The sequence below is a fragment of the Ruegeria sp. AP12 genome, assembly GCF_056540025.1.
On sequence record NZ_JBQFVZ010000004.1, the window covers coordinates 1 to 57,671 of the forward strand.

Consider the following 57,671-nt stretch of genomic DNA (forward strand, 5'->3'; position numbering starts at 1 on the left):
TACCCCAGCTTCTGCAACTGAACCGCAGACTCAGGCGTCATCGCAACCCGATTCTCACCCTCATATATCTCTCTTGGTGTGCCTATTTTCATGTGCAGCTCTTTCAATGTCGTGGGAAGTCGGCTCGGAGACAGGGGAGAAGGAGTGCGTCTCCGAGCCAAACGCACAGCCTTGCAAGTGTGCGTGTTCCGGTGATCCGCCGCGTTTTGTTGCCGTTTGGCACGCATCGGCGATCAGGTCTCGGCAGATCAAAGCCCAACGGCCTGGCCGTTTGGGATCTGCCAGATATGCGGGTCTGCCTTGGCAAACGCCGCCGTGATGTCTCTGGGCAGGTATTGCCGGGTTTCGACAACGGCCCAGAAAGAGGGGTGAGAGCGCCGGGGCGCTCTCGGACCCGAAGAGTTATTCCATGACCGGGATGGTGAACTCGCCACCTTCCTTGATGCCCGAGGGCCAGCGCGCGGTCACGGTCTTGGTGCGCGTGTAGAATTTAAACGCATCCGGGCCGTGCTGGTTCAGGTCGCCAAAGGCCGATTTCTTCCAGCCACCGAAGGTGTGATAGGCCAGCGGAACCGGGATCGGAACGTTGATGCCGACCATGCCGATGTTGATACGGTTGGCAAAGTCACGGGCGGTGTCGCCGTCGCGCGTGTAGATCGCGGTGCCGTTGCCGTATTCATGGTCCATCGCATAACCAATGGCTTCTTCGTAGGTCTTGGCGCGCAGGGTGCTCAGAACCGGGCCGAAGATCTCTTGCTTGTAGATGTCCATGTCGGTTGTCACGTGGTCGAACAGGTGCGGACCGACATAGAAACCGTCTTCATAGCCTTGCAGGTTGAAGTCGCGGCCATCGACGACCAGCTTCGCGCCCTGATCAACACCGCTCTGAACCAGACGCAGGATGTTTTCCTTGGCGGCCGAGGTGACAACCGGACCATAGTCAACGTCGTTGCCCGAGGTGTAGGGGCCGACCTTCAGGCTTTCGATACGCGGGACCAGCTTTTCGATCAGACGGTCTGCGGTTTCGTCGCCAACCGGAACGGCAACCGAGATCGCCATGCAGCGTTCGCCTGCCGCACCGTAACCGGCACCGATCAGAGCGTCGGCGGCCTGATCCAGATCCGCATCGGGCATGATGATCATGTGGTTCTTTGCACCGCCAAAGCACTGCACGCGCTTGCCGTTGGCACAGCCGGTTGCGTAGATGTATTCGGCAATCGGGGTCGAGCCGACAAAACCGATCGACTGAACCGTCGGGTTGTGCAGGATTGCGTCAACCGCTTCCTTGTCGCCGTTAACGACCTGCAGGACGCCCTTGGGCAGACCGGCTTCTTCCATCAGTTCGGCCAGCATCAGCGGAACCGACGGCGCGCGCTCGGACGGTTTCAGGATGAAGGCGTTGCCGCAGGCGATGGCCGGGGCAAACATCCACATCGGGATCATGGCCGGGAAGTTGAACGGGGTGATACCCGCGGTCACACCCAGAGGCTGACGCATCGAGTACATGTCGATGCCGGTACCGGCGCTGTCGGTGAAGTCACCTTTCAGCATTTGGGGGGCACCGATGCAGTATTCCGCCACTTCCAGACCGCGCTGGATGTCGCCTTTGGCGTCGGGCAGGGTCTTGCCGTGCTCGCGGCTCAGCGCTTCGGCCAGCTTGTCCATGTCGCGGTTCAGCAGGCTGACAAACTTCATCAGAACGCGTGCGCGTTTCTGCGGGTTGGTTGCGCCCCAAGCCGGTTGTGCCGCAGCAGCAAGCTCGACCGCTTTGTTGACTTCTTCAGTGGTCGCCAGCGGGCATTTCGCCTGAACTTCACCGGTTGCGGGGTTGTAGACATCGGCAAAGCGCGATGTTGTTCCGGCGGTGTGCTCGCCGTTGATGAAGTGAGTCAGTTGTTCCATTGGCTTTCTCCACTAAGCTTTTCCGTTTCCTATCCATGTAAAAATGCAATTCCCATAAAAAATTTCGCATATCTATTTTGCGTTTTTGCAAAGCAACCGGAGAGCTGCCCGCTTAAGTATTTTGATTCATTGGGCCAATCCATCCATCTCGGATAGGTGGGGAAGGGCGGGTAGTCACAAATCGGCCGAGCCGTGTTTCCCTGAAAGGCGTGTTTCATGGCGCTGAGCGCTTGGTTTTTGGCTGGTCAGCGGATTGGTTAGGTTCGCCTCAACCAAAACTGCGCCCAGTGATAAGCCACAGATTCGGGCGTTGTGTCCGAAGACATGGGGCCAGACCCCCGATCATTCCCGAGAACGGATCACCGCAAACAAGCCGAAGGCAAAAGCCGCGCTGCCGAACAGGTTGATCGCAATCGCTACCGCCCATTTTGTTGCCGAGGCATAAGAGGCCGGATCGGCGATAACATGCCTCAGGACGCCGCCTGCGAACAGCAACACAAGAACCGGTAGGACAAATACGCGGTAGGTTCTGAACCACCCCAACAGGCCCAGCCCAATGACGACACCCATCACAATGACGACCATCTGAGCACCAAGCGCCTGATCCCCTGCCCAGCCCGGCAGACCCTGCTTGATGTCGCGCAGGCTGAGAAGGTTAAAGACGGTGGCGGCCACAAGCCAAAGGCATTGCGCGTAAAGTGCTGTCTTGAAAGGCTGCATTCTGGTCCCCTGTGCCCCGAGAGTAAGCGGCGTTCAGAGCCAAAAGGACGCAAAAGCCAATGACATCAATCACGCCTCCAGCTTCAACCCGCTGAGCCTTGCGGCCAGACGCAACATCGGAATTTGCAGCTTTGACAGACCAAGCCTGGATCCAAAGCCGACCGGAATGGTCATGTCGTCCAGGCTGTCGGGCAGCGGTGTCAGGCTTTCATTGCCGTTCTCGGTGACAAGTACGGTATCGGAATGACGGAACCCGCCCAGCCCCTCGATGTAGACCCCAGGCTCAATGGTGAAGACCATGCCGGGGCGGATTTCGTGGTGATAGCCTTCGGCCAGAAACGGCCCCTCATGCGCGGTCACGCCGATCCCGTGGCCGGTACGGTGCAGCAGGTTGTCGCCAAAGCCCGTTTTGCGAAAAACGTCGTTCACCGCCACATCCAGATCATGCATCGAGGTGCCGGGCTTGCACATCTGAAACGCAAGCGCCCTTGCCTGCATCATGGTGTCAAAGGGCTTGCGCGCCGCATCCGGGACGCGGCCCAGAAAAAAGCTGCGCTCGACCTCGCACCCGTAGCCGTCCAACAGACCGGCGACAATCGCGGTGTTCCCGCCGCACTCAGCCATGCCCAGATCGAAAACCGAGGTGAAATTATGCTGATCATGCGAGATGCGCGGCGGCTGCAACACCCCGGCCATGCTGGTGCACAGAAAATTCGCCTGCGGGTTGTCGATCAAAAGTTTGAGCGAGGACAACTTGTGCACTTTGGAGTGAACCGAAAGCATCGATTTGCCCGGTTTGGCCCCTTTCAGAAGCCGCCGCGTCGGACGGGCGCAGGCCTTTTGCGGTGACATGGTGATCCACCCTCATCCGAAATGAATTGATTTGAAAATCAATAAACCAAGAGGGAACATCATTGTGTTACCACACTGTCAAGTTACTGACGGCACGGCCGTCGGTTCAGGTTTTGACTTTGTGGCGTCAGCGCACCGCCGGGCTGATTAGCACCCCGGAACGATGCGGTAATCGCGACGGGCACCATTGCCCAATGTGCGGATCGCGTCCTGATAGGCGACGCTGTAATAGGCGCTATGCGCCGCTTCGACGCTTTCGAACTCGATCACAACGACACGGTTGTTGTTTTCACCTTCCAGAATCTCAGCCGGTTCCGAGCGGGTGACGAAGCGCCCGCCAGCGGCCTGGATCGCGGGGCCTGCAATCGCGGCATATGCGGCAAAGCACTCGGGATCAGAGATTTCGGTGTAGGTGACGACGGAATATGCCTTGGTCATAAGTGACCCTTTCTGCTTCATCAGGTTGATTGCGACGCAACCTATGGGCCGGATTCTGAGGCGTCAAGCAAGGGTGGTGCGCGGTTTTTTGGGGTCGTTGGGGTCCATTTTGGCGAGGTTTGACCGGCCCGAAACAAGGCGCGAAACACGCTGGCCTACAGAGAAAGACTTGTGGTGCACAGACCACCACGCGTTTCAGTTTGTGTACTCATCTGACTCCTCACCGTTTCAGATTTTCGTTCAAAAGGATCGCGCGCGCGGTTTCGCGGACACGATCTGGATCGTTGGGATGCAGCGCGATTTCGCAAAAGCTGGTTGCCCCGAAACACAGCGCAGCAATGCTGAAGGCCCGGTCAAACCGGTCGATATCGCTGTGGCCCAAACCGTCGCGGGCCATACTGTCGCAAAGCGTGGCGCAGACCCTTTGGTAAAGCGCTTGCAGCCCCTCGGAAATCGAGGGGCTAGAGCCTGAGGCGAACCAAAGCTCTTTCATCAGCTTGTTCATGACCTTGTCCGCGAAGATGTCCTGCACGAACAGATCGACCAGACGTTCTGTCGAGACGACCCCGGATTGCGGTTGCAGCTTGTCCAGATGGTCCTCGCTGCGGGCAAAGACACGATCAAACAGCAGCTGGATCAGACTGTCGCGATTGCCCGCGTAGTACCGAATAAGCGGTCGCGGCAATCCCGCCTGCGCGGCAACCTTGGACAAGGTCGTTTTCGCCAGCCCCTCTTTCAGCACGACGATTTCCAGAGCCTCAAGGATCTGTTCACGGCGCTAGGTATCGATTTTGGGTCTGGGCAAGCGGGTCCTCGTAAATTGTCACTGTGACAAGATATGAGTCTACGAAACTTGTCACTAAGACAATATTCAACAATCCCCCGAATATTGCCGCTTCCAGACATTCAATGTCGCCAAAACATACGTTTCAGCCCCGAAACCCGTGTTTCACTCGGCTGTCTTTGAGGAGGTGGAGCATGATCGACACGCGATTGACCCGTCTGTTCGGGCTGACAAGCCCCGTGGTGCTGGCCCCGATGCCGGGGATGGCAGATGGTCGGCTGGCCTCGGCGGTGGCGCGGGCCGGTGGGTTGGGGATGATCGGTGTCGGGGCACAGAATGGCGATTGGATCGCTGCCCAGTTCCGTGCGGCGGGAAATGAATCGGTTGGCTGCGGTTTCAGCGCCGCGCATCTCAAGCGAAATCCCGACCTGCTTGATCTGGCGCTAAAGCATCGCCCGCGTGCAATCTTTCTGACCGATGGCGATCCGCGTCCGTTCGCGCCCCGGATCGCACAGGCAAAGACAAGGTTGATCTGTCAGGTCCACGACCTGCAAAGCGCTGCGATGGCGGTTGAAGCCGGGGCGCATGTCGTTGTGGCACGTGGCGAGGCGGGCGGGCGGTCGACACTGTGCCTGTTGCCGGAAGTGGCCGACTATATGCACCATGCAGACCATGACATCGTCGTGCTGGCCGCAGGCGGCATTGCCGATGCCCGGGGGCTGGCAGCCTGCCTCATGCTGGGCGCGGATGGCGTTTTGATGGGCACGCGGCTTTGGGCCAGTGCGGAAAGTGACCTGCCAGATGCGCAAATACGCCGAATCTTGCAGGCCCAAGGGGATCACGACGACGCAGTCCCATATTCGGGTGAGAGTATCGGTCTGATCCGGGATATTGCGCCGGTACAGGACATTCTGAGCACCATCTCGAACCGGGCAAGCCGCCTGATGAAGCACGCGCAGCGCAAAGTGATTCACTGATCCCGAGTCGCAAAAGGCGACCATCCCATTCTGCCGCGCCCGACATTCGCCTCAGTAAATTTTGCGAAAATCTGACACGAAAGAGCCAATCTCACGAAAAGTTTGAGGGATCAGCAGAATTTATGTGATGGTTTCGCAAAAAGTAGTGGACAGGATGCGGTTTTCGCAGTTCACTACTGCTCAATCAAGGCGAGGCCGTATCACCACCACGGCTGCGCTGCAGAATTCGAAACCCTGTGTCAGGAACTTGAACGATGAAGCCAATCCATTCGTTGCTTGAGCCCTTCTACGAGGAATCAACCCTAAAGCACGGCTTGCCTGCGGCGGCCTATAAGGATGCGGAGTTCTGGCGGGCCGAGTGTGCCTCGGTCTTTACCCGCAACTGGGTTTGCGTCGGCTTTGCCCATGAATTGCAGGCGGTTGGGGACACGGTTCCCGTCACCGTGGCCGAACATCCCCTGCTGCTGGTGCGCAATACGGCGGGCGAGATCAAGGCGTTCCACAATATCTGCCGCCACCGCTGTCTGACGCTGGTGGACGCGCCCAAGAACCTGGGCAAGCTGATCCGCTGCCCCTATCACGCCTGGGCCTATGATCTGGATGGGCAACTGCGTGCTGCCCCCCATTTTGGCGGCGCGAACGACCATCAGGCCGACGGGTTCGACAAATCGCAGAACAGTCTGGTTCCGGTGCGCAGCCATGTCTGGAACGACTGGATCTTCGTCAATCTCGACGGCAACGCCCCCGATTTCGAGGAATATTCCGCCGCAATCCGAACCCGTCTGGACGGTATGGACTGGGACAAGCTCGACTGTATCGGGACGCTGGATTTCGGCGAAATTGCCTGCAACTGGAAGTTCATCATGGAGAACTTCATCGAGCCCTATCATGTGCAGTTCGTCCATGCCTCGACCACCGATCAGCCGCTTGAAGATCATTACACGATCATCGATGGCAATTGCCTGGGCAGCGCGGTCGATCTGGACGAAGAGGTCGGCACTTCCGGCAGTCTGGCTGTCAGTTCGCGGTATCTGACGCTGTATCCGAACTTCATTCTGGGCCGGTATTTCCCCGATCAGTTGGGGGTTTATCTGAACATCCCCACCGGCCCCGGCACGATGATGCAGAAGCGGGCGCTTTATACCACCGAAGGACAATCTCTGACGCCCGAGGAAGTTGAGGGGCTGAAAAAGCTGTGGTGGGACGTCCACAAGGAAGATCACGAAATGACGGAACGGCTGCAACTGGGGCGGTCTTCGATCGTCTCGGAAGCCGGGGGTGTGTTGTCCCCGGCCTGGGAAGACAGCGTACGCGCATTTCAGGAACTGGTGGCCCGTGATGTCGCCACCGCCGAACACCACTGAATTAGGGAGAAAACAGTGACCGACAACCTAAGCAGCGGCTTCCGTCTGGCGCATACGATGATGCGCGTGATGGACATGGAAAAATCGCTGGAATTCTATTGCGGTATTCTGGGCATGCAGGTGCTGCGCCGCACGGATTATCCCGAAGGCAAGTTCACCAATACCTTCATCGGCTATGGCCCCGAGGCCGAATCTCCGACGCTGGAACTGACCGCGAACTGGGATCAGGAAGAGCCTTACGACAAGGGCAATGGCTGGGGCCATATCTGCATCGAAACCCCTGACGTCTACAAAGCCTGCGAGGATCTGGCAGCCGCTGGCGTCAATATCACCCGCCCGCCCGGGCCGATGAAGAACGGCACCCGCGTGATCGCGTTTTGCGAGGACCCGGATGGCTACAAGGTCGAACTGAACGAAAGCATTTTGAAACATCTGGCCAAGGAAGGGTCCTGATCCATGGGCAACGCACCAAGACTTATGAAATGGGACCTTGTCCAAGACCGCTATAACCAGATCGGCGATAGCGACAGCGACACCTATATCAAACCGATGGTGACCAGCGCCTTCAGCGATACGATGTGCGGCGGCATCAATGTGCTCAAGAACATCAAGGTGCCGTGGGACCTGACCTGTGATGAGATCATCTATTGCCTGGAAGGCACCTTCCGGCTGGTCTGCGATGGCGAGGAATATATCTGCAACCGCGGCGATGTGCTGTTCATCCCAAAGGACAACCACATCTCGTATGAGGCGGATGATCGCTGCGTGATCTTCTACGCCGCCTATCCCCATAACTGGAAGCAACTGGCCGGGATCACCAAGGTACCCGGCATTGATCCGGACGATTTTGTAGGGGGTTGACGCACCGCTGCGACCTGAAGGCAGGCACCTGATGTGCTCTCCCCGCGAATAGGGTGTCTGCCTTCCCCCCAAACGGCGAATGAACGCCCAGAATCCAGACCGCCCGGACATGATCCAAACGACGGGTGGCACCCTGACAGGAGGACGCCAAATGCCCAAAGACAACACCAGCGCCAAGATCTATTACGAAAGCTTTCACGACGCGGTCGAACGCAACCGGCCGAAGATTCCCGAGGTGAAAAAGCGGCTGGAAGAGGCGGGCGTGAAATATGTCATGGGCGCCTGGATCGACCTGCACGGTATCCCCAAGACCAAGCCCGTACCGATGAGCGATTTTGAACAGCTCTGCCTGGGCAAAGGGCCACAATTTGCGGTGCATTCGATCTCATACGTGCCCGAACTCAGCCCCGCAGACAGCGATCAGGTCGTGGTGCCGGATTTGGACGCGGTCTATATCTGCCCGTGGGACACCTCGATGGCGATCATCTTCTCGGATCTCTATTGGGAGGACGCGCCCTATAATGTCTGCCCCCGACAGGCGCTGAAACGCGCAATGCATGAGGCCGCGCAGGAAGGCTATACCGGCTATGCCGGTGTCGAGCCTGAGTTCATCGTCATGAAATATGACGAGGCCGGTCAACCGGTGAAAGCCTTTGACGACGATCCCGCAGATGGCCTGCGCCCGCGTCGTCAGGCCTTTGGCTATGACGTGGAATACTCGGTCGACTCGATGCCGTTCCTCAAGGACATGATCGACATCATCGAAGGTCTGGGCTGGAACCTGCACGACGTGGTGGCCGAAGGGGCCTATTCCCAGTTCGAGCTGGATTTCCACTATACCAACATGCTGGAAATGTCCGATCGTCTGGCGTTTCTGCGCATCGTGCTGAAGGAAGTGGCCAAGAAGCACGGCATGTTCGTGACCTTCATGCCGAAACCCACCGTGGGCGACTGGCGCTCGGGCGCGCATATCAATATGTCGATGCAGCATGAAAGCCGCCCCGGCGAGAACATCTTTGAAACCACCGATGGCGACTGGAGCGACGAGAGCCGTTGGGCCGTGGGTGGTCTGATGCAGCACGCCGAGGCAATCACCGCGATCACCTGTCCGACCGTGAACTCGTATAACGGTCTGGTCCCGCGCGTCGGCGGGTTCGAGGGCGGCACCGTCACATGGGCGCCGACCAACATCACCTACGGGTTCAACAACCGCTCGGCCCAGTTCCGCCTGCCGCAAAGCCGCCACTGCATCGAAAACCGCGCCTGCGACATGACAATGAACGTCTATCTGGCCATGGCGATGCACCTGTCCTGCGCAGTGATGGGGATCAAGAACAAGATCGATCCGGGCAAGCCCACCGATTTCGACCTCTATTCCAAGACCGAGGGTGAACTGGCTGATCTGGGCATCCGCCGCCTGCCGCGAACCCTGTTCAACGCCATCGAGGCGCTGCGCAGCGATGACATGGCCGAGCATGTGATGGGGCCGGTGATGCGGAAATCCTATCTCGAATACAAGAACGACGAGTGGGAGCGGTATCACCAGTCGGTCACCGACTGGGAGGTGCAGGAATACCTGCGGCTCTACTGACAAATCATACGGCCCCGGCATGTGTCGGGGCCGTCTTTCAAGAACGGCGGGGCGGATGATGACGCAGGACTTTCAGATACTCGAACTGGGCGATTTTCAGTTGTTGTCAGGCGAGGTCCTGAAAGATGCCCGGCTGGCCTATCAGACCTATGGCACCCTGTCGCCCGCACGGGACAATGTGATTGTGCTGCCCACCTTCTACACCGGCACCAATTCCCGCAACGAAGGCTTCTTTGGCCCGGGTCGCGCGATTGATCCGGCCCGGCACTTCATCGTCAGCCCGAACCTGTTTGGCAATGGCCGATCCTCGTCCCCGTCGAACACGCCCGCGCCGCAGGACGGGCCGCGCTTTCCGCTGGTGCAGATGTGGGACAACATCGCCGCCCAGCATCGGCTGATCCATGACCATCTGGGGATTGATCAGATCGCATTGGTGGCAGGCTGGTCGATGGCCGGGTGCCAATCCTACCAATGGGCGGCGCAATACCCCGATATGGTGCAGGCGATCCTGCCGTTTTGCGCCTCGGCCAAAACCTCGCCGCATAATTTTGTGTTTCTCGAAGGGGTCAAGGCCGCGCTCTGCGCCGATCAAAGCTGGAATGGCGGCGATTACGACAGCCCTCCGGTCGCGGGGCTGAAGGCGTTTGGGCGGGTCTATGCGGGCTGGGCGTTCTCGCAAACCTTCTATCGCGAGGGGCTTTACAAGCAGCTTGGCTTTGACAGCATCGAGGATCTGCTGCTCGATTGGGAGGTTGACCATGTCGAAGGCTGGGACGCCAACAACCTGCTGGCCAAACTGGCCACATGGCAGGCGGGCGACATCTCGGCCGGGCCGCTTTACAACGGTGATTTCAAGGCCGCCCTGGGGGCGATCAAGGCCCGTGCGATCCTGATGCCCTGCACGCAGGACCTGTATTTCCCGCCCGAAGACAACGCGATCGAGGCGCAGCACATGCCAAATGCCGAGTTTCGGCCCTACGATTCACCCTGGGGCCATTGCGCTGCCAATCCCGGCAACGATCCGGGCTTTACGGCTGCGCTGGACGCGGGCATTCGCGCGTTGCTGGGCGAGTGATCCTTTGGGGTGCAGGCCCAAGGCTTGTAGAGCAGGGCGAACTGGCTAACATGCCTTGCGCTGGCCGGCAAACGCGTCAGAACTTTGAGTGATAGGAACCCGTTTTGAACATACCGCGAAAGCCAGACACAGCAAAACCAACCCGCCAGCGGGCGACGCATTCGGTCGAGGAACGTCTGAACAGCGAGATCGTCCGGATGCTGGAAGTGGATGGCCGCATGGCATTCTCGGAAATTGCCCAGAAGCTGGATGTCTCGGAAGGGACGGTGCGAAACCGCGTGAATGCGATGAAGGACGCGGGTCTGTTGCGGATTGTCGCCATCGCGGATCCGGTGGCGTCGGAATACAAGGCGGACGCGATGATCTGCCTGAAAGTCGCACCGGGAGTCACCCCTCAGGCGGTGGCAGAGCGGCTGGGTTCCGTCTCGGGCGTGGTTTACATCCTGTGGGTCACCGGTCGATATGATCTTATGGTCGAAATGGTATGCGAGGAACCCGACGATCTGGCCGCGTTCCTCGAAGATCATATCCACGCTGACAAGGATATCGTGGATTCCGAAGTCATGCTGGGCCTGAAGAACTTCAAAAACCAATTCCTGCTAAAGCGCGACTGGGAACAGGGCGACACGACATAAAGGCGGGTTTCCGAACCTCGGCAAACCCTTGTCAGGCGCGCACCATGTGCCCCCCGTCAATGTCCAGAACAGTTCCGGTCAGAAATCCGTTTACCATAGCCATGACCACGGCCATCGCGATCTCGTCAGCCTGCCCGACACGCCCGACAGGCAAGCTGTCACCGACCCGCGCGAACATGCCCTGACGTGCCTCTTCCGGCATCGCGGCATAGGCTTCGGTGGCAACCATTCCGGGGCTGATACAATTTACACGCGCGCGTCCGGCCAGTTCCAGGGCCAACCCTTTGGTCAGCGCTTCGACGGCGGCATTGACGGCCCCAAGCCCTGTCGCCCCGGCCGAGGGGCGGCGGCTGAGAACACCAGAGAAGAAGGTGATCGATCCTGCGTCGGTCAGATAGGGCAGCACCTCGCGTGCGGTGACATAGGGCCCGGTAAACTTGGCCTCGAACATGGCGCGCAGCTGGCCCAAGGGCAGTTCGGTGAACGCCCCATGCGCCGCGCTTGAGGCCGAGATGACCAGATGATCAACGGTGCCGAGGCTGGCGGCCCATGCCGTCACAGCAGCCTCATCGGTGGTATCGACCGGAGCGAGTCCAACATCGCCGATTTCAGCGGCAGCCGCTTGCAGTTTGCCGGGATCGCGGCTTGCAATCGTGACTTTGGCACCGCGGGATTTGGCCAGTTTTGCGGTCGCTTTGCCCATGCCGCTGCTGCCGCCCACGATGACGACATGCTGGCCGGACAGGTTTGTTTCCAATGCGTCAGACATAGCGTTCTCCTTATTCGATTGTCAGTACAAGCTTGCCGGTGGTATCGCCGCTTTCCAGCCGACGATGGGCTTTTGCCGCTTCAGTTATCGGCAGTGTGGTGATCTGTGGGCGCAAAACACCCTGACCCAGCAGGTCAAAAACCGTCGCAAGGTCGGCGCTGAAGGCCCGCGGTTGATCGTTGAAATATGTGTAGATATCGCTGACCCGCACGGCGATGGATTTCTGAAAGTGCTGCCCAAGGTCCCCGGCAAAACTCCCGGTTGGCGGACCGGCAAGAAAGCCGAACAGCACAACGGTTCCCAAGGGGGCCAGGGCCGCCATGTCTGATGTCAATGTGTCGCCCGAGATAGGGTTCAGGCTCAGATCAACGCCGCGACCGCCGGTCAGGTTCAGCACCCGTGCCGTGACATCCTCGGTTCGGTAGTCGATGACATGATCCGCGCCTTGCGCTTTGGCATAGCCCATCTTGTCGGTACTGGCCGAGGCGATCACGGTCATGCCAAGATGTTTGGCGATATGCTGGATCATGGTTCCGACACCGCCCGCAGCCGCATGCACCAGAACCGTTTTTCCCTTTGCCGCGCCGCCCAGATTGACCAGCATGTGATAGGCGGTCATGGCGTTTACGGGGATTGATGCGGCCCGCTCAAAACTGACACTATCGCTGATCCGGGTCACATAAGGTGCGCCGATGATAGAGTGCGTGCCGTAGCCACCGGCACCAATCGGACCCATCCAGGCGACCCTGTCCCCAATCGCAAAGCCATCGACCCCGTCGCCGATGCCTTCGATCACACCTGCGCCTTCGACACCGGGGATGTGGGGCAGGGCGGGCATCATGCCGTCGGGCATTTCGCCGCGTCGAATGATCGTGTCGATGAAATTGACCGCAGCCGCGTGATTGCGGATCAGAACTTCGCCCGCGCCGGGCTTTGCGGGGTGAATGGCCGACCTGCTCAGCACATCAGGCCCGCCGGTCTGTGAGAGTTTGATCGCGTAGGACATGGGTTTCTCCGTCTTGATGGACCGAAGATAGAGAGATCGCCTATTCGAGATAATAGTTGAGATCAGGAGATAAATTCCCAAAAATAGAATAATGATCTACAACGACATTGCCCTGTTTACCGCCGTCGCGCGGGATCTTAGCTTTTCCAAGGCGGCGGATCGGTTGAACATACCGCTCAGCCGTGTCAGCCGGCGGATTGCCGCGCTTGAGGATCATCTGGAAACCAAACTTTTCGAACGCACCACGCGACAAGTCCGGCTGACCGAGGAAGGACGGCATCTGTTGGATCGCTGTCAGGATCCCATCGAGGCGTTGCAGGACATTGCGGTGATAGGCGAGGACACAAACCGTCACGTGATCCGCATCACGGCCCCACCGCTGGCGGCACGCACCACCATTGGCCCGCGCCTGCTGGATTTCGCGGTCCTAAATCCGGACATTCAACTGGAGTTGACAACCACAAACGCAATGCTGGATTTCTTCCGGGACAATGTCGATCTTGCCTTCCGGGTCGGGCCGCTTGGCGATTCCGGTCTGGTGGCAAAGCGTCTTTGGTCGATTCCGTATTGTTTCTGCGCAGGCGATGGCTTCGTCAAACAGCATGAGTTGGAGGGCGCGATCACACGGGCAGAATTTCTGAAACTGCCAGCCCTTGTGGCGGGGCAACCTTGGGTTCTTGATTCAGGAGAGCGGATCCACCCCTCGCATATCGTGCACAGCCTCACCGATCTGAGCGTCCTTGAGGATGCCGCCCGACGCAATCTTGGTGTCGCGATGCTTCCAACGGATATGACCGGGGCCGGTCTGCGACCTCTGACCGTTGATGGCGCAACCCCTTTGACCCGCGAGATGTATGCGGTCTACCCCAGTCGCCGTTTGCTGCCTGCACGTATGCGGAAGCTGATCGATTTCATGGCGTCGCGCCGCGATCCTGATCGAAAGTAATCACAAAACAAGCGCCGCCATTGCCGGGATCGATGTCAAGCGTCCCGTCGACCGCTTCGGCCGTCGCCTTGACGATGTTCAGGCCCATGCCGGTGCCGCCACTGTCCCGGCGCGTGGTGAAAAAGGGTTCAAGCACCTTGCCGACATTGCCCTCACTTATCCCCGCCCCATCGTCCTTGATGCGCAGGCTGGTCTTGCGATTACTGTGCTGCGTGCTGAGGTAAACCGTTTGCGCCCCATGCTGTTGCGCGTTTTGCAAAAGATGGGTCAGCATAAGCGTCAGTGTGCGGGCCTCGACCGGTAACCGGGCGGTTGCGGCCTCGATCTTTAGGGCCAGTTTCGGGTATGCCCGACGCAACTCTGGTTCGATATCGGCCAGGCAACAGGACCCGGCCAGCGCGCTCTGATCGGCCAGGCTGAAGGCGCGCATGTTGGCAAGCAGATCCTCCATCCGCGTACTGCTTTTGTCGATCGCATCCAGAAGCCTGTGCCTTTGCGGCTGGGGCAGATCATCATCCCGCAACAACTCGGCCGCGCCTTTCAAAGCGGTCAGGGGGGATTTCAGTTCATGGGTGACATGCGCCGTGTAGGTTTTCAGCGCGTCCTGCTTGCGTTGCAGACGTTCGGTCAGCGACTGAAAGCTGCGGCTCAGATCTTCCAACTCGCGGGTTCCAAGCTGTTCGGGTGGCTCCCATGGCTGGCCACCATGGCCCGCAGACTGGCTGCGCTGAATCAACAGGCGAATGGGTTGGGTGATGAAGCGCCAGAAGACGTAGCCGATCAGGGCGGTGGACAAGGCAACAAATGTGGCCGCTTTGATCAGATTGGACCGTTCGCCATACAGAAAGCGGAAGATGTGGTTCGGTGTGCGGCTGATATAGACGGCCCCGATCAGCGTCTCTTCGATGAACACCGGCATCGCCACAAAGACCCGCACCCGTGCACCACGGCTGAACGTATAGAGCGCGGGGGGTTTGTCATCGCGCAACCGCGTTCGCGCGACCGAGGTGGTATCGCCCGCCAATGCTACTTGGACCTCCTCGACATGGCCCATCCCCTTGCCGATCTCGGCGGTACCGGCAAAGACACGCCCCTCGGCATCCAGGAAGCGATAGCCCGCCAGTGTCTGCGCTTGTGCGGCGTCAGACATGCGAGTCAGCAATTCGGCAATGTCGCGATAGACAGGCCCGGTTGATGCTGTCACCGGAACCGCATCCGGGCGGGGCGGCAGGATCGTTTCACGATTGACGGACAGGGATGGGAACACCGCGTCATCCACGGAAAACGAACTTAGATCGGGCGGCTGCGCACCGGCTGCGTCCGCGTAGAGTTCGGCAAAAGCCGCGGACATCACAGCGGCTTGGGACAGCAGGCTTTCCTCGGTCTGTTGCACCAGCTGGCTGTCGTAGAACCGAAACAGGATCAGACCGGCGAAGGGCAGGCACAGGACGATTGCAAGGACCAACAGGACAACTGTCCACAGCCGGGGGCGCCATCCTCGGCTTAGCCGGGCAGGCATGAACCCATCCTCAACCCGACACCATGGATGGTCACGATACCGTCGCCACACCCGGCTGAGGCCAGTTTGGCTCGAACATTTCGGATGTGGCTGTCGATGGTCCGGTCGGACACGTGGATGTTGTAGCCGTATAGCGCGTCGATCAGCTGCACCCGCGACAGGACATGATCGGGCCGGGCCATCAACGTGGCCAGCAATCTGAACTCGGACCCGGTCAGAGATACGTCCAATCCGTCGAACCGGCAAACATGGCGGTCAGGATCAAGATGCAGGCGGCCCCGCGTCAGGCCCTGGTCCGCTTGCGCCACCGATGCGGTGCTGCGTTTCAGAATGGCCCGGATCCGCGCCACAAGCTCGCGCGGGGAGAAGGGTTTGGTCAGATAGTCGTCGGCCCCGATCTCAAGCCCCACGATGCGGTCAATCTCATCATCCCGCGCGGTCAGAAACAGGATCGGCACGTCCGAGGATTTACGGATCTCGCGGCAGACTTCCAGCCCGTCTTTTTCGGGCAGGCCAATGTCCAGAACGATCAGGTCGGGGCGCTCTGCCTGACAACTGCCAAGGGCGGAAACGCCGTCGGTCGCAAACAGCGTTTCATAGCCAGCTTTTTCAATCGCGATCCCTGTTACCTCAAGGATATTGGGGTCGTCATCGACAACAAGAATGCGTGCGGGCATCAACGGCGGTCCTTCAATTCTGCTGCCTATAATAGGCTTGGATGCGCCATCTCCGAAAGCCCCATTCGCGCCAGTTGGTGATCCTGTCTCGGCGCAGATCATAATACATCGCACGACCGCAAATCTGTTGATCCGTTTCCATTTCGACTGCATGAATGGCCGGAAAGGCATCGACCCCCAGACCGCAGATGTAATAGGTATCGCGCGAGGCCAGATCGCCATGGCGCAGATTGTAATCGGCAACAATCCCTGAGAAGTTCACGAAACAGCAAACATAAAGCGTGGCCAGCGCGGACGCGAAACATCGGCGCAACAGCCAGACCCGGCTATGGCCTTTGTTGATTTGCAACAGGGTCAGAACCAACCCGACCATGACCAAACCCATCCAGATAAACGCCGCAATACGCAGGTGAGTCAGGGCATATGCTTCGACATATAGCTGCAACCGGAACGCGGCCGTTACGACCAGAAAAACATTCTGCACAAGCCACAGATAGACCAAAGCGCGCAAGGTCCGGTCCTCACGGATCATGCTGTGCGTTAGCAGTGTAAAGACGCCTGCAAGCAGGGCTGTGACCACCAGCGGATAAGCCCCGCGATGCGCGTATTCGGCATAGTTCATCCCATCGGGCAGGGCGACACCGCCGGTCAGGATGCCCAGGTCCATGACGGTTTGGACCAGAAACAAGGCGTTGAAAAGAAACAGAGAGTTGCGGACCGACGCTGGATTGACCAAAAAGGCGGATCGACCGGGCCCGGCCTGTCTGGCAACCGGTTTGCGTGTGGTCGACCCCAGCAGCTTTTCGCTGAGGTTGAGATAGGGCCAGATCAGACAGGCAATGACGGCCCAGAACAGCACCCGAAGCCAGAAATCCAACTCGAACATCCGACCCGGATCCAACCGGGACAGGAACTCCTCCAGCAGCGGGTTGGCGCTGGACAGAAGGGCCAGAAAGACCCCGCCCATGATCAGGGGCAACAGCATCGACGCCGCCTGATTGCGAGCGCCCGATCCGAGATCGACCGATTTGCTGGCCCGCGCGGTGTCGCGAAACAGCATAAGGCTTCCAACAATTGGCAGTTTCAGGGCCGAGCGCAGGACAAGGTGCTCGTTCGAGCGGCTTCCATAAACGACCCAAACGGCAAGGCACACGATCCCGCCCAGACTGAACATCAGCGACAAGAGTTGCAGATCAACGGCAACCGGCAAGTTGCACATAAGCGCAAAGGTCATGGACCCCAGCCACTGGATCGGGCTGGGCCGCTGTGGTCTGGCAACCATGATGGCCGCCGCAAAGAGCAACGAGAATACCGCGACCGAAATACCCGCCGGTTGGTTCCAGAACAGCCAATCCGCAAGCGTGATCAACGCCGCCAGCAACGGGATCGCGTGCTGCATCCGAAGGGATTTCAGCAACGGCCCGTCAGGTGTTGAAAGACGCCGTTGCTGGGACTGCGGAGTGCTGACCGTTTCCAGCCACCATGCGTCTCGTTTGATGCGATCGGGTACGCCCTGAATGATCAGTTCCTGTCTCATGCTCTGTCTCTTGCTTGCTGTTTTTGTTGCCCACAGCAATGCCGGGCGCGATTGCAGCTTTGCGAAGCCATGCGCGCAGAGATCGGGGGGCTTTTGTGCAGATTTTCCGCAGAATGACCGGCAGAACTTCCATAAGGATCAGTGATTTTCAGCACCGCTCGCGGTATGGTTGCAGGCCTACGAACATTGCGATCCGAACATATGTCAGGCGCTTTGGTCTAAACCCCTAAATAACGGAAGATTGTAGCTGGAAACCCCGTAAATCCCTGTAATTCGGATACTCTTTTGCAACAGAAACTAACAAGTTAAGAACCGCGCCAATCCTATTGTGTAGATTCGGCAAGTTTTTGCCGTTAATCTGTTGTTTAGGACGGGTGACAGGGGGAAACTAAGATGTGCAAAGGCACGGAACCATGACTCAGGTTGTCGACCATTCGGCCCGCCTGATCACAGTCCTTGAAAAGGCCGGGTTGGAAGAACACGCATCCCGATTTGCCGAAGAAGAAATCTCGGATGAACTTCTTGACGATCTGACAGATCCCGAGCTGCGCGATCTTGGCCTGACAGTCGGGCAGAGAAAGCGTTTTCGGCAGGCCCAGATCGAGCTGAAGCGGCTGGAAGTAGAGGACAATCCCGAACTGTCCCGCGTGGCCGAGCGTCGCCAGCTGACACTGGTGTTCTGCGATCTGGTTGGCTCGACCCAATTGGCGCAACGCTATGATCCGGAAGAGCTGATGCAGATCATGACTCTGTATCTGGACACCGCAATCGGAACGATGAAACGGCATGGCTGCCACCTGGCGTATCGTCAGGGCGACGGGATCATGATGTATTTCGGCTATCCCAAAGCGATGGAGGATGATGCCGAACGCGCAGTACGCGCGGTTCTTGAAACCATCGAGGCGGTGCAGAATCTGGATACCAAATACGGTGAAAACCTGGATCTGCGGGCGGGCATTGCAACCGGTCTTGTCGTCGTTGGTACCGTGTCGTCCAAAAGCTTGGGCACCGGGGATTTTCTGGTTGGGGAAACCGCAAACCTTGCGTCGCGCCTGCAAGGGCTGGCCAATCCGGGCGAGGCCATTGTGGCATCCGAGACCTGGCAGTTGACCAAAGGGGCGTTTGATTTTGAACCCCGCGGCAGTCATGAGCTGAAGGGCTTTCAACACGAACGCACCGTTTATCGGGTCGTCTCCGAAGTAGTCGCCCCCAGCCGGTTTGACGCGCGGTCCGGTCAATCTGCGGTGACTTTGGTTTCGCGCCAAAGCGATCTGTCGACCCTCACGGGTCTGTGGGAAAGTGCAAAGGACGGCTCGGGCAAGCTGGCGTTGGTTGGTGGTGCGGCGGGGATCGGCAAATCGCGGCTGATCAAGTCCCTGTCCGAGACGCTGGATACCGTTCCGCTGACCCTGCAATGCGTTCCGCATCTGGCCAGTTTGCCGCTGCATCCGCTGCAGGGGCACCTTCGCGGCATGTCCAATGACGGCACGGGTGAAGAGGCGGTGAAACAGGCAATTGCCGAGTTTGTTCAGGACGCCTCGCGCCTGACTGACGCCGATCTGCCGCTGCTGGTGGATCTTGCCGGTCTGTCGGCAGACGGTCCGGTCGAATCCGATCCGTTGAAAAAGGCCCGGATGTCTTTGGACCTGTTGATCCGATGTGCCGGCAGTGTTTGCGACAAGCAGGGTGCGATGTTGCTGGTGCTGGAAGATGTGCACTGGGCAGACGCAACGACACTGGATGCGCTGGACGCGCTGGTTGGCGCACTGGATCAAATGCCGATCCTGATCGTGATGTCGCATCGCCCGGAATATGAACCGCCCGAGCATTTCGAAGGCCGGGCCGAGATCATCGATTTGACACCTTTGGGCAAATCGGAAGCTTCAGAACTGGTGCGCCGCGTTGCAGAGCCGCGCAGCCTGCCGGTTATTCTGGTGCATCAGATCATCCAGAAGGCGGATGGCGTGCCGCTTTATATCGAGGAAATGACCAAGGCGGTTCTGGATCAGCTGCCTCATGACGTACCGATCGACGCTGCGGTTCTGGATACGCTGAGCATTCCGGCGACCTTGCAGGACTCGCTCATGTCGCGTCTTGACCGGATGGAAAAAGCCAAACCGATTGCGCAGCTTGGGTCGGTCATCGGGCGCAGCTTTACCGCTCCGATGATCCGCGCGGTTGCGCCGGATGGCACGGATGTGGACGGGGCGTTGATTCAGCTGATGGCCGCAGGGCTGGTTCTGGCCACCAGCGATGCCGGATCGCCGACCTATACGTTCAACCACGCGCTTGTTCAGGATACCGCCTATAACTCGCTGCTGCTGGATGATCGCGAAAAGCTGCACCTGCAAATCGCCGAGGCGCTTTTGGCCGGGCATGAGGCTTTCGGAACTCCGGCCCCGGACACGGTCGCGCACCATGCCGACCTGGGCGGGTTGAATGACGTGGCCGTCACCCACTGGATTACAGCTGGCGAGCAGGCGCTGTCGCGTTTGGCCAATCTGCCTGCCATTTCGGCATTCCGTGCGGCGCTTCGAAACATCGACACGCTGCCCGTCGCACCGGATCGCGATGGTCTGGAACTGCGCGTGCAGATGAATGTGCTTCCGGCCTATATGGCAATCTATGGCTGGTCATCAGATCAGGTTGGCCAGACCGCCGCCCGCGCGATGGAGCTTGCGCAGGCGCTTGGCGATGGCGAAACGCTGTTTGCGGCGACTTTCTGCCGATGGACCAATTTCTTCGTCGGCGGTCAGATGAACCGCGCCATGGAGATGGGGCAGGCCCTGGCCGGAATGGCCGGTGCAGTGCAGGATCCGGTCACACTGGTTCTGGCGTCGCGGGCCCTGAGCTTCACGCATTATTTCCGGGGCGAATTTGCCGAATGTCAGCATCACGTCGACTATGGGCTGGATCTGCTGACACCGGAAATGGATCTGGCGATGTTGCCCATCACTCAATCGTCTACGGCGGCCTCTTTCCAGGCCATCAAGGGCTGTCTGCTATGGCAACTTGGCAAGTTTGAAGAGGCCGAGGCCGCCCGTCTGGAATCCATCGAAATCAGCAGATCGCTGAAACACGCGCCCAACCTTGTTTACATCATGGGGGCCTGTTCGATGTTCCTGCCCTATGCCGGGGAATGGGAGCGGATGGACAAGACAATGAAAGAAGCGCGCAAGATCGCGGATGAGGAAGGCTTCCTGTATCTGCACGCGATGCAAGACATCTATATGGGTCTGGCGCAGGCCGGTATGGGCGACGTCGCAGGCGGGGCCGAGCGGGTGGAAACGTACATGGATCTCGTCTCGAATGCGGGTGGGAACTTTACTTTTCCGCAGAATCAGATTGTTCTTTCAGAATTACAGATTGATCAGGGCAATATTGATCCGGCTCTGGAGCGGCTTGAGCATGTGTGCCAGCCCGGTTGGGATCGGGGTGAGACGCTGAACAAGCCCGAATATCATCGGGTCCGGGCCAAGGCCTTTGCCGCCCGTGGTGAATGGGACGCTGCGATAGCTGAGGCCAAGACGGCACTGCAGCTTGCCCAGGAAACCGGTGCCGTTGTTTTGGAAGATCGCGCCCGGCGTTTGTTGGAAACGCTGAGCGATACGACGAATATTGAAAAAGCTGCCAAGATCAGTTGAGCAGTACCAACTGGAGGGATTTTTGATGACCGAGGCACTTGAATGGAGTCAAGAGCAGTGGAGCACCGTCAATCAGGTTGTTCATGATGAGGCGCTTCGATCTCGGGTCGCTGCCAGTTTTTTACCCCTATACGGGCCGTTGCCAGCCGATACGCAATCGGTTCCGCTGAACACGCTAGAGGTGGATTCCACGGGGGGCGGTGCGGTCGATCGCCTTGTGGTGAATGATTATGACACCTCTCGCCTGACAACCGTATCGGTAAACGTGTTTTTGAAGGGTGCCCAGATTGCCGATCCGGAACTTGCCGCAGCGCAGCTGATGTTCCGGCGTGCAGCCACTGTTGTTGCCCGAGTCGAAGACTTGATTGTGTTCAAGGGGCAACCTGCAGCAAACCAGGCTCCACCCTCAACCGGGACCGGGAAGCTGCCAAACATATTTACCGTCAGTGGCGGCGGCGAATATGACGGGCTTTTGCAGGCCGGGGCAAAAAACCCTACCAAAGGAACCAAAACGGGGACTAACGCCACAGGTACCGAAGTGTTCCAGGCGGTCGTGAAAGGGATCAACAAACTGGAAACCGAAGGCCATCTGGGTCCATTTGCCTGTGTAATGGGTAACGATCTGTTCGAGGCGGTGACAACTCCGCTGGCAAACTCGATGGTTCTGCCGCGCGACAGCATTCTGCCCTTCCTTGATGGACCTTTGCTGCGCTCGGGCGCCATTCCGGCAAAAGAAGCGGTTCTGGTCTCGCTGCAAGGGGCGCCGATTGAAATCGTTGTGCCTTCGGATATCGCGGTCAAATACCTGCAAACCTCGTCCGAGGGTGAGCATGTCTTCCGCGTGCAGCAGAAATTCCGTCTGAGGATCAAGGAAGAAAAGGCCGTTACCAAAATCCACTTCTGATCGGGGACGGGGTCGTGCGCGAGTTCACCGACAAAGGGATTACCCTGCGGTGGTCCGAGGCGGTCACCCAGACCGTCAGCGGGGTTCAGCGGGTTCTGGTCGAGGCCGGACCGGCTGTATCGTCGCACGACACGCTGCGATTGCTGTTTTCCGAAGCGGGCGGGCCGGAACGCGCGGTGCGGGGGTGGCCTGTTGGGTGTGATCCGAAGACCGGAATGCAGCAATTCGCCGCCACTTTGCCCCTTGCTTTGGCGGGCAAGCCGATGTCCTGGCGTCCCGTTCTAACAAGCCGGGGTCGCGAAGTTGATCCGGGCTATCAGCAGGTCAAGCCTTCGCAAAAACCGGCAGCAGATGCGGCCCCGGTATCGCCGGCTCTGGACCATATCGCGCGTTTTGTGGTTCCGTTTGACGCAAATTTTCGCACCACCGGAGAGACCCCGGATGGGCTTTGGCTGCATTTCGCCATCCGCGAAGGGGGCACGGTTTGCGGCCCGAAGCTGAATGGCACGATTGAGCCGGTGGGCGGCGACTGGATGCAGGTGCGACCGGACGGGGTGGGCAGTCTGAATGCCCGGGCGATGATCAAACCGGACGATGGTGGCGCGCCAATCATGTTCGAGGACTCAGGAATTTGCGACTTTGGTCAGACGGCCTTTGCCGCATTGTGCAAGGGGCAGTTGCCCGCCACGGCCCCGGTACACATTGCCTCACGTTATCTGACGTCGAACCCCAACTATAAGTGGCTGAACCGGGTGCAGGGGATCGGGATCGGGCAGGCGAGCCTGTCCGACGTCACCTTGCGCTTTGACGTCTATTCCGCGAAAGGAACATCCGATGCCTGAGAAGGTGGTCATACTGGGCGGCGGCGTGGCGGGGATGAGTGCCGCGCATGAGCTGATCGAGCGCGGGTTCGAAGTTGAGGTTTACGAACGACAACTGATCGCCGGCGGCAAGGCACGCAGCATCCCCGTGATGAAAAGCGAAGATGACCGGGGATCGAAAGCCAAGCATATCGAGGCGCTTCAGCAATGGGTCGATATGGACGGCGCGGACTTCCCGCCTGGTGTGAAACGTCCCTGGTTGCCGGGCGAACACGGGTTCCGCTTTTTCCCGAACTTCTATCGCCATATCACCGACACGATGGCCCGCACGCCCTATTACGACAAGGGCACCTGTTTCGATAACCTGATGCCAACGACGCAGGTTCTGGTCAGCCAGTTCGACAAGCCGGGCATTATCGTTCCCGAACGCTCTCCCCGGTCCTTGAAAGAGGTCGCGGATGCGCTCAAGACCTTCGCCTTCACGATCTCGCCCCGGGATGAGATCGGGTTCGAGGATGTCGAACATTTCATCAGTTGCATGTGGCGCATTGCAACCTCGTGCAAGGAACGGCGCGAGGATGAATATGAACGCACCGGCTGGTGGGATTTCATCGGGGCCGAAGAACGGTCGGAAGCCTATCAGAAGTTTCTGGCGATTGGCCTGACACGGTCTTTGGTGGCGGCCAAGGCCACAACGGCCAGCACCAAGACCGTGGGCGATATCGCAATTCAGTTGCAGTTGGGCATTGCCACACCGGAACCGCATTGCAACCGATTGCTGAACGGGCCGACAAATCTGGTCTGGATCCAGCCCTGGCTCAACTATCTTGAGAGCAAGGGTGTGAAATACCACTTCGACTCCAAAGTCACGGGCATCGAATGCCACGACGGACGGATCGTCAGCGCCACCGTCGAGCGGGCGGGGAAAGAGGAAACGGTCACCGGTGACTGGTTCATCAGCGCGCTGCCAATTGAACGGATCGCGCCGCTTGTAACCCGGTCGATGACCGCTCTGGATCCGGCGCTGGCCAAGTTGAAGCTGTTGGCTGAGAACGTCCAGTGGATGAACGGCATCCAGTATTACCTGACGAAAGAGGTCGAACTGACCCATGGCCACGTGATCTTCATCGACAGCCCATGGGCCCTGACTGCCGTGTCGCAGAAGCAGTTCTGGCCCGATATCAATTTCGAGAACTGGGCCGAGGGCAAGACCAAGGGCCTGCTGTCTATCGATATCTCCGAATGGGACAAGCCGGGCCTGAACGGCAAGACCGCACGCAACTGCACCCGCGAAGAGATTGCGGATGAGGTCTGGGCGCAGATGAAACGCAGCCTCAACGTGGACGGCCAAACCGTTCTGCGCGACGAGGATATGCACTATTGGTTCCTCGATCCCGATATTGTCGCCGACCCCGAGCACCCCTCGCGGATGAGCAATGTCGAACCGCTGCTGGTCAACCGCATCAACACGTGGCGCTTGCGGCCCAACGCGGCGACTCTGATCCCGAATTTCTTTCTGGCGTCGGATTATGTACGTACCTTCACCGACCTTGCCACCATGGAAGGCGCGAACGAAGCCGCGCGGCGCGCTGTCAATGGCATCCTAAGGCGCAGCAACTCCGACGCCGAGCTTTGCAAAATCTGGGATCTGCACGAACCGGATATTCTGCGCCCCCTGCGGGCCTATGATTACGCGCGGTATCAGGCCGGTCTGCCCTGGGATGATCGGTTTTCCGAGGCGGTTCAGGCATCGCTGCGCACCGCGCAGGACACCACGGGAACGACGGGCGGCGGTGAAGGGCCGTTGGCCGCTGTCGGCCCAATTGCCAGCGAGTATTCCAAGCCCGGCGGGTTTGTCGAAGAACCCGCGATTGCGGATGCGCTGCGGATGGTGTGCCCTCCGCCCGCTTTGTATGACATGATGGCGTCTTACGTGCCGGGTGTAGACATCCCGATCCCGGGTGCAGAGCAGGCCGAAGAGGTCGCGCTGGATGTTGTCGGAACCGGGGCCGAGCCCTCATCCGTGCCCGGCGTGGACCGGATCATGGGCACATCGCTGAATTCAAAGCCGAACCCCGGCGCGGCGGGCGGTTCGCGCCGCAAAGTCATCATCACGCAGAAGGGCTGAGCCTGTGAGCGCATCCACCGCGCATCTGGATCCGGCGGCAACGCAGGGATTTCTGGAACAACTGACCTCTTACGGGGATCAGGCGCGGCAGGCGTTGTTGGACCGGCTACCGACGCATGAGCCCAAAGATTATCTGTACGGTCCAATCCGCGACTATATCGAAACGTCCGGCAAGGGGCTGCGCCCGGCGCTTTTGCTGGCGACCTGCGAGGCGTTCGGCGGCAAAACCGAAGATGCCATCGTGTCAGCAGCGGTGATCGAACTGCTGCACAACGCGTTTCTGATCCATGACGACATTGAAGATGTCAGCGATTTCCGTCGCGGCCGGGAATGCATGCATAAACGCCTCGGCGTGCCGCTTGCGATCAATACGGGCGACGGCATGCAGGCGCTGGCTTTACGTCTGTTGCGCGACAATCTGGACCCGCTGGGCCCCGAGACATCGGCGCGCGTGCTGGATGAGTTCGATCACCTTCTGCTGCAATCCATCGAAGGGCAGGCGATCGAGCTTGGGTGGATTCGCGACAACCGGATGGACGTCACCCCGGCGGATTACCTGACCATGTGTCTGAAAAAGACCTGTTGGTACAGTTTTATCCACCCGCTGCGGATTGGAGCGTTGATCGCGCGACCGGATGATGTGGCCTCGGGCCGGTTGAATCTGGACGATTTCAACGCCTTTGGCTTCTTTCTGGGGGCCGCATTTCAGATACAGGATGACGTTCTGAACCTTGTCGGAAGTCAAGACAAATACGGCAAGGAAATCGGCGGCGATATATACGAGGGCAAACGGACCTTGATGCTGAGCCAGCTCAGCCTGAATGGCGAGCAGCGCGAAAAAGACCGCCTGTCCCGGTTTCTGTCCGACCCCAGACAAGACCGCTCGACCCATGATGTCGACTGGGTTTTGTCGCGGATGCACCATTACGGCTGTGTCGAGTACGCGCAGCGCGCGGCGGATGATCTGCTTCAGTCAGCGCGCACTGAGTTTGACAACGTGTTTGCCGGGGCTCAGGGCGGCCCACGGGCTTTTCTGGGTCAGTTCATGGATTATCTGGTCGCGCGTCAGGTCTGACGGGCGGCGATATCGAATTTTACCACGATGGCCGAGCGTTCCGAGCCAAAACAATGAACCCGCCCATGATACTGGCCGGGGTCCACCAGATCGTGCACCGTCAGAATAACGCTGACATCGGCCACTTCCCCCGCGCCCAGCTTTAGGGTGGCAGGCTCGACCCGCAGGCGGTCGGCGGGGATCACAGCACCTTCTTCGTTCGTCAGATCACCAGCCTCGAACCGCATCTCGACCGCACCGAACCCGGCCGGTGCGGCAACGGACAGCACAATTGTTCCCGTTCCGCCCGGTCTGCAGGTTTCCTGGCATTGAAATGGCCCGTCCAGCGGCAGTTTCTGACCGGTTTCAGCGTCCAAAACACTGCGCGCCAAATCCGATATCGGGTTTTGATCCAACATCGGCGCGGTCGGATCTACTGCACGAAGCATGCTGGCGTAGGGTTTTCGCTCGAAATAAGGCATGCCTCGAATGTGCACGGGACGTGGCGGTCAGTAAACAGAATTTTCGTCGGGGTTATCGGCTTTTTCAGGGAAATGCAGGGTTTTGATGTCCCTGCGGTTACGTCAATTCCTCGACCGTCACTTTGCCCGTCGGGCGTATGTCGATCTCGAAATGGCGGGCCTGAACAACATCTTGCACCGATGGCGGGTCAAAGCAGACCCAGTTTTCATGTCCCGGCCTGCGAACGCTTTCATAGCGAATGCCAACCAGACCCAAACCAGGGCCCGCGTGTCGCACATGTTCGCCAAAGCGTTGGGGAACGGGATAGCTTGTATCGTCGGGGTCATGAAACTCGGGGTGTTTGCCAAAGACATCGACAAAATCGCCGACCAGCCGTGCCTCGTATTCGCGATAGGCCTCGCGTTTGTGGGTCAGACCCGAGAGTGAAATTTCCTTGCGCAGCCCATTGGCGACTTCAAGCACAGAGGTCATGAGATCGCTGGCCGCATACCACGCGCCCAACAGGGATGAGGTGAAACGCATCCCAGTGACCGAGCCGTGCAGAAACGAAGACATGACAATGCTGGCATTGGGTCGGCCATAGACCCATTGCGCCCGATCCAGCCGGGACAAGCGCGTGGCCACCAGCCGGTCATTGGTCCAGCCTTCCAGTTCAAAGACGTCTGCCAGATCGTCGGCGCTGGCCACATCTTCGAATGCGGACACAGGCGGGAAGCGTGACGGGATGATACGGCAGGTTGAAGATGTGGCTCGGGCACGGGTGTACCCGGTCAGATCCCAGCTCACAAAAAGACCACGTCGTCTTCGGTTACCGGCTCGAAACTGCCCTCGGGCGCGCCCTGACCCATGTCACCACCGCGCCAGGCATCCAGATAGCGGCGCACGGTCATCATGCCGTCCTGCCCACCTGTCACGATCAGATGCAACGGGGACGACCCTGCAAAGACCGTGCCCTTATGCGGGCTGGTCAGCCATTTCACCGCCTGATCCTGATCCAGAAACAGGATCGACAGAGCCTTGTGGATACCCAGAATGGCCGAGATGCGCACCAATGTGTCAAAGGGCAACGAGATCGGCTTGCGATCAACCGCCTTCCTGATCCAGGCGTGATAGGTCGATCGACCGGGATGCCCCAGTGTTGCAATGCGCTGCGCCTCGCTCAGCCCCCAGCCTTGCGCGATATTGCGAAACGTGCGCAACCCCGGCCCGCTGAGCCGCGCGCGATCTGCGGCTTCAACCGGGACAAGCAACGGGGCGGCGTTGGCCTCTTGCGGCAGGGTTGCGATTTCCATGGCGTCCTCATTGTCCGAAAACAGATTTAATGTCTATATATAGACAAAGTGCCCGTGATTCAACTCTGCCCGGGCAATTCCGCGCGTTGACCGAACCGCGCAGTTTGCCTATCCCGGTCAGGCTGAAGGAACCCAAAACGGCGCGTTGGACAAAAATTGCGCAAAACCAACATACTGGACCATGTGATCCTGATTGTCGGAGCGGTCGTCATGACCGGGCCGATTGCCGTTTTGGGCTGGCAACTTGTGGCCGGTGTCGGCGTCGGCAATCTGTGGCCACTGTTCCGGAACCTTTGGGAAAACGGGGTCAGCAGCAACAGCATCAGTGCCGGGGCGATGATGTGGAACTCGCTGGTTCTGGCTGTTGGCGTGGCAGCCCTGAAATGCTCTGTGTCAATGCTGGCCGCCTATGCGCTGGTCTATTTTCGCCTGCGTTACAGTAACCTGATCTTTGCAGCGATCCTGCTGGCCATGTTCTTTCCCATCGAAAGCCGGATGCTGCCCACCTTCGCCGTGACCAGCGATCTGGGGCTTCTGAACTCTTACACCGGGATGATCCTGCCCGTTTCGGCCAGCGGGCTGGGCGTTTTGGTGCTGAACCAGTTCCTGCGGCAAATCCCGGTTGAGCTGATGGAGGCCGCCAGAATGGACGGTGCCGGACCGATGCGGTTTTTCTTCGATACGATCCTGCCCCTGTCCCTGCCAATGATGGCCGCGCTGTTTGCGATCCTGTTCGTGTTCGGCTGGAACCAATATGCCTGGCCGGTCATCATCACCACGACCAGCCTGACCCATAGCACGCTGGTCAGCGGGATGGTCTATGCCGGGATCGGGGATCCGGCGGGGATGGCGCTGGCGTTGATGGCCCTGTTGCCACCCGCCGTTATTTTGTTGCTGGTGCAACGCCAGTTGGTGCGGACACTGACGGCTGGGATACACTGACGTCAGCCGGCTCTAACGCAGAACTATATCCGCAGGCCGCGAGTTGGAGAGAATCCGTTTCGCGTTCGGAATATCATTCGCCAGTGCGCGGGCATGGGCCGCGTCAGGGGGCAGGCCGTGATCCAGCCAACGCGCGGTCAACCTGTCCTCTAGCGTGGGCAGATCAACATCCAGAAAGACGCTGAGCGCCCATATCTGGGCAAGGTTTGCCCAGCCAGCTTCTTCCAACAGCAGGTAATTGCCCTCGACCAGAACAAGCTTTTGCTCGGGCGCGACCAGTCCACGCGCGGCGATGGCCTTGTCAATCTCGCGGTCAAATTCGGGAACGGCGACCTCATCTTCGGTCAACAGGCGGTGCAGAATGGCCTGAAACCCGGCGATGTCGAAGGTTTCCGGCGCGCCTTTGCGCTCCAGCAAACCGCGCTTGATCAGGATGGCGTTGTCATAGTGAAACCCGTCCATCGAGACCAAGCCGGTGGCGATCCCCTGCCGCTGTAACATGTCCCGCGCCAACGCCGCGATGGTCGTTTTCCCGGCGCCCGGAGGGCCTGCAATCGCCACAAGGTTCCGCGTTTTCTGGTCAGGCAGCGCCCGAACCGCCTCGGCAATCTGCTGGGCGAGGTCAGGGGCTGTCGATCCTTCCGCCGTCACGCCGCCTTGCCTTCACCGGGGGGGTCCATCGCGCCGGTCATAAAGGCCACCGCGTCGGACATCGAGTGGTCCTTGGGGTCGATCACACACAAGCGTTTGCCCAGACGATGCACGTGAATACGGTCGGCGACCTCGAACACATGGGGCATGTTGTGGCTGATCAGGATTATCGGAATGCCGCGCGATTTCACGTCCTGGATCAGTTCCAGCACCCGGCGGCTTTCCTTGACGCCAAGCGCCGCTGTGGGCTCGTCAAGGATGATGACCTTCGACCCGAAGGCCGCCGCCCGCGCCACAGCGACGCCCTGACGCTGACCACCGGACAGTGTTTCAACCGCCTGATTGATGTTCTGGATGGTCATAAGGCCCAATTCGCTCAGCTTGTCGCGCGCGAATTTCTCCATCGCGGGACGGTCGAGCATTCGGAACCATGACCCTAACGGGCCGCTCCGGCGGATCTCGCGCCCCATGAACATGTTATCGGCAATCGACAGGGCAGGGGACATGGCCAGGGTCTGGTAAACGGTCTCGATCCCGGCTTCCCGCGCGTCGATGGGCGAATGGAACTGCACCTTCTGCCCATCCAGCCAGACGTCGCCTTCATCCGGCGTGACCGCGCCTGAAACCGTCTTGATCAGCGTAGATTTGCCTGCGCCATTGTCCCCGATCACCGCCAGAATTTCGCCCGGCATCAGGTCAAAGTCACAATGGTCCAGTGCGGTGACCTTGCCGTAGCGTTTGACAAGGTTGCGTCCTTTGAGAATGGGTTCCATCAGGCTGATACCTTTCTGATCCATTGGTCGACCGCGACCGCTGCAATGATGAGGATACCGATCAGCAGGAAGGTCCATTGCGCATCCGCCCCAAGCAGGCGCAGACCCAGTGTGAACACCCCGACAATAAGCGCTCCGAACAGCGAGCCCAGTATCGAGCCGCGCCCGCCGAACAAAGAAATCCCGCCAATCACAACCGCCGTAATGCTTTCGATATTGGCCAGTTGCCCCGAAGTCGGTGACACCGATCCGATGCGACCGATCAGGGCCCAGCCCGCAAAGGCGCAGATCAGACCGGACAGCATATAGACCGACATCAGTGTGCGGTGCACGTTTACACCCGACAGTTCGGCGGCTTCGGGATCATCGCCCACAGCATAGACATGCCGCCCCCAGGCCGTGTGCCGCAACGCGTAAGCCAGCACCAATATCAGCACCAACATGAAGATGACGCCAACCGTGAAAACGGCCCCGCCCACGTTAAATTTCGCGCCAAACACTTGCAGGATCGGGGCGTTTGTTTCGATGTCTTGCGAGCGGATCGTTTCGTTTTGCGAATACAGGAAGTTGGCGGCCAGAACGATCTGCCACATGCCCAGCGTTACAATGAACGGGGGCAATTTGACCCGGCTGACCAAATATCCGTTGATCGCGCCAATGGCCGTCCCGACAGCCAGCCCGCAGATGATCGCGACCGTTGGCGGCAGGCCGTAGCGAAAGGTGAATTGCCCCATCACCACTGACGACATCACCATGATCGCACCCACGCTCAGGTCGATGCCTGCGGTCAGGATCACAAGGCTCTGTGCTGCTGCGACGATACCGACGATCTGCACCTGTTGCAGGATCAGTGTCAGCGCAAAGGGCGAGAAAAACTTCGACCCCAGCAAAACGCCAAAGATGACAATGGCGGCAACAAGAACGATCAGCGGAACAAGCGAGGGGTTCACATGCAGGAAATGCTGAACCGTTCCCACAAATCCCCGGTGATGATCTTCAAACTCTGCGACCTGTTCCGGGCTGCCCTGCGCGGCGGCCTCGAAATCATCAGGTTGTCGTGACGTATCGGACATAAAAGGTTCCCCCAAGCGTCAAGAGCCCGTCTGCGGACCATTTTAGCAAGTTTTCGGGTAAAGGTGTGATTGGATGGCAGGAGGCCGCGGCGCCGCCTCCTGCGTCGTCAGATTAACCCCAGCAGAGGTTCATGCCTTCATCGACCGAGATCGACTCGACCCCATCGGCGGCCTTGTCGGTGACAAGCGCAACGCCTGTGTCAAAGAAGTCCTTGCCGGGCGTGTTTTCTGGCTTCACACCCTCATCGGCCCATTTCTTGACCGCTTCGACACCCAGCGAGGCCATCAGCAGCGGGTATTGCTGCGAGGTCGCGCCGATCACGCCATCGGCCACGTTCTGCACGCCGGGGCAGCCGCCATCTACCGACACGATCAGCACGTCATTTTCGCGTCCAATCGCCTTGAGCGCTTCGTACGCACCCGCAGCAGCCGGTTCGTTGATGGTGTGCACAACGTTGATCGTCGGGTCCTTGGCCAGTAGATTCTCCATCGCGCGGCGACCGCCTTCTTCGTTCCCGGCGGTGACGTCACTGCCGACAAGGCGGGGGTCATCCTCGTCTCCGATCACGTTGGGGTCCGCCAGATCGACGCCAAAGCCCTGCAGGAAGCCCTGATTGCGCAGAACGTCCACGGTGGGCTGGCTGACAGCCAGATCCAGCGTGGCAATCTTTGCGTCATTGGCCGCATCGCCCAGCGTCGCCTTGGCCCATTGGCCAATCAGCAGCCCGGCCAGGAAGTTGTCGGTGGCAAAGGTCGCATCCGCCGACTCAATCGGCTCCAGCGGGGTATCAAGCGCAATCACCAACACGCCCGCATCCCGCGCCTGCTGCACGGCAGGGACGATGGATGAGGTGTCAGAGGCGGTCAGCAGAATGCCTTTCGCGCCGTCCAGAATGCAGGTCTCAATCGCCTGAACCTGGGTTTCGTGGTCGCCATCGACCTTGCCCGCGAAGGCCTTCAGGGTCATGCCCAGCTCTTCCGCCTTGGCGGTCGCACCTTCCTTCATCTTGACGAAGAAGGGGTTGGTGTCGGTCTTGGTGATCAAACAAACAGTGGTGTCGGCAAACGCGCTGCCTGCTGTGACCGTCAGGGCCAAAGCTGTCGCGCCTGCGAAAGTCGCAAGTTTCATAAGTTCTCCTCCCAATTTCTCCCATGCCGGTGCCGGCATATGGGTGATCGGGCAGCAATGGCCCGACCCCACAGCAAAACCATCACAAGAATCTCAAAATGAGTCAATAAATAAATCACTCTTATTTATTATTGACAGAAAGACGCCGGTTTCTCATGGTTTGAACAGGGGAGGGTCAGACGTGTCTGTTGAAGTGCCACAGGAAAACACGCCGTCAGAACGGGTTTCCGAGGTCAAAGGGACCAACCAAAGCGGAATGCGCGCTCGGAATGAGCGTCTGGTCCTGTCTCTGGTCCGCAGACATGAGGCGCTGGCCAAGTCCGAAATCGCGCGGATGACGGGTCTGTCTGCGCAGACCGTGTCGGTCATCATGCGGCAGCTGGAAAAGGATGGTCTGCTGCTGCGGGGCGAGCCTGTGCGGGGCAAGGTCGGGCAACCCTCGATCCCGATGCGACTTAACCCGGATGGGGCGTTGTTTTTCGGTTTGAAAATAGGTCGTCGCAGCGCCGAATTGGTTCTGACCGACTTTCTTGGGCGCGTGCGAAAGCACGAAAGTCAGACGTACGACTACCCGCGACCGGACGCGACACTGAAATTTGCCAAACAGGCGCTGGATCGGATGATCTCTGACCTGTCGCCCGAGGCCCGACCCCGCGTCGCGGGCCTTGGGATCGCCATGCCTTTCTATTTGTGGGACTGGGCACAAACCCTTCAGGTGGCGCAGGAAAAGATGGACCCCTGGCGCACGGCACACATTCAGGCGGATTTGGCCGAAGCCTATGACTTTCCCGTCTTTTTGCAGAATGACGCAACAGCGGCCTGCGGTGCGGAACTGGTTTTTGGCCCCGCCGACGGGCCGCGCGATTTCCTGTATTTCTATGTTGGCTATTTCATCGGCGGCGGCGTTGTCCTGAATGGTTCGATCTATGCGGGTCGGGGAAATGCAGGGGCGCTTGGGCCCATGCCCGTTCCTATAGAAACAGGCGTTGTGAAGCCGTTGATCGACGTGGCCAGCCTCTACACCCTGGAACGTGCCGTCATCGCAACCGACGGCTTGATGTGGGAGGAAACCGATCAGTGGCATATCCCACAAGTCGAGTTGGACAATTGGCTGCAACAGGCCGGGTTCGGACTGGCCTGTGCGATTGTCTCATCCTGCAGCCTGATCGATTTTGAATGCGTCAAGATCGACGGCTGGCTGCCCGAGGACATCAAGGCACGGCTGATTGCCGAGGTCGAATCACAGATGTCACAGCTCAACCTGACTGGGCTTGAGAGACCTCTGATCGCGGCCGGGTCTGTTGGCCCAAGCGCCAGATCGCTGGGCGCGGCCAGCCTGCCATTGTCTGAACGGTATCTGGTCGAAGCGTAAACCCCTCGGGTTTTCTACATTTTATCGTCAGCATCATGAGTACCTGCGCGCGGGTTCGGACAGGGGCAAATGATTCCTCTTGAAGTTTTTGGAACGTTCCACTACACATCTCTGGAACGTTCCAATTTGGGAATCTACTATGAACTGGGTATTCGTCGGGGCCAGCACAATTGCCGCGCAACATATGCTGAACGCGGTGCGCAAGCAGCCGGGCAACGAGGTGACCTGGATTGTCAGCACCTCACCTGACCGGGTGCAAATCTGGGCGGATGACCACGGCATTGCAAACGCCACCACCGATCTGGCCACGGCGCTGGCGGGTTCGGATGTTCAGGCGGTCTACATTTCCTCGACCAATGAAAAGCATCACGCGCAGGCTTTGGCGGCGATCGCAGCGGGCAAGCATGTTCTGTGTGAAAAGCCCTTGGGCATGACGCAGGACGAAGCGGTTAAGATGGTTCGGGCCGCCGAAGCCGCAGGCGTCACCTTTGGCACGAACCATCACCTGCGCTGCTCGGGCACCCATCGCGCGATCCGGGACCTCATCGCAGCCGGGCGCGTCGGCAAGGTGCTGTCGCTGCGCATTCATCACGCGGTTCACCTGCCGGGCCACTTACAGGGCTGGCGGATCAATGACGCGGGCGCCGGTGGCGGCGTGATCCCCGACATCGTCGTGCATGACGCGGACGTCACCCGGTTCCTGCTACAGGAAGATCCCGCAAGCGTTGTGGCGCAGATGACAAGTTCCGGCATGGGGCAGGGGGTCGAGGATTCCTGCATGTCGGTCTGGACCATGCCCTCGGGCGCGATGGTGATGACCCATGAAAGCTTCACCCATCCCTATGCGGGCTCGGGTCTTGAGGTGCACGGCACCCAAGGGTCGATCTTTGCCAAGGGTATCATGACCCAGCAGCCGGTGGGTGACATCACCCTCGTCACTGAAACGGGTAGCGAAGCGATCCCCTATTCCAACCATGACCTTTACGTGCAGGGAGTCTCGGACTTCGTCGCCGCCGCTGCCGGGCAAGGACGCCCCGCAGCCGATGGTCCGGACGGGGTCAAATCCCTGTCCGTCGCGCTTAGCGTGCGCGAAGCGGCAGCAACCGGTCAGCGCGTTGACGTCAACTATGGTGGCTTCTGATGACCAAGCTTGTTTCTGCATCCGACGCCGTATCCCGCATCCCGGATGAGGCGATTGTCACCGTCTCATCCTCGTCAGCCTTGGGGTGCCCCGATCTGGTTCTGAAAGCCATGGGTGAGAGGTTCCGGGCCGAGGGGCATCCGCGCGATATCACTACGATGCACCCGATTGCGGCGGGGGATATGTATGGGGTCAAGGGCATGGAATATCTGGCGCAGGACGGGTTGCTGACCCGTGTGCTGGCCGGATCATACCCCTCGGGGCCGTCCAGCCTTGAGATGCCCGAGATCTGGAAGATGATCGTCGAAGATCGCGTGGCCGCCTACAACGTACCCTCGGGGATCATGTTCGACATGCACCGCGAGGCTGCGGCCCGGCGTCCGGGCGTTCTGACTCAGGTCGGGCTGGATACGTTCGTGGACCCGATCCGCGAGGGTTGCGCGATGAATGCACGCGGGGCCGCGGCACCCATCGTCGCGCGCGCCGAGTTTGGCGGCCAGACCTGGCTGCATTTCCCCAACATCATCCCTACTGTCTGCATCCTGCGCGCAACCACGGCGGATGAATTCGGCAACCTGACATATGAGCATGAAGGGGCCTATCTGGGCGGGCTGGAACAGGCCATCTGCGTGCGCAACCATGGCGGTCTGGTGATCGCTCAGGTTCAGCGGGTGACTGCCGAGGGCAGCCTGCGTCCGCATGATGTACGCGTACCAGGCCATCTGGTGGATCTGATCGTCGAGGACCCGGATCAGAAACAGACCACTGAAACGCCCTATGACCCCGCCATCTCGGGCCAGATCATGCGCCCATGGAACAGTTTCTCATTGGCCGAACACGGGGTTGAGAAGGTAATCGCGCGCCGGTCTGCGATGGAGTTGCGCGCGGGGATGAGCGCAAATCTGGGCTTTGGGATCAGCGCCATGGTGCCCCGCATTCTGCTGGAGGAAGGGCATCCCAAGGCCGTCACATGGGCCATCGAACAAGGGGCCGTCGGGGGTGTTCCGCTGACCGGTTTCGCCTTTGGTTGTGCCTCTAACGCGCATGCCTATGTGCCTTCGCCGCAGCAGTTCATCTACTTTCAGGGCGGCGGGTTCGATATGTCCTTCCTGTCCTTCCTTGAGGTTGACGTGGACGGCAACGTGAATGTCTCAAAACTGGGCAAGAAACCGTATCTGACCGCAGGGTGCGGTGGGTTTGTTGATATCACCGCAGGCGCGAAAAAGATCGTGTTTTCGGGCTGGTTCGAGGCTGGCGCCAAGATCGATCTGGGTTCGGACGGGATCAGCGTCGCGGCCCCCGGCAAGTTCACCAAGATGGTGGATCAGGTGGAACACGTCACCTTCTCGGGCCGCCGGGCGCGCGAGCTTGGGCAGGATGTGATCTACGTGACCGAGCGCTGTGTCATCCGCCTGACCGATCAGGGGCTGGTCGCGACCGAGATCATGCCGGGCATCAACGCGCAGCAGGACATTGTGGCAGCGTCAGAAGGCCGCGTGCAAGTTGCGGAAAACGCAACCTTAATGCCGAAGTCGCTGTTCGTCGAAGGCCCAATGGGGATCAGGGTTTGAGCGGGACTGGCTTTCATATCGACAGGCGCACCGCCATCCTGACGCTGGACAACCCGTCCAAGCTGAACGCGTTGACCATCGACATGCTGGATGCGCTTGAGGCGCATGTGCAGCAGGTCGAGCGGGACAGCGCGATCCGGTCTCTGGTTCTGACCGGGGCGGGGGAAAAAGCGTTTTGCTGCGGCGCGGATATTGGTGCCTGGGGGGGGCTTAGCCCGGCCGAATTCGCACGCCATTGGGTGCGGGACGGGCACCGGATTTTCGACCGCCTCGCACGGCTGGGCAAACCAACAATTGCCGCGATCAACGGCCATGCCTTTGGCGGCGGGCTGGAACTGGCCAGTTGCTGCGACCTGCGGCTGATGGCCCCTCGCGCAACTCTGGCCTTGCCCGAGGCACGGATCGGGATTGTTCCCGGTTGGTCGGGCACACAGCGCGTGGCGCGGCTGATCCCTGAAGGGGCGGTCAAGGAAATGGCCTTGTTCGGTCGCCGTATTGGCGCAGACCGCGCGGTTGCCCTGGGCTATGCCGCCGAAGTGGCCGACGATGTCCTGACCCGCGCGCTTGAGATCGCCACCGAGGCGCAGGCTCTGTCCCCGCGCGCCACCGAGATTGCCAAGAATATGATTCACGCGGCGGTCGGCGAAGATTCAGCAGCCGCGATCGAGGCGCTTGGCAGCGCTGCTGCGGCCGCCTCAGCCGATCGGGACGAAGGCGTCGCGGCATTCATGGAAAAACGTAACCCTCAGTTTTCAGGGCTTTGACGCATATGAAAGACCTTACGATCAACCCTGCGATCCCGTTCGCGCTGCCCGAAATGTTCGAAGGCCGCCATCTGATCAATGGCGCATGGCAAAGCAGCGCGTCAGCTGAGACGTTCGAGCGTCGCTCGCCCTCGCACGGGCATGTCGTCAGCCGGTCGGCACTTGGCGGCGCGGCAGAGGCCGAAACGGCCATCGCGGCAGCCCGAACCGCATTTGACAGCGGCGTCTGGAGCCGCGCGTCGGGCAAAGACCGCGCAACAGTACTGCTGAAAGTTGCGGATCTGATCGAGCAGAACGTCGACCGTATCGCCCTGATCGAAACACTGGAAAGCGGCAAGCCGATCAGCCAGTCCAAGGGTGAGGTTGGGGGCGCCGCCGATCTGTGGCGCTATGCAGCGTCGCTGGCCCGCAGCACCCATGGCGACAGTCACAACACACTGGGCGCTGACATGATGGGTGTGGTTCTGAAAGAGCCCATTGGCGTTGTCTCGATCATCACCCCGTGGAATTTCCCGTTCTGGATCCTCAGCCAGAAACTGCCCTTTGCGCTGGCCGCAGGCTGCACGGTGGTTGTGAAACCCTCTGAAATGACGCCCTCGACCACCATCATGCTGGGCGAGTTGTTGATCGAAGCTGGACTGCCCGCAGGGGTGTGCAACATGGTACTGGGCTATGGCGTGCCGGTTGGCAGCACGCTCTCTGCCCATGACGACGTGGATATGGTCAGCTTCACGGGCTCGACCGCCGTGGGCAAAACCATCAGCAAGACGGCATCGGATACGCTCAAGAAGGTTGCGCTGGAACTGGGCGGCAAGAACCCACAGGTGATCTTCCCTGACGCCAATCTGAATGCGGCCGCAGATGCGGTGGTGTTTGGCGTCTATTTCAACGTCGGCCAGTGCTGCAACTCCAGCAGCCGCATCATCGTGCACGAAGATATTGCCCAGGCGTTTTCGACCAAGATTGTCGAGCTGTCCCGCAAGGTGAAGTTCGGCGATCCGCTGGACCCCAGCACTCAGGTCGGGGCCATCGTTACAGCCGAGCACAACGCCAAGATCGACGCCTATGTGAAACAGGCGCAGGATGCAGGCGCGACCATTGCCCTTGGCGGGGACCGCCTGACCGTCGATGGGTTGGGCGATCAGTTCTACCAGCCAACCATTGTGACAGATGTTCAGCCCGACATGCCCATTGCACGGGATGAGGTATTCGGACCGGTTTTGTCGGTTCTGACCTTCAAAACACTGGACGAGGCCATCGCCCTGACCAATGATAGCGCTTACGGTCTGTCCGCCGGGGTCTGGAGTGACGACGTTCACACCTGCCTGGAATTCGCCCGACGCGCCGAAGCGGGAACGGTCTGGACCAACACCTGGATGGACGGGTTCCCCGAAGTGGCCTTTGGGGGCGTCAAACAATCCGGGCAGGGGCGGGAAATCGGACGCTACGGGTTCGAGGAATTTTTCGAGGTTAAATCGGTGGTCATGCGCATCGGCAACAGCCGTGCGCCCTGGGTGCCGCAAGACTGACCGGCGGGAAGCGAACCGCCGGAACCAAGATCGCATTAAGGGAGGAAACAAAATGCGTAATCTGTTGAAGACGAAATCTCTGATTGTGGCCGGGTTGCTGTGTACGACCAGCTTGGCGCAGGCGGAAGAGGTTGAGGTGCTGCACTGGTGGACCTCGGGTGGCGAGGCCGCAGCGTTGAACGTTCTGAAAGATGACCTGTCTGGCCAGGGTGTCGGCTGGACCGACATGCCGGTTGCCGGTGGCGGCGGTGAGCAGGCGATGACCGTTCTGCGCGCGCGTGTGACAGCAGGCAACGCGCCAACGGCGGTTCAGGGTCTGGGCTTCGACATTCAGGACTGGGCCGCGCAGGGGGCCTTGGCCGATCTGAACGAAGTGGCCGCGCAGGAAGGTTGGGACGATGTTGTACCGGACGCGCTGAAGGCCTTTGCCAAGCATGACGGCAAGTGGGTTTCGGCCCCTGTGAACGTGCATTCAACCAACTGGGTCTGGGCCAACAAGGCGGTTCTGGATGCAAACGGCATCGCTCAGCCCACCAATTGGGAAGAATTTGTCGCCGCTGTTGAGGCGCTGAAAGCCGCCGGAGTGACCCCGATTGCCCATGGTGGTCAGGCCTGGCAGGACGCCACGATTTTCGACGCCGTGGCCATGTCGACATTGGGTCCGGATGGCTACAAAGCCGCTTTCATCGATCTGGATGAAGAAGCCCTGGGTGGTGACGCCATGAAAGAGGCGTTCGACCGCATGGCCTTTATCCGCGAAAATGTGGATGAGAACTTCTCGGGCCGTGACTGGAACCTGGCGACTGCGATGGTCATCAACGGCGAGGCCGGTTTCCAGATGATGGGCGACTGGGCCAAGGGTGAGTTTCTGAACGCAGGAAAAGTGCCCGGTCAGGACTTCCTGTGCTTCCGCTTCCCCGGAACGGCAGATCAGGTCACCTTCAACGCGGACCAGTTCATGATGTTCGATCAGGGCGGTTCTGTTTCGGCAGAACAGGCGGCGCTGGCCAGCGCGATCCTGTCACCGTCGTTCCAGTCGGCGTTCAACGTGGTGAAGGGCTCGGTTCCCGCGCGGACCGATGTCAGCGACGCCGACTTTGATAACTGCGGCAAGCAGGGCATGAAGGACCTGGCGGCGGCTGCATCCTCGGGCAACCTGTTCGGATCGATGGCCCATGGTCACGCAGCCCCTGCCTCGGTCAAGAACGCGGTCTATGACGTCGTAACGGCGCATTTCAACGGTGAGTACGACAGCGAAACCGCTGTGGTCGAACTGGTCGACGCCGTTTCCATCGCCAAGTGATCACCTGATCCTCCCGACGGGGCGGCAAACGCGCCGCCCTGTCACCAGCGGGCACATCCCGCGCCTTAGACACCCCCGACTTGAAGGAGGGCGCGCCATGGCAACTTCAGCCGACGCGGATTTCAAGACACGCCTTCAGAACTGGATCCCGAAACTGGTCCTGTCACCGTCGCTGGCGATGATGCTGGTCTTTGTTTACGGGTTCATTCTGTTCTCGGTCTACCTGTCCTTTACCGACAGCCGCATCCTGCCGACCTTTGGATGGGTCGGATGGGAAAACTACGACAAGCTTTGGCGCCTGAGCCATTGGGAAACCTCGCTGATCAACATGGGGATCTTCGCGATCCTGTACATCGTGATTTGCACCTGTATCGGCCTGGGTCTGGCGATCTTCCTCGACCAGAAAATCCGCGGCGAAGGGCTATTGCGCCCGATCTACCTCTATCCCATGGCGCTGAGTTTCATCGTCACGGGCACCGCGTGGAAATGGTTTCTGGACCCCGGTATCGGGCTGGAAAACGTCATGCACACATGGGGTTGGACCAGTTTCGAATTCGACTGGATCAAAAACCGCGACTACGCGATCTATACGGTTGTTCTGGCCGCCGTCTGGCAGACCAGCGGCTTTGTGATGGCCATGTTTCTGGCCGGGCTGCGCGGCATCGACAACGAAATCCTGCGCGCGGCACAGATGGATGGGGCCTCGAACTGGAACCTCTACCGCCGGATCATCATCCCGCAACTGCGCCCGGCATTCCTGTCGGCCTTCGTGATCCTCAGCCACCTTGCGATCAAGACGTTTGACCTTGTGATTGCATTAACCGGCGGCGGACCGGGACGCGCAACCGAATTGCCCGCGACCTTCATGTATTCCTACACGTTCACCCGGAACCAGATGGGGATCGGTGCAGCTTCGGCCACGATCATGCTGATGACCATCGCAGCGATCATGATCCCCTACCTCTACGCCGAATTGCGGGAGAAACGCTGATGTCCCAAGCAACTCAGGATACCGCAATCCGCACCGGTCGGGTCACGCGCACGCTGATCTATGTGGTGCTGATCCTCTTCTCGCTGTTCTACCTTCTGCCGCTTTACGTGATGCTGGTGAATTCGGTGAAACCGTTGGAAGAGATCACCGGCGGCGGCATGATGAACCTGCCGCAGGTCTTCACGTTGGAGCCTTGGCTGAAAGCGTGGTCCTCAGCCCAGATCGGTGTCGATCCGACAGGGTTGAAGCCCTACTTCTGGAACTCGATCAAGATGGTGGTTCCGGCCGTGATCGTCTCGACCATTCTTGGCGCGCTGAACGGCTATGTGCTGACCAAATGGCGTTTTAAGTATGACACCATCCTGTTCGGTCTGATGCTGTTTGCCTGCTTCATTCCGTTCCAGATCGTTCTGATCCCGATGGCGCGGATGCTGGGCCTGATGGGTCTGGCGGGCACCACCTGGGGTCTGGCCCTAGTGCATGTGGTCTACGGGATCGGCTTCACCACGCTGTATTTCCGCAACTACTACGCGGTCTTCCCGACCGAGTTGATCCGGGCGGCGCAGATCGACGGGGCAGGGTTCTTCCAGATCTTCTGGCGCATCCTGTTGCCCAGTTCCGGGCCGATCGCGGTGGTGTCGATCATCTGGCAGTTTACCAACATCTGGAACGACTTTCTGTTTGGTGCGTCGTTTGCCGATGCCAACAGCCAGCCGATGACGGTGGCACTGAACAATCTGGTGCAGTCGTCAACTGGCGTGAAGGAATACAACGTTCATTTCGCAGGGGCCATTCTGGCGGCCCTGCCAACTCTGCTCGTCTATATCGTGGCCGGACGGTACTTCGTCCGCGGCCTGATGGCGGGTTCCGTGAAAGGATAAGGCCTGATGGGTTTTCTGGACATAGACAACGCGACCAAATCCTACGGATCGGTCGAGGTTCTGCACAAGGTCGATATCTCGGTGCAGGAGGGGGAATTTCTGGTGCTGGTGGGCCCCTCGGGCTGCGGCAAGTCGACCCTGCTGAACATGATCGCGGGGCTTGAGGACATCACCAGCGGCGAGATTCGTATCAAGGACACCGTAATGAACGGGGTGCATCCGTCGAACCGCAACATCGCCATGGTGTTCCAAAGCTACGCGCTTTATCCCAACATGACCGTGGGCCAGAACATCACCTTCGGGCTTGAGATGCACGGCGTCCCCAAGCCCGAACGCGACAAGGCGATGCACGACGTCGCCACGCTGCTGCAGATCGAGCAGTTGCTGGACCGCAAGCCCGGTCAATTGTCTGGCGGTCAGCGTCAGCGGGTCGCCATGGGCCGCGCATTGGTGCGGGAACCGGATGTGTTCCTGTTTGACGAACCTCTGTCCAACCTCGACGCCAAACTGCGTGTCGATATGCGGACCGAGATCAAGAAGCTGCATCAGAACCTTGGCACGACCATCGTTTACGTAACCCACGACCAGATCGAGGCGATGACCCTGTCCAGCCGCATCGCGGTGATGAACGGCGGCTATGTGCAGCAATTGGGAACCCCGCAGGAAATCTATGACACCCCGGCCAATATCTTTGTTGCAACCTTCATGGGCTCGCCCGCAATGAACGTGGTGCCTGCGAAAGTGACCGTGCTGAACGGTCGTCCTCATGCCGAGGTTGCCACCCATGACGGATCGATGGCGCAGTTGCCATTCAGTCAGGACAATCTGGCCGAATGGGACGGGCGTGAGATCCTGTTGGGCATCCGTCCCGAAACCATCACCGATATGGATGGGGCGGATCGCAAATCCTCGAACATTGCGCAGATGACCAACCGGATTGTCGTCACCGAACCCGCAGGCTCGGACACGTTTGTGTCGATGCAACTGGGGGGCCGGGATGTGATCGCGCGGATGCGCTCGGACGCTGAGGTCGCGCCGGGGCAGGATTTCGACTTTGCCGTCAATATGGAGAAGGCCGTGGCCTTTGACCCAGAAAGCGAGATGCGGATCACTCCGTGACAAACCCGGACGTCATAATCATCGGATCGGGGGTCGGAGGGGCGACGCTGGCCGCAACGCTGGCCCCCTCGGGCCGCCGCATTCTGATCCTTGAACGCGGCGACTATCTGCGCCCTTCGCCCGTGGATCGGGACCCCAAGGCGATCTTTGAGGATGGGCATTTCCGCCCCGACGAAACCTGGCTGGACGGCAAAGGGCAGCCTTTCAGTCCGGGCAACTATTACTGCGTCGGCGGCAACTCGAAATTCTACGGTGCCGCCCTAATCCGCTACCGAGCCGAGGATTTTGAACCGCGCCAGCATATGGGCGGTCGCTCTCCTGGCTGGCCTCTTCGCTACGGAGATCTGGAACCGGACTACACGGCGGCTGAACAGCTTTATGCAGTGCGCGGAACAGCCGATGAGGACCCGACTGAGCCAACGCATAGCGGCGCTTACCCGTATCCTCCTGTGGCCGATGAGCCTGACATCGCGGATCTGCGCGCGCGTTTGCGCGGGGCGGGGTTGTCGCCCGCATCGGTCCCTTTGGGGGTGGATATCGACCGCTGGCTTTCGGCCGGGCAAACCACGTGGGATGCGTTTCCGAACACCTGCGGTGGCAAAATGGACGCGGAAACCTGCGCTCTGGCGGATGCCCTGAAGCACGAGAATGTCGAACTATTGACGAACGCACCCGCCAAAAAACTGCTGAGCGACAAAGACGGGCACATCACAGGTGTTGAGGTCAAGGGGCACGGTACCCTGCACGCGCCGGTGATCGTGTTATCTGCAGGGGCTGTTCAGTCCGCCGCGCTGTTGTTGAAATCCGCCAATGACAATTGCCCCGCCGGATTGGCGAACCGATCCGATCAGGTTGGGCGCAACTTCATGAACCACAATTGCTCGGCGGTTCTGGCCTTGCATCCGCTGCGCCGCAACCGCGCGGTCTATCAAAAGACGTTGATGTTCAACGACTACTACAATGATGACGGGAAGGGCGGTGCGCCCTTGGGCAATATACAGATGCTGGGCAAGATCACCGGGCCGATTCTGGCATCCCAGCCCGGTATACCCGGTCCGATTGCGACAATGATCGCAAACCGCAGCTTTGATTTCTATGCGATGTCCGAGGACCTGCCCAATCCGGACAGCCGGGTAACAGTCGAAGGTGATCAGATCCGGCTGGACTGGAAACGCTCGAACTGGCAGGCGCATGAGGCACTGGTGGCCAAGCTGAAACAGCACCTGCGCCGAGCCGGGTTTCCGATTGTCCTGTCGCGGCCCTTCGACCGGCGCACGCCCTCGCATCAATGCGGAACGGCCCGGATGGGGCAGGACCCGGCCAGCAGCGTGGTGGACCCGTTCTGCCGCAGCCATGACCACCGGAACCTGTTCATCGTTGACGCCTCGGTCCTGCCGACCTCGGCTGCGGTCAATCCGGCCCTGACCATCGCGGCGCTGGCCTTGCGCGCCGGTCGCCACATCTTAGAGACGGAGTTTGCAGCATGACCGGAGTTGCTTTGGTCACAGGTGGCCAGCAAGGCATCGGCCTTGGAATCTCGCGCGCCTTGATCGCGGCTGGGTACAAGGTGGCGCTGGCGTCACGGTCTGCCCCGGACAAACCGGTGGTCCGGAACGCTTTGTCCGAATTGGGACCGGGCGCGATCTATGTGCAGCATGATGTGTCCCAGATCGATCACGTGCCCGCCTTGCTGGATCAGGTCGAGGCCCAGCTGGGACCGATCACCACCCTGATCAACAACGCAGGCGTCGGCGCGCCGGTGCGGGGAGATATGCTGGACCTGAAGCCCGAGAACTGGGATTTCGTGCAAAACATCAATCTGCGCGGTGCCTTCTTTCTGGCGCAAGAGGTCGCGCGGCGGATGTTGGCGCAGCCTCAGGACAGCTATCGCTCGATCACCTTTGTCACCTCGGTCAGCGCCACGATGGTGTCTATCGAGCGCGCCGAATACTGCGTATCCAAGGCCGCCGCCGCGATGATGGCGCAGCTGTTTGCGGTGCGCATGGCCCCGCATGGGATCGGCGTTTTCGAACTGCGCCCCGGCATCATCGCCACCGAAATGACGGCTGGTGTGCGTGACAAATACACCGACCGGATCGAAGGCGGGTTGGTCCCCGCCGCGCGGTGGGGTGAGCCGCAGGATATCGGCGCGGTCATCGTTCCCATCGTGGACGGCCAGATGCAATTCGCCACCGGGGCCGCGATCCCCGTGGATGGCGGGCTTTCGATCTCGCGCCTGTAAGGAACTCAGAGGACAAGATGTCTGAAGGATATGATTTCATCGTGATCGGCGGCGGCTCGGCAGGTTCGGTCATTGCGGCGCGCCTGTCCGAAGAACCCGAGGCCAAGGTATTGCTGCTTGAGGCCGGGTCTTCGGATCGCCATCCGTTTTTCCACCTGCCCGCAGGCTTTGCCAAGATGACCAAAGGCATTGGCAGCTGGGGCTGGTCGACGGTGCCGCAGAAGCATATGCAAAACAAGGTGTTCAACTACACCCAGGCCAAGGTGATCGGCGGCGGGTCGGCAATCAATGCCCAGATCTACACACGCGGTGCTGCGCAGGATTATGACGACTGGCGGCAGATGGGATGCGAGGGCTGGGGCTATGACGATGTCCTGCCCTATTTTAAGAAGTCCGAGGACAACGACAGCTACGACAATGAGTTCCACGGCAAAGGCGGCCCGCTGGGCGTGTCGATGCCCGCCGCGCCTTTGCCGATCTGCGATGCCTATATCAGGGCCGCCGAGCAGGTTGGCATCCCCGAAACGCGGGATGTGAATGGTGCGAAACAGGACGGGGCCGGGTATTACCAGCTGACCCAACGCAAGGCGCGACGGTCCTCGGCGGCGATGGCGTTTCTGGCACCCAATCGGAACCGTCCGAACCTGACTGTGCGTACGGACGCTCAGGTCCGTCGGATCACGGTCGAGAAAGGACGGGCAACCGGCGTTGAGATGATGAGCGGCGAAAAGATCTCTGCCGCGCGCGAGGTGATTTTGTCCTCCGGTGCCATCGGCTCACCCCGCCTGTTGCAACTGTCCGGGATCGGACCAGCAGGTCATCTGGAAAGCCTCGGGATCAAGCCGGTCTATGACCAGCCACAGGTTGGGGAGAATCTGCAGGACCACCTCGATCTCTATTCGATTTGCGAGGTCACTGGCCCGCATACCTATGACCGCTTCGCCAAGCTGCACCTGTCGGCTTGGGCCGGGTTGCAATATCTGTTCACCCGCAAGGGGCCGGTGGCGTCCAGCCTGTTTGAAACCGGCGGCTTCTGGTACGCCGACCCCGACGCCCGGTCGCCCGACATTCAGATGCATCTGGGGCTGGGCACCGGGATCGAGGCCGGGGTCGAAGCGATGCCCAATGGCGGCGTCACCCTGAACGCCTGTTTCCTGCGGCCCCGGTCTCGGGGGACGGTGCGATTGCAAAGTTCCGATCCCGCAGCAATGCCTTTGATCGATCCGAACTATCTGGCCGATCCCTATGACCGAGAGATGTCGATCCGGGGTCTGAAACTGGTGCAGAACATCCTCGCGCAGGATGCGTTGAAGCCATATGTTCTGGCGGAACGTCTGCCCGGTCCGACTGTAAAGACCGAGCAGGAGTATTTCGACTTCATCTGCGTGCATTCCAAAACCTCGCACCACTGCGCGGGCACCTGCCGCATGGGCAATGATGCCGAGGCTGTTCTGGACCCGCGCCTGCGCTTCAACGGGATCGAGGGTCTGCGCGTGGCCGACGCCTCGATCATGCCAACGGTCAATTCTTCGAACACCAACGCGCCCACGATCATGATCGGCGAGAAAGCCGCCGACATGATCAAGCAAGATCAAGGATTTACGCAATGATCCGTCATATCGTTCTGACGAAATTCCGCCCGGATGTGACCGAAGAGACGGTCGCCCAAATCTACAATGGACTGGCCAAGGTGGCCGAAGCTCTGCCCGGTGCCAAAGGCTTCACCGGGGGCCGCAGCCAAAGCCCGGAACAGATCGAACGCGGCTATATGCATGGGTTTGTGATCGATTTCGACGATTGGGACGCTTTGGCGACCTATCAGGCGAACGAGGATCACAAGGCGTGCGGGGCGCAACTGGTCGCAAACGCCGTGGGTGGAATCGACGGCATTCTAGTTCTGGATCTGGAGGTCTGAGACAATGACATTGATATTGCCAAACCGCGACGGCCAGTTGGAACCTTATGCTCTGACCGGAACGCCCTTGATCCCCCACGCGCCGCAGGTACCGTTGACGCGCACCGCATTCGCGGCCGCACATGTGGTCTCGGACCCGCTGGCCGAGCGAAACCCGTGGGATGGTCGACCGGCGGTAGACTGGGACGCGACCCTGAACTTCCGACAGGGTCTGTGGGATCAGGGCCTTGGGCTGGCCGAGGCGATGGACACCGCCCAACGCGGCATGGGCGTGGATTGGGAGACCGCGCTGGAACTGATCCAGCGCACGATGGTGGCCGCCAAAGCGCACCCCCTGTCGCCACGCGTTGCCTGCGGGGCCGGGACGGATCATGTGCCCATGGGCGCGCTAAATACGGCCGGGGAAATCCTGTCCGCTTATGAACATCAAGCCGAGGCGATCGAGGCCGCCGGTGGTCAACTGATCCTGATGGCCTCGCGCGCCTTTCCGGCCATCAATGCTGGGCCGGACACCTATCACGACGTCTATCGCGCGCTGATCGACGGGGCGGCGAAACCGGTGATCCTGCATTGGCTGGGCGATATGTTCGACCCGGCCCTGACCGGCTATTGGGGCAGCACGGATGTGGATCAGGCCAGCGAGTTTGTGCTGTCTTTGATCGCTGAGAACCCATCCAAGGTCGACGGCATCAAAATCTCACTGCTCGATCAGGCGCATGAAGAGACGTTTCGCAGGCGCCTGCCGGACGGCGTGCGCCTCTATACCGGGGATGATTTCAACTATGCCGATCTGATTGCTGGGGACGGAGACCACTATTCTCACGCCTTGCTGGGCATCTTTGCGGCGATCGCTCCGGCGGCCTCTCAGGCGCTTGAGGCGCTGGCGCAGAACGACATGGATCGCTACCACGCGCTATTTGCGCCAACCGTGCCGCTCAGTCGCGAGATCTTTCGCGCGCCGACGCGGTTCTACAAGGCCGGGATCGCCTATCTGGCCTGGCTGAACGGCGCGCAGTCCCATTTCATCATGCCCGGCGGGTTCCAATCCAGCCGCGACATCTGTCATTACGCCGAAGTGTTCCGGCTTGCGGATCAGGCGGGTTTGCTCTCGGACCCGGATCGGGCTACAGCGCGGATGACAACATTGCTGAGCATGCACGGGGTAGACCAATAGACTGAATGCGCAGACCGACGATCATAGATGTCGCCAACAAGGCGGGGGTGTCGAAATCCACGGTCAGTCTTGTGTTGCAGGGCAGCGCGCAGGTCAAAGAGGAAACCCGAACGCTGGTTCACGCAGCGATGAAAGAGATCGGTTATGTATATAACCGATCCGCAGCCAATCTGAGGTCAACCGGGAACGCCCTGATCGGGTTGGTGATCAACGACCTGACCAACCCGTTTTTCACCGAATTCGCCACCTCGCTGCAAATGGCATTGGGGTCGCGCGGCTATGCGGTGGTGGTCGCAAACACCAATGAAGACCCCGCGATTCAGGATCAGGTGGTCACGGCCATGTTGGAACACGGGGTCTCGGCCCTGATCCTGTCGCCTGCTTACGGGGATGTCTCGAAAACGCTTGAGGCGGTTGAGCGTGCCGGCATCCCGATGATGCAAGTTCTGCGTCAGGTGGAAGGCGATAACGGCAAATACCCATTCATCGCACCCGATTACCGCGCCGGTGGACGGGTTGCGACCCGTCATTTGCTGGAGACCGGCGCGCGCAAGATTGCCTTTGTTGGCGGGCTGGAAGGCAGGCAAGTCACGCAGGAACGGATCTCGGGCTATCTTGAGATCGTGCAGGAGAATGGGCTGCAACCGGTTGTCGTAACAGGAAAATCCACCCGCGCTTTTGGTCACGCGGCGGCGGCGGACCTGTTCAGGGATCACCCGGATTGCGACGCCGCCTTGTGTTTCAACGATCTGGTCGCGTTTGGCATGATCAACGCCTGCCACGAGGCGAGGGTCGCGATTGGTGCAACTTTTCAGATCATCGGCTTTGACGACATTCAGGAAGCCTCGGAATGCTGGCCCGCCTTGTCGACGGTGCAGTGCGGGGTTGGTGATTTTGGGAAACAGGTGGCGGACACAATCTTGCGTTGGCTTCAGGACGATGACGTACCAGCGGCGCTGACCCAAACCCCGGTGCGTTTGGTTTACCGTCAGACCACAAAGGATCTGAGCAAGTAACCAATTTCGCCAAAACTTGCGGGAATGGCGGATGTGTTTTACGCTTTATCGCCGTTATTTTCGCGAAATTGGCCATCTGAATGTCACAGCCATCCGATCAGATTCGAATTCGGGTCATCGTGACCCCCAGCTTCAATATGGCTGCGACCATGGGGTTCATCGATCCGTTTCGGGCTGCGAATTATCTGGAGGGCGCGGCCCATTACAGCTGGGAACTTGTGTCGGAAACCGGCGGTCCATGCGTGGCCAGCAACGGCATCAGCATCGAGACTCAAAGCCTGAAAACCGCCTCTGCCCAGCCGGTGGATTTTCTGATCGTCTCTTCAAGCTGGACCCCGGAGGAGCATGGCTCGGACCAAATTCAGGCCGCCCTGCGCCGCGCCGCCCGGCAGCAGGCGACACTCGGCGGGATTGATACAGGTGCATTCATCATGGCCGAGGCCGGGCTTTTGCGCCATCGCCGGGCGACCGTGCACTACGAACATATCGACGCCTTTCGCGAGCTTTATCCGGATGTCGATTGCACCGAGGCGCTGTTCGAATTCGATGGCGACCGCATCACCTGTTGCGGCGGATCCGCCTCGTTCGATTTCGCGTTGCAAATACTGCAGGGCATACATGGCAACGCGCTGGCAAACGCTGCCGCGCGATATGTGTTTCACCCCAGCCTGCGCGAACGCGGCACCCCGCAGAACCCGCAATTCATGGAACCATTGGGGGCCAAGATCCCCGATACCGTGCGCAACGCCATCCGGGCAATGGAAGACAACCTGGAAGAGCCGCTGACTATTGGCGAGATTTGCAAGGCGGCGCAAATTTCGCAGCGGCAGCTCAACCGCCTTTTTGCCCAGCATCTGAAGAAAACGCCGGTGCTGTATTATCGTGACATTCGGCTGGACCGGGCCCGTGGGCTGGTGACACAAACAACCCTTGCCATGTCCGAGATCGCGTTCGCCTGCGGTTTTTCCAGTCAGGTCCATTTCAGCCGCGCCTATAAGGACCGGTTTAGTCTGCCCCCGATGCGGGACAGAATCGAAGGCCGTATCCCCTTCGAATTCCGCGCCTGGCCAATGCATCGTAAACACGGCGCGTCCAGTTAAGGCCAAATGTTGGCGAACCATGTAAAGTACCGGTCGATTTTTCTCGGCTAAATCACTCTACCCAGCGGAATTGCACGCGCGCCTGCGTGCGCTTTGGATGAGGATCACCATGACTGAATTGCCATCGGCCAAAGAGTTTGCGGAAATCGGCAGAGGCTATGATCAAAGCCCGTCCCGCTCGCTGTCATTGCGCAAGGAAGCCTATGTCGAGCAGATTTGGCACAATGCCGATCTGGAAGCGATCATTGCGAAGACGTGGCAATGGGTGTGCCATGTCGAAAAGGTCAGGAAACCGGGCGCGTATACGACCGTCGAGGTCGCGGGCAAGCCCATCGCCGTCGTGCGCGACAAGGACGGCGTGCTGCGCGCGTTTTACAATGTCTGCAAACACCGCGCGCATGAGCTGCTTTCAGGCGATGGCAACACCACGCGCATCATGTGCCCATATCACGCCTGGGTCTACAAGCTGGACGGCAATCTGGTACGCGCACCGCATACCGAGCAATTGCAGGACTTCAACCCAAAGGACATCTGCCTGGATCAGGTTCAGGTCGAAGAGTTCTGCGGTTTTGTCTATGTGAATCTGGACCCGACAGCGCAGTCTCTGGCCGAAACAACCGGCGATCTGGCGACCGAGATCAAGCACTGGGCCCCGGATATCGAAGATCTGACCTTCGCGCACCGTCTGACCTATGACATCAAGTCGAACTGGAAGAACGTGGTCGATAATTTCCTTGAATGCTATCACTGCCCGACTGCGCATAAGGACTTTTGCGATTTGGTGGATATGGATACCTACAAGGTGACCACCCATGGCATTTATTCCAGTCATATGGCGGATGCGGGGAATACGGCCAACAGTGCCTATGATGTCTCGAATGCGACGGTTAGAACGCACGCGGTTTGGTGGCTGTGGCCCAACACCTGCATCATGCGCTATCCGGGGCGGTCGTCGATGATCATCATGAACGTCATCCCCGCCGGACCGAATCGCACGCTGGAAACCTATGACTTTTTCCTCGAAGAGACGACGCCGAACGAGGCGGAACTCGACACCATCCGCTATCTGGATGAGGTTCTGCAGGTCGAGGATATCAACCTTGTCGAAAGCGTTCAGCGTGGGATGAATACGCCCGCTTTCACGCAGGGCCGTATCGTGGATGACGCCAATGGCTCGGGGCAATCGGAACATGCCGTGCATCATTTCCACGGTCTGGTTCTGGATGCGTACAAAGCGGCGGCCCGATGACAGGTATTCCGTCTTCAACCCGACCAGGCGCTAAGCCGATGCGATACGAACCGCCCCCAACCCCCGCCTGACACAAGGGATCAGCGGCTTTTACGGGAGGGGCATCGTGCCAAATCAGCCAAACATCGTGATCATCATGGCAGACCAGCTGGCACCGCATTACTGTGGTGCCTACGGTCACAAGATTGCAAAAACTCCGCATATGGACGCACTTGCGGCACGGGGTATGCGGTTTGATGCGGCCTATTGCAACTCGCCGCTTTGCGCGCCTTCGCGCTTTGCGTTCATGTCGGGGCAGTTGATCAGCCGGATCGCCGCCTATGACAACGCATCCGAGTTCAAGGCGACAGTGCCGACCTTTGCGCATTACCTGAAATCGCTGGGCTATCGCACCTGTCTGTCGGGCAAGATGCACTTTGTCGGACCGGACCAGAAACATGGGTTCGAGGATCGCGTGACCACAGATATCTACCCCTCGGATTTCGCATGGACGCCCGATTGGGAAGCGCCGGATGAGCGGATCGACAAATGGTATCACAACATGCAGACGGTCAAGGAAAGCGGCTTCGCCGTCGCAACCTTTCAGACCGACTATGATGATGAGGTTGGCTTTGCCGCCCGCCGTTGGCTGATCGACCGGGGCCGGGATCGCGCGGCCGGCGATGATGCGCCCTTTGCCATGGTGGCCAGCTTCATCCATCCGCATGACCCTTACGTCGCCAAGCCCGAATTCTGGGACCTCTATTCCGACGATCAGATCGACATGCCTGACTTCGTGCTGTCGCCCGAGGAACAGGACCCGTTCTCGCGCCGGGTTATGGACGGGATCGAGGCCAGCTATGTCCCCCTGACCGAGGAAGAAATCCGCCGCGCCCGCCGCGCCTATCTGGCCAATGTCAGCTATTTTGACAGCAAGATCGGCGAGATGGTCAAAACGCTGGAGGACATGGGTGAGCTCGACAACACGATCATCATCGTGGCCGCGGATCACGGCGATATGCTGGGCGAACGCGGGCTGTGGTACAAGATGAACTTCTTTGAACCCTCGGCGCGAGTGCCGCTGATCATGGCAGGCCCCGGCGTGGCACAGGGGGTTGCGGCCAATGCCTGCTCGCTGGTCGATATGCTACCCACATTGGTCGAGATCGCCGGTGGAGATGACACCATGTTTGGCGAACCGGTCGATGGCCGCAGCCTGATGCCTTTGGCGCGGGGCGAGGCCGATCCGGTGGACGAGGCCATTGGCGAATACTGCGCCGAGATGACGCCCTCTCCGGTCTTCATGATCCGACGGGGGCCTTTGAAATACATTCATTGCGACCCCGATCCGCCGCAGCTGTATGATCTGGCGAAAGACCCGTTGGAAAAGACCAACCTTGCGGCCGACCCGGCCTATCAGGCGCAGGCTCAGGCCTTCGCCGCCGAGGTTGCCGCGCGATGGGATAGCGCGCAATTGCGGGCTGACGTGATCGCGACGCAAAAGTCCCGCCGCGCGCTGCATGCCGCGATGGAGGCCGGGGCCGGTGAGCACTGGGATTACAACCCGCCCTCGGATGCCAGCCAGCAATATGTACGCAATCACATGGATTGGACGGTGGCCGCCGACCGCTACCGCTTTCCTCCGCTAAAAAAGGGCAAGATGGATGAAACTTGACAGTAAGGTCGCACTTGTCACAGGCGGGCGCGGCGGCATCGGGCGCGCCATTGTCGCGCGGTTCCTGCGCGAAGGGGCCACGGTCTATGCCGCTGATCTGACGGCGCAGGGATCGCTGGACGCCCATGACGATGACGGCAGCCGGTTCGTGCCAATGAACGTGGCCGATGAAGATGCCGTAAAGGCCGCAATGGCGCAGGTTCAGGCCGAATGCGGAAAGCTGGACATTCTGGTCAACGCTGCCGGGATCGAGATCGAAAAGACCATCGAAGACACCACGCTGGAAGAGTGGAACCAATCCTTCGCGGTCAATTGCACCGGCACGTTCCTGACCTCAAAACACGCTCTGCCGTTGCTGCGGGCGGCGGCCAGATCCGGGACCAGCGCCTCGATCATCAATTTCGGCTCCTATGACGGGTTCATCGCCGATCCCGGCCTCGCCGCCTATTGCGCCACCAAGGGCGCGGTGCACGCCCTGACCCGCGCCATGGCCTGCGATCACGGCCCCGAAGGCATCCGCGTAAACGCGATCTGCCCCGGCTATATCGACACGCCGATGTTGCAGAGTTTCTTCACCGGTGACGGCTCGGGCGGCGGTGGCAAGACCATCGACCAGTTGCAACAGGCGGTGCGCGATGTGCACCCGATGCGCACCTATGGCACCCCCGAAGACATCGCCAATCTGGTGAACTGGCTGGCCAGTGATGAGGCACGCTATGCCTCGGGGCAGCTATGGGTTTTGGATGGCGGTCTGTCCGCGCAAGTGCAGCAGATGAGGTTGTAATCCATGGCAAAGCAGAAATCCGTCATCATCACCTGCGCCCCGACCGGTGGCATCCACACGCCCACCATGTCGGAACACCTGCCGATCACCCCGACCCAGATTGCAACGGCCAGTATCGAAGCGGCTGAGGCCGGAGCCTCGATCATCCACCTGCATGCGCGTGACCCCGACACCGGCAAGCCCGACCCGAACCCCGATCTGTTCATGGAGTTTCTGCCCCGCATCAAACAGGCCACCGACGCGGTGATGAACGTCTCGACCGGTGGCGGCCTGGGCATGACGCGCGAGGAACGTCTGCGTGCCGCCACCCGCGCCTCGCCCGAGATGGCCAGCATGAATATCGGTTCGATGAATTTCGGCATCTTCCCGATGAAAGACAAATACTCGAACTGGAAACACGCGTGGGAGCCCGAGTTTCTGGACATGACCCGCGATTTCATCTTCCGCAACACCTTCGCAGATATCGAATACTGCCTGAAAGAGCTGGGGCGGGGCCACGGCACCCGGTTCGAGTTCGAATGCTACGATCTGGGCCACCTCTACAACCTGGCCTGGATCCGGGATCAGGGCTGGATCGACGGGCCGATTTTTGTGCAGATGGTGTTTGGCATTCTGGGCGGCGTCGGTGCTGATCTGGACAACCTGATGCATATGCACACCATCGCCAACAAGCTGTTCGGGGATGATTATGAATGGTCGGTTCTGGCCGCCGGACGGCACCAAATACCCTTCACCACGCAAAGCGCTTTGCTGGGCGGCAATGTGCGCGTCGGGATGGAGGACAGCCTTTATATCGGCCCCGGCGAAAAGGCAGTGTCCAGCGCGCAGCAGGTCAACAAAATCCGCAGCATCATAGAAAATCTCGGCCTTTCGGTCGCAACCCCGGCTGAGGCGCGTTCGCGACTGGGCCTGAAGGGCGGCGATCAGGTGGCGTTCTGAGGAGAGGTTACAATGCAGACAAAAATGCTGATCAACGGCGAACTGGTCGAAGGGCAGGGCGCTGCGATCCCGGTTCTGAACCCGGCAACCGGCGAAGAGATTTGTGCCATCAACGCCGCCACGCCCGAGCAGGCCGATGCAGCCGCCGCAGCCGCGCATGAGGCGTTCGACACTTACGGTCAGACCAGCCCGGCGGAACGTTCGGAATTGCTGACCAATATCGCGACTGTGCTACAGGATCACGCCGAAGAACTGGCCGAGTTGGAAAGTCTTGACGCGGGCAAACCATGGCCCTCGGCCTTAGACGATGAAATGCCGTTGACCTTGGACACGTTCAAGTTCTTCGCCGGTGCCGCGCGCACCATGGCCGGGGTGACGGCGGGCGAATATGTGGCAGGCCATACCAGCATGATCCGCAAGGACCCGGTAGGTCCGGTCGCAGCAATCGCACCATGGAACTATCCGCTGATGATGGCCTCGTGGAAACTGGCCGCGCCTTTGGCGGCGGGGTGTCCTGTGACCCTGAAACCCTCGCAATTGACACCGCTTTCGACCCTGCGCGCGGCGCAGTTGATCGCCGATGTTGCGCCCAAAGGCGTGGTGAACGTACTGCACGGGTCAGGGCGCGAAATCGGCGACCGGATGATCAATGATCCACGGACCGAGGCGATCTCGATCACCGGCTCAACCGCAACCGGGTATGAGGCGATGAAAGCCGCGTCGCGCAAGATCCGCCATGTGCATCTGGAACTGGGCGGCAAAGCCCCAGTCATCGTGTTCGAGGATGCCGATATCGACGCGGTGGCCGAGACGGTGCGCTATGGTTCGTTCTTCAACGCCGGGCAGGATTGCGCACAGCCCTGCCGGTTGCTGGTCGCGGATGAGGTCTATGACAAGGTGGTCGCTGCCGTGGTCGATCAGGTCGGGCAGATCAAGGTCGGCGCGCAAAAGGCCGAAGGGACCGAGATGGGCCCGATCATCTCGGCCACACAACGCAACACCGTGGCCGGTTTCGTGGACCGCGCCCGCGACACGTGCGAAGTTGTAACGGGCGGCAACATGATCGACGGCCCGGGCTTTTTCTATGAACCGAGCGTTCTGGCCAACGTCCCGCATGATGCCGAGGTGTTCTGCACCGAAATCTTCGGCCCCGTCGTGACCATCTCGCGGTTCAGTACCGAAGAAGAGGCCCTGAGGGTCGCCAATACCGGCCCGTTTGGGCTGGCCTCGTCGGTCTGGACCAACAATACGGGCCGCGCGATGCGGATGAGCGCCAAGCTGCGCTATGGGTTCACTTGGGTAAACACCCACGGCGTGGCGACGCCCGAGATGCCTTGGGCCGCTATGAAATCCTCGGGCACAGGCTGCGATATGAGTGTCTTTGCGCTGGACGCCTATACCGCAGTCAGACATGTGATGATCGCCCATGGATAAGCAAACCGCACTTGTGACAGGCGGAAGCCGGGGCATCGGGCGCGCCATCGTCGATCAACTGGTCTCGGACGGGTTCAACGTCGTAACCTGCGGACGCGGCGCACGGCCCGAGGGCCTGCCCGAAGCGGTCATGTGGGTCACTGCGGACGTCTCCAAAACCGCCGATGCCTCGCGGCTGTTCGACGACGCCAAAGCGGCCTTTGGCCCGGTTGCCCTGTTGGTCAACAACGCAGGTGTGCAGGTCGAAAAGACCATAGCCGACAGTGACGATGCCGACTGGGATCTGGTGATGAGCGTCAATTGCAAGGGCGTGTTCAACATGTGTCGCGCGGCGCTGCCGGATATGAGCGAGCATGGCGGCAATATCATCAATATCGGCTCGATCTCGGGCATGATCGCGGACCCGTCGATGGCGCTTTACAACGCGTCCAAGGCATGGGTTCACGGGCTGACACGCTCGATCGCGGTGGATCACGGGCCCAAGGTGCGCTGCAATGCGATCCGGCCCGGCTGGATCATGACCGAGATGGCCGAGGATGGGTTCGCGTTGGCGCAAGACCCCGACAAAGCCATGGCCGACGCGCTGGCCCGTCATCCGGTGGGCCGGTTCGGCCAACCGCAGGATGTCGCCAATATGGTGTCATGGCTGGCCTCTGAGAAAGCCGCCTATGTCAGCGGTGAATGTTTCACGGTGGATGGCGGCATGACGGCTGCCTCACCCCTCAATCCGGGATTGTTCTGATGGAATTTCAACACACTGCCTGTCTGGGCGGCGGCGTCATCGGTGCCAGCTGGGCCGCGCTGTTTCTGGCCTCGGGGTGTTCGGTAGCGCTGTTTGATCCGGCCCCGACGGTCGAGACCTCCGTGCGCGAGTACATCGAGATGGCCTGGCCCACACTGACCGAACTGGGCCTGACCAAATACGGCAACCCGGATGCGATCCGAT

Annotated in this window: 54 protein-coding genes (1 of these 54 running past the window's edge); 37 read left to right on the forward strand and 17 right to left on the reverse strand. The window is 59.8% G+C overall.

The genetic code is table 11. The features are described from left to right. Positions 1-402: 402 nt before the first annotated feature. The 5 genes from ACR0E6_RS12715 to ACR0E6_RS12735 form a co-directional block, all read right to left on the reverse strand. On the reverse strand, positions 403-1,902 hold the full coding sequence (locus ACR0E6_RS12715; RefSeq protein ID WP_170622658.1) for a CoA-acylating methylmalonate-semialdehyde dehydrogenase: 1,500 nt from the start codon (positions 1,900-1,902) through the stop codon (positions 403-405). A gap of 342 nt (positions 1,903-2,244) precedes the next feature. Next, positions 2,245-2,622 carry a hypothetical protein gene (locus ACR0E6_RS12720; protein ID WP_480583933.1) on the reverse strand — a complete coding sequence of 126 codons (378 nt, stop codon included), beginning with the start codon at positions 2,620-2,622 and terminating at the stop codon, positions 2,245-2,247. Positions 2,623-2,691: 69 nt separating this feature from the next. Continuing rightward, entirely contained in the window at positions 2,692-3,474 is a 783-nt protein-coding gene (locus tag ACR0E6_RS12725) for a M24 family metallopeptidase (RefSeq protein WP_170622656.1), read from the reverse strand. A gap of 147 nt (positions 3,475-3,621) precedes the next feature. Beyond that, positions 3,622-3,912 (reverse strand): DUF1330 domain-containing protein, encoded by a 291-nt coding sequence (locus tag ACR0E6_RS12730; protein ID WP_170630485.1) that lies wholly within the window; start codon positions 3,910-3,912, stop codon positions 3,622-3,624. Between the two features lie 220 nt (positions 3,913-4,132). Further along, positions 4,133-4,654: a TetR/AcrR family transcriptional regulator gene (locus ACR0E6_RS12735; RefSeq protein ID WP_480583938.1), complete on the reverse strand. Its 522-nt coding sequence runs from the start codon at positions 4,652-4,654 to the stop codon at positions 4,133-4,135. Between the two features lie 236 nt (positions 4,655-4,890). On the opposite strand from ACR0E6_RS12735, the gene ACR0E6_RS12740 reads away from it, so the two are divergent. The 7 genes from ACR0E6_RS12740 (at position 4,891) to ACR0E6_RS12770 (ending at position 11,199) form a co-directional block, all read left to right on the forward strand. Further along, positions 4,891-5,673, forward strand: a complete 783-nt coding sequence (locus ACR0E6_RS12740) for a nitronate monooxygenase (protein WP_480583941.1) — start codon at positions 4,891-4,893, stop codon at positions 5,671-5,673. Between the two features lie 254 nt (positions 5,674-5,927). Further along, the gene (locus ACR0E6_RS12745) at positions 5,928-7,037 is read left to right on the forward strand and encodes an aromatic ring-hydroxylating oxygenase subunit alpha (RefSeq protein WP_480583944.1); all 1,110 of its coding nucleotides are present in this window, start codon (positions 5,928-5,930) and stop codon (positions 7,035-7,037) included. Positions 7,038-7,052: 15 nt separating this feature from the next. Beyond that, the gene (gloA, locus tag ACR0E6_RS12750; protein ID WP_170622651.1) at positions 7,053-7,490 is read left to right on the forward strand and encodes a lactoylglutathione lyase; all 438 of its coding nucleotides are present in this window, start codon (positions 7,053-7,055) and stop codon (positions 7,488-7,490) included. A 3-nt stretch (positions 7,491-7,493) separates the two neighbouring features. Continuing rightward, positions 7,494-7,898 carry an AraC family ligand binding domain-containing protein gene (locus ACR0E6_RS12755; protein WP_480583948.1) on the forward strand — a complete coding sequence of 135 codons (405 nt, stop codon included), beginning with the start codon at positions 7,494-7,496 and terminating at the stop codon, positions 7,896-7,898. A gap of 151 nt (positions 7,899-8,049) precedes the next feature. Beyond that, positions 8,050-9,489, forward strand: a complete 1,440-nt coding sequence (locus ACR0E6_RS12760) for a glutamine synthetase family protein (RefSeq protein ID WP_480583951.1) — start codon at positions 8,050-8,052, stop codon at positions 9,487-9,489. 58 nt (positions 9,490-9,547) lie between these two features. Then, the gene (locus ACR0E6_RS12765) at positions 9,548-10,564 is read left to right on the forward strand and encodes an alpha/beta fold hydrolase (protein ID WP_170630489.1); all 1,017 of its coding nucleotides are present in this window, start codon (positions 9,548-9,550) and stop codon (positions 10,562-10,564) included. Positions 10,565-10,668: 104 nt separating this feature from the next. Continuing rightward, positions 10,669-11,199: an Lrp/AsnC family transcriptional regulator gene (locus tag ACR0E6_RS12770; protein ID WP_480583955.1), complete on the forward strand. Its 531-nt coding sequence runs from the start codon at positions 10,669-10,671 to the stop codon at positions 11,197-11,199. Positions 11,200-11,230: 31 nt separating this feature from the next. Here the strand turns inward: ACR0E6_RS12770 and ACR0E6_RS12775 are convergent, their stop codons facing one another. Further along, positions 11,231-11,968 (reverse strand): SDR family oxidoreductase, encoded by a 738-nt coding sequence (locus ACR0E6_RS12775; protein ID WP_480583958.1) that lies wholly within the window; start codon positions 11,966-11,968, stop codon positions 11,231-11,233. 10 nt (positions 11,969-11,978) lie between these two features. Beyond that, on the reverse strand, positions 11,979-12,974 hold the full coding sequence (locus tag ACR0E6_RS12780; protein WP_480583961.1) for a quinone oxidoreductase family protein: 996 nt from the start codon (positions 12,972-12,974) through the stop codon (positions 11,979-11,981). A gap of 91 nt (positions 12,975-13,065) precedes the next feature. On the opposite strand from ACR0E6_RS12780, the gene ACR0E6_RS12785 reads away from it, so the two are divergent. Next, a complete protein-coding gene (locus ACR0E6_RS12785) occupies positions 13,066-13,920 on the forward strand; it encodes a LysR family transcriptional regulator (RefSeq protein WP_480583964.1) in 855 nt (284 codons plus the stop codon). On the opposite strand, the gene ACR0E6_RS12790 is transcribed toward ACR0E6_RS12785, so the two are convergent. From ACR0E6_RS12790 to ACR0E6_RS12800, 3 genes are read right to left on the reverse strand one after another with little or no spacing between them, the layout of a single operon-like run. Continuing rightward, on the reverse strand, positions 13,886-15,439 hold the full coding sequence (locus ACR0E6_RS12790; RefSeq protein WP_480583967.1) for a HAMP domain-containing sensor histidine kinase: 1,554 nt from the start codon (positions 15,437-15,439) through the stop codon (positions 13,886-13,888). The genes ACR0E6_RS12785 and ACR0E6_RS12790 overlap by 35 nt on opposite strands. Next, a complete protein-coding gene (locus ACR0E6_RS12795) occupies positions 15,424-16,116 on the reverse strand; it encodes a response regulator transcription factor (protein ID WP_480583970.1) in 693 nt (230 codons plus the stop codon). Before ACR0E6_RS12795 ends, ACR0E6_RS12790 begins: the two co-directional genes overlap by 16 nt. Before the next feature lie 13 nt (positions 16,117-16,129). Further along, a complete protein-coding gene (locus ACR0E6_RS12800) occupies positions 16,130-17,653 on the reverse strand; it encodes a DUF4153 domain-containing protein (protein ID WP_480583973.1) in 1,524 nt (507 codons plus the stop codon). 413 nt (positions 17,654-18,066) lie between these two features. Here ACR0E6_RS12800 and ACR0E6_RS12805 point away from each other — a divergent pair, with 413 nt between their 5' ends. The 5 genes from ACR0E6_RS12805 to ACR0E6_RS12825 are packed head-to-tail and all read left to right on the forward strand — an operon-like array spanning position 18,067 to position 26,225. Then, positions 18,067-21,297 carry an adenylate/guanylate cyclase domain-containing protein gene (locus ACR0E6_RS12805; protein ID WP_480583976.1) on the forward strand — a complete coding sequence of 1,077 codons (3,231 nt, stop codon included), beginning with the start codon at positions 18,067-18,069 and terminating at the stop codon, positions 21,295-21,297. Positions 21,298-21,322: 25 nt separating this feature from the next. Beyond that, a complete protein-coding gene (locus ACR0E6_RS12810) occupies positions 21,323-22,201 on the forward strand; it encodes an encapsulin (protein ID WP_480583979.1) in 879 nt (292 codons plus the stop codon). A 14-nt stretch (positions 22,202-22,215) separates the two neighbouring features. Beyond that, the gene (locus tag ACR0E6_RS12815; protein WP_480583982.1) at positions 22,216-23,043 is read left to right on the forward strand and encodes a DUF3237 domain-containing protein; all 828 of its coding nucleotides are present in this window, start codon (positions 22,216-22,218) and stop codon (positions 23,041-23,043) included. After that, on the forward strand, positions 23,036-25,150 hold the full coding sequence (locus ACR0E6_RS12820; RefSeq protein ID WP_480583985.1) for a hydroxysqualene dehydroxylase: 2,115 nt from the start codon (positions 23,036-23,038) through the stop codon (positions 25,148-25,150). Before ACR0E6_RS12815 ends, ACR0E6_RS12820 begins: the two co-directional genes overlap by 8 nt. A gap of 4 nt (positions 25,151-25,154) precedes the next feature. Continuing rightward, on the forward strand, positions 25,155-26,225 hold the full coding sequence (locus ACR0E6_RS12825; protein WP_480583988.1) for a polyprenyl synthetase family protein: 1,071 nt from the start codon (positions 25,155-25,157) through the stop codon (positions 26,223-26,225). Here ACR0E6_RS12825 and ACR0E6_RS12830 read toward each other — a convergent pair. From ACR0E6_RS12830 to ACR0E6_RS12840, 3 genes are all read right to left on the reverse strand, one after another. Next, the gene (locus tag ACR0E6_RS12830; RefSeq protein WP_170622636.1) at positions 26,216-26,653 is read right to left on the reverse strand and encodes a hypothetical protein; all 438 of its coding nucleotides are present in this window, start codon (positions 26,651-26,653) and stop codon (positions 26,216-26,218) included. The two genes, ACR0E6_RS12825 and ACR0E6_RS12830, sit on opposite strands and share 10 nt — an antisense overlap. Before the next feature lie 130 nt (positions 26,654-26,783). Continuing rightward, on the reverse strand, positions 26,784-27,473 hold the full coding sequence (locus ACR0E6_RS12835; protein WP_480583991.1) for an RES family NAD+ phosphorylase: 690 nt from the start codon (positions 27,471-27,473) through the stop codon (positions 26,784-26,786). After that, a complete protein-coding gene (locus ACR0E6_RS12840) occupies positions 27,470-27,979 on the reverse strand; it encodes an antitoxin Xre/MbcA/ParS toxin-binding domain-containing protein (RefSeq protein WP_480583994.1) in 510 nt (169 codons plus the stop codon). The genes ACR0E6_RS12835 and ACR0E6_RS12840 overlap by 4 nt, the downstream gene beginning before the upstream one ends. A gap of 156 nt (positions 27,980-28,135) precedes the next feature. Here ACR0E6_RS12840 and ACR0E6_RS12845 point away from each other — a divergent pair, with 156 nt between their 5' ends. Next, a complete protein-coding gene (locus ACR0E6_RS12845; protein ID WP_480583997.1) occupies positions 28,136-28,921 on the forward strand; it encodes an ABC transporter permease subunit in 786 nt (261 codons plus the stop codon). A gap of 12 nt (positions 28,922-28,933) precedes the next feature. Here the strand turns inward: ACR0E6_RS12845 and ACR0E6_RS12850 are convergent, their stop codons facing one another. The 4 genes from ACR0E6_RS12850 to ACR0E6_RS12865 all read right to left on the reverse strand — a co-directional run bounded on the left by ACR0E6_RS12850 (position 28,934) and on the right by ACR0E6_RS12865 (position 32,547). Beyond that, positions 28,934-29,572: a nucleoside/nucleotide kinase family protein gene (locus ACR0E6_RS12850; RefSeq protein ID WP_480584000.1), complete on the reverse strand. Its 639-nt coding sequence runs from the start codon at positions 29,570-29,572 to the stop codon at positions 28,934-28,936. Then, on the reverse strand, positions 29,569-30,345 hold the full coding sequence (locus tag ACR0E6_RS12855) for an ATP-binding cassette domain-containing protein (RefSeq protein WP_480584488.1): 777 nt from the start codon (positions 30,343-30,345) through the stop codon (positions 29,569-29,571). The genes ACR0E6_RS12850 and ACR0E6_RS12855 overlap by 4 nt, the downstream gene beginning before the upstream one ends. After that, entirely contained in the window at positions 30,345-31,418 is a 1,074-nt protein-coding gene (locus ACR0E6_RS12860; RefSeq protein WP_170622634.1) for an ABC transporter permease, read from the reverse strand. Before ACR0E6_RS12860 ends, ACR0E6_RS12855 begins: the two co-directional genes overlap by 1 nt. A gap of 112 nt (positions 31,419-31,530) precedes the next feature. After that, on the reverse strand, positions 31,531-32,547 hold the full coding sequence (locus ACR0E6_RS12865; RefSeq protein WP_170622633.1) for a sugar ABC transporter substrate-binding protein: 1,017 nt from the start codon (positions 32,545-32,547) through the stop codon (positions 31,531-31,533). A gap of 256 nt (positions 32,548-32,803) precedes the next feature. On the opposite strand from ACR0E6_RS12865, the gene ACR0E6_RS12870 reads away from it, so the two are divergent. The 23 genes from ACR0E6_RS12870 to ACR0E6_RS12980 form a co-directional block, all read left to right on the forward strand. Further along, positions 32,804-33,919: an ROK family transcriptional regulator gene (locus tag ACR0E6_RS12870; RefSeq protein WP_480584490.1), complete on the forward strand. Its 1,116-nt coding sequence runs from the start codon at positions 32,804-32,806 to the stop codon at positions 33,917-33,919. Between the two features lie 139 nt (positions 33,920-34,058). Beyond that, positions 34,059-35,060 (forward strand): Gfo/Idh/MocA family protein, encoded by a 1,002-nt coding sequence (locus ACR0E6_RS12875; RefSeq protein ID WP_480584003.1) that lies wholly within the window; start codon positions 34,059-34,061, stop codon positions 35,058-35,060. Next, positions 35,060-36,631, forward strand: a complete 1,572-nt coding sequence (locus ACR0E6_RS12880; protein ID WP_480584007.1) for an acyl CoA:acetate/3-ketoacid CoA transferase — start codon at positions 35,060-35,062, stop codon at positions 36,629-36,631. Before ACR0E6_RS12875 ends, ACR0E6_RS12880 begins: the two co-directional genes overlap by 1 nt. Continuing rightward, the gene (locus ACR0E6_RS12885; RefSeq protein ID WP_480584010.1) at positions 36,628-37,395 is read left to right on the forward strand and encodes an enoyl-CoA hydratase/isomerase family protein; all 768 of its coding nucleotides are present in this window, start codon (positions 36,628-36,630) and stop codon (positions 37,393-37,395) included. Before ACR0E6_RS12880 ends, ACR0E6_RS12885 begins: the two co-directional genes overlap by 4 nt. A 5-nt stretch (positions 37,396-37,400) precedes the next feature. Continuing rightward, positions 37,401-38,924, forward strand: a complete 1,524-nt coding sequence (locus ACR0E6_RS12890; RefSeq protein ID WP_480584012.1) for an aldehyde dehydrogenase family protein — start codon at positions 37,401-37,403, stop codon at positions 38,922-38,924. Positions 38,925-38,976: 52 nt separating this feature from the next. Beyond that, positions 38,977-40,227 (forward strand): ABC transporter substrate-binding protein, encoded by a 1,251-nt coding sequence (locus ACR0E6_RS12895; protein ID WP_480584015.1) that lies wholly within the window; start codon positions 38,977-38,979, stop codon positions 40,225-40,227. Positions 40,228-40,324: 97 nt separating this feature from the next. After that, entirely contained in the window at positions 40,325-41,218 is an 894-nt protein-coding gene (locus tag ACR0E6_RS12900) for a carbohydrate ABC transporter permease (protein ID WP_480584018.1), read from the forward strand. Beyond that, positions 41,218-42,099 (forward strand): carbohydrate ABC transporter permease, encoded by an 882-nt coding sequence (locus tag ACR0E6_RS12905; RefSeq protein WP_170622626.1) that lies wholly within the window; start codon positions 41,218-41,220, stop codon positions 42,097-42,099. The genes ACR0E6_RS12900 and ACR0E6_RS12905 overlap by 1 nt, the downstream gene beginning before the upstream one ends. 6 nt (positions 42,100-42,105) lie before the next feature. Further along, positions 42,106-43,218: an ABC transporter ATP-binding protein gene (locus tag ACR0E6_RS12910; RefSeq protein ID WP_480584021.1), complete on the forward strand. Its 1,113-nt coding sequence runs from the start codon at positions 42,106-42,108 to the stop codon at positions 43,216-43,218. Then, positions 43,215-44,705, forward strand: a complete 1,491-nt coding sequence (locus tag ACR0E6_RS12915; protein WP_480584024.1) for a GMC oxidoreductase — start codon at positions 43,215-43,217, stop codon at positions 44,703-44,705. The genes ACR0E6_RS12910 and ACR0E6_RS12915 overlap by 4 nt, the downstream gene beginning before the upstream one ends. Continuing rightward, positions 44,702-45,460: a 3-ketoacyl-ACP reductase gene (locus ACR0E6_RS12920; protein ID WP_480584027.1), complete on the forward strand. Its 759-nt coding sequence runs from the start codon at positions 44,702-44,704 to the stop codon at positions 45,458-45,460. The genes ACR0E6_RS12915 and ACR0E6_RS12920 overlap by 4 nt, the downstream gene beginning before the upstream one ends. A 17-nt stretch (positions 45,461-45,477) precedes the next feature. After that, positions 45,478-47,070 carry a GMC family oxidoreductase gene (locus ACR0E6_RS12925; protein WP_480584030.1) on the forward strand — a complete coding sequence of 531 codons (1,593 nt, stop codon included), beginning with the start codon at positions 45,478-45,480 and terminating at the stop codon, positions 47,068-47,070. Continuing rightward, the gene (locus ACR0E6_RS12930; RefSeq protein ID WP_170622621.1) at positions 47,067-47,375 is read left to right on the forward strand and encodes a Dabb family protein; all 309 of its coding nucleotides are present in this window, start codon (positions 47,067-47,069) and stop codon (positions 47,373-47,375) included. Before ACR0E6_RS12925 ends, ACR0E6_RS12930 begins: the two co-directional genes overlap by 4 nt. Before the next feature lie 4 nt (positions 47,376-47,379). Continuing rightward, positions 47,380-48,549, forward strand: coding sequence for a dihydrodipicolinate synthase family protein (locus ACR0E6_RS12935; protein ID WP_480584034.1), 1,170 nt, complete (start codon positions 47,380-47,382; stop codon positions 48,547-48,549). 5 nt (positions 48,550-48,554) lie between these two features. Continuing rightward, entirely contained in the window at positions 48,555-49,565 is a 1,011-nt protein-coding gene (locus ACR0E6_RS12940) for a LacI family DNA-binding transcriptional regulator (protein WP_480584037.1), read from the forward strand. 80 nt (positions 49,566-49,645) lie between these two features. After that, on the forward strand, positions 49,646-50,665 hold the full coding sequence (locus ACR0E6_RS12945; RefSeq protein ID WP_480584040.1) for a GlxA family transcriptional regulator: 1,020 nt from the start codon (positions 49,646-49,648) through the stop codon (positions 50,663-50,665). 109 nt (positions 50,666-50,774) lie between these two features. Further along, positions 50,775-51,914, forward strand: a complete 1,140-nt coding sequence (locus tag ACR0E6_RS12950) for an aromatic ring-hydroxylating oxygenase subunit alpha (protein WP_480584043.1) — start codon at positions 50,775-50,777, stop codon at positions 51,912-51,914. 106 nt (positions 51,915-52,020) lie between these two features. Beyond that, entirely contained in the window at positions 52,021-53,568 is a 1,548-nt protein-coding gene (gene betC, locus ACR0E6_RS12955) for a choline-sulfatase (protein ID WP_480584046.1), read from the forward strand. After that, positions 53,558-54,352 (forward strand): SDR family oxidoreductase, encoded by a 795-nt coding sequence (locus ACR0E6_RS12960; RefSeq protein ID WP_170630514.1) that lies wholly within the window; start codon positions 53,558-53,560, stop codon positions 54,350-54,352. Before betC ends, ACR0E6_RS12960 begins: the two co-directional genes overlap by 11 nt. 3 nt (positions 54,353-54,355) lie before the next feature. After that, entirely contained in the window at positions 54,356-55,291 is a 936-nt protein-coding gene (kce, locus tag ACR0E6_RS12965; RefSeq protein ID WP_480584049.1) for a 3,5-dioxohexanoate:acetyl-CoA acetone transferase, read from the forward strand. A 12-nt stretch (positions 55,292-55,303) separates the two neighbouring features. Then, positions 55,304-56,725: an aminobutyraldehyde dehydrogenase gene (locus ACR0E6_RS12970; RefSeq protein WP_480584052.1), complete on the forward strand. Its 1,422-nt coding sequence runs from the start codon at positions 55,304-55,306 to the stop codon at positions 56,723-56,725. Then, a complete protein-coding gene (locus ACR0E6_RS12975) occupies positions 56,718-57,467 on the forward strand; it encodes an SDR family NAD(P)-dependent oxidoreductase (RefSeq protein ID WP_480584055.1) in 750 nt (249 codons plus the stop codon). Before ACR0E6_RS12970 ends, ACR0E6_RS12975 begins: the two co-directional genes overlap by 8 nt. Continuing rightward, a protein-coding gene (locus ACR0E6_RS12980) for a 3-hydroxyacyl-CoA dehydrogenase NAD-binding domain-containing protein (protein WP_480584058.1) crosses the window boundary here: on the forward strand, positions 57,467-57,671 show its 5' portion. Its footprint extends 731 nt past the window's final position; only the first 205 of its 936 coding nucleotides appear in the window; the start codon lies at positions 57,467-57,469; its stop codon lies off the right edge, out of view. Before ACR0E6_RS12975 ends, ACR0E6_RS12980 begins: the two co-directional genes overlap by 1 nt.

Bases quoted from the DNA above. Each gene is read 5' to 3' on its own strand.
- ACR0E6_RS12715 (WP_170622658.1), bottom strand. From the start codon at position 1,902: ATGGAACAACTGACTCACTTCATCAACGGCGAGCACACCGCCGGAACA.
- ACR0E6_RS12720 (WP_480583933.1), bottom strand. From the start codon at position 2,622: ATGCAGCCTTTCAAGACAGCACTTTACGCGCAATGCCTTTGGCTTGTG.
- ACR0E6_RS12725 (WP_170622656.1), bottom strand. From the start codon at position 3,474: ATGTCACCGCAAAAGGCCTGCGCCCGTCCGACGCGGCGGCTTCTGAAA.
- ACR0E6_RS12730 (WP_170630485.1), bottom strand. From the start codon at position 3,912: ATGACCAAGGCATATTCCGTCGTCACCTACACCGAAATCTCTGATCCC.
- ACR0E6_RS12740 (WP_480583941.1), top strand. From the start codon at position 4,891: ATGATCGACACGCGATTGACCCGTCTGTTCGGGCTGACAAGCCCCGTG.
- ACR0E6_RS12745 (WP_480583944.1), top strand. From the start codon at position 5,928: ATGAAGCCAATCCATTCGTTGCTTGAGCCCTTCTACGAGGAATCAACC.
- ACR0E6_RS12755 (WP_480583948.1), top strand. From the start codon at position 7,494: ATGGGCAACGCACCAAGACTTATGAAATGGGACCTTGTCCAAGACCGC.
- ACR0E6_RS12760 (WP_480583951.1), top strand. From the start codon at position 8,050: ATGCCCAAAGACAACACCAGCGCCAAGATCTATTACGAAAGCTTTCAC.
- ACR0E6_RS12765 (WP_170630489.1), top strand. From the start codon at position 9,548: ATGACGCAGGACTTTCAGATACTCGAACTGGGCGATTTTCAGTTGTTG.
- ACR0E6_RS12775 (WP_480583958.1), bottom strand. From the start codon at position 11,968: ATGTCTGACGCATTGGAAACAAACCTGTCCGGCCAGCATGTCGTCATC.
- ACR0E6_RS12780 (WP_480583961.1), bottom strand. From the start codon at position 12,974: ATGTCCTACGCGATCAAACTCTCACAGACCGGCGGGCCTGATGTGCTG.
- ACR0E6_RS12785 (WP_480583964.1), top strand. From the start codon at position 13,066: ATGATCTACAACGACATTGCCCTGTTTACCGCCGTCGCGCGGGATCTT.
- ACR0E6_RS12790 (WP_480583967.1), bottom strand. From the start codon at position 15,439: ATGCCTGCCCGGCTAAGCCGAGGATGGCGCCCCCGGCTGTGGACAGTT.
- ACR0E6_RS12795 (WP_480583970.1), bottom strand. From the start codon at position 16,116: ATGCCCGCACGCATTCTTGTTGTCGATGACGACCCCAATATCCTTGAG.
- ACR0E6_RS12800 (WP_480583973.1), bottom strand. From the start codon at position 17,653: ATGAGACAGGAACTGATCATTCAGGGCGTACCCGATCGCATCAAACGA.
- ACR0E6_RS12805 (WP_480583976.1), top strand. From the start codon at position 18,067: ATGACTCAGGTTGTCGACCATTCGGCCCGCCTGATCACAGTCCTTGAA.
- ACR0E6_RS12810 (WP_480583979.1), top strand. From the start codon at position 21,323: ATGACCGAGGCACTTGAATGGAGTCAAGAGCAGTGGAGCACCGTCAAT.
- ACR0E6_RS12820 (WP_480583985.1), top strand. From the start codon at position 23,036: ATGCCTGAGAAGGTGGTCATACTGGGCGGCGGCGTGGCGGGGATGAGT.
- ACR0E6_RS12830 (WP_170622636.1), bottom strand. From the start codon at position 26,653: ATGCTTCGTGCAGTAGATCCGACCGCGCCGATGTTGGATCAAAACCCG.
- ACR0E6_RS12840 (WP_480583994.1), bottom strand. From the start codon at position 27,979: ATGGAAATCGCAACCCTGCCGCAAGAGGCCAACGCCGCCCCGTTGCTT.
- ACR0E6_RS12855 (WP_480584488.1), bottom strand. From the start codon at position 30,345: ATGGAACCCATTCTCAAAGGACGCAACCTTGTCAAACGCTACGGCAAG.
- ACR0E6_RS12860 (WP_170622634.1), bottom strand. From the start codon at position 31,418: ATGTCCGATACGTCACGACAACCTGATGATTTCGAGGCCGCCGCGCAG.
- ACR0E6_RS12865 (WP_170622633.1), bottom strand. From the start codon at position 32,547: ATGAAACTTGCGACTTTCGCAGGCGCGACAGCTTTGGCCCTGACGGTC.
- ACR0E6_RS12870 (WP_480584490.1), top strand. From the start codon at position 32,804: ATGCGCGCTCGGAATGAGCGTCTGGTCCTGTCTCTGGTCCGCAGACAT.
- ACR0E6_RS12875 (WP_480584003.1), top strand. From the start codon at position 34,059: ATGAACTGGGTATTCGTCGGGGCCAGCACAATTGCCGCGCAACATATG.
- ACR0E6_RS12880 (WP_480584007.1), top strand. From the start codon at position 35,060: ATGACCAAGCTTGTTTCTGCATCCGACGCCGTATCCCGCATCCCGGAT.
- ACR0E6_RS12890 (WP_480584012.1), top strand. From the start codon at position 37,401: ATGAAAGACCTTACGATCAACCCTGCGATCCCGTTCGCGCTGCCCGAA.
- ACR0E6_RS12895 (WP_480584015.1), top strand. From the start codon at position 38,977: ATGCGTAATCTGTTGAAGACGAAATCTCTGATTGTGGCCGGGTTGCTG.
- ACR0E6_RS12900 (WP_480584018.1), top strand. From the start codon at position 40,325: ATGGCAACTTCAGCCGACGCGGATTTCAAGACACGCCTTCAGAACTGG.
- ACR0E6_RS12905 (WP_170622626.1), top strand. From the start codon at position 41,218: ATGTCCCAAGCAACTCAGGATACCGCAATCCGCACCGGTCGGGTCACG.
- ACR0E6_RS12910 (WP_480584021.1), top strand. From the start codon at position 42,106: ATGGGTTTTCTGGACATAGACAACGCGACCAAATCCTACGGATCGGTC.
- ACR0E6_RS12920 (WP_480584027.1), top strand. From the start codon at position 44,702: ATGACCGGAGTTGCTTTGGTCACAGGTGGCCAGCAAGGCATCGGCCTT.
- ACR0E6_RS12925 (WP_480584030.1), top strand. From the start codon at position 45,478: ATGTCTGAAGGATATGATTTCATCGTGATCGGCGGCGGCTCGGCAGGT.
- ACR0E6_RS12930 (WP_170622621.1), top strand. From the start codon at position 47,067: ATGATCCGTCATATCGTTCTGACGAAATTCCGCCCGGATGTGACCGAA.
- ACR0E6_RS12935 (WP_480584034.1), top strand. From the start codon at position 47,380: ATGACATTGATATTGCCAAACCGCGACGGCCAGTTGGAACCTTATGCT.
- ACR0E6_RS12940 (WP_480584037.1), top strand. From the start codon at position 48,555: ATGCGCAGACCGACGATCATAGATGTCGCCAACAAGGCGGGGGTGTCG.
- ACR0E6_RS12945 (WP_480584040.1), top strand. From the start codon at position 49,646: ATGTCACAGCCATCCGATCAGATTCGAATTCGGGTCATCGTGACCCCC.
- ACR0E6_RS12950 (WP_480584043.1), top strand. From the start codon at position 50,775: ATGACTGAATTGCCATCGGCCAAAGAGTTTGCGGAAATCGGCAGAGGC.
- ACR0E6_RS12960 (WP_170630514.1), top strand. From the start codon at position 53,558: ATGAAACTTGACAGTAAGGTCGCACTTGTCACAGGCGGGCGCGGCGGC.
- kce (WP_480584049.1), top strand. From the start codon at position 54,356: ATGGCAAAGCAGAAATCCGTCATCATCACCTGCGCCCCGACCGGTGGC.
- ACR0E6_RS12970 (WP_480584052.1), top strand. From the start codon at position 55,304: ATGCAGACAAAAATGCTGATCAACGGCGAACTGGTCGAAGGGCAGGGC.
- ACR0E6_RS12975 (WP_480584055.1), top strand. From the start codon at position 56,718: ATGGATAAGCAAACCGCACTTGTGACAGGCGGAAGCCGGGGCATCGGG.